Raw genomic sequence first — 46,254 nt, forward strand, 5'->3', positions numbered from 1 at the left:
TGTAACGGTGAAAAACACGCTTACAGAGGCGAAATGTGCCAGAATTGAATGGCCCTCCACGCTGTAACGGTGAAAAACACGCTTACAGAGGCGAAATGTGCCAGAATCGAAAGCCCTTCACGCTGTAACGGTGAAAAACACGCTTACAGAGACGAAATGTGCCAGAATCGAATGGCCCTCCACGCTGTAACGGTGAAAAACACGCTTACAGTGGCGAAAAGGGCCAGAATCGAATGGCCTCCACGCTGTAACGGTGAAAAACACGCTTACAGAGGCGAAAAGGGCCAGAATCGAATGGCCCTCCACGCTGTAACGGTGAAAAACACGCTTACAGAGGCGAAATGTGCCAGAATCGAATCCCCTCCACGCATGGCGTTTGGAACACTTTCATTCATCATATTCATGGACTATTTCACAGCAATAACGACCTGAGCTGACGCCAAGCCCTGCGCATCTGCCCTCACGATGATCTCGCCAGGCGTGATGCCAGCTCTAACGAAGGCAAGCAGCTTGCCATGGCAGGCTTTTCTAAATGCAGAACTATACGGCTCAACATCCTGCGCATCGCCATTTTCCAAACCAATGATCTCACCAGGACCCTCGATGGATAGTTTGATGAGATCATCTGCCAGATAAACGGGTTTACCGTGTCTGTCTGTAATCTCGAGCTCAACATGGGCAATATCCTGTCCATCAGCGCTCATTTCAGCAGCATCTACGTGCATTGCCAGCTTTTCTGGTTTGGAGACCGTTTGCAACGCATAGGTAGTTAGGGTACCGTCATGGCTTTTGCATGCCACTCGCAAGGCGCCTTCTTCAAAACCCACTTCCCAAGATAGGTAGCCTAGTGGTGAATCCTTGAGCCGCTTGCATCCGAGTGATCGTTCATTGAGGAAAAGCTCCGCCTCTTCACAATTGGTATAACAGATGACGTCCAACTTGTCGTTTGTATGCCAGTTCCAGTGGGGAGCACCGCCGTGCCACCTTTTGTTGGCTGTATACGCGGGATCATCTTTACATACGGCAGCGAGGAACGCCATCGGCTCCTGACTCCATAGGCTCTGACGGAAATAGTAGCTGGCTTTCTTGAAGCCGGCAAGATCCATGAATCCAGCTTGCGAAGCCCGCACGGGCCACCCTTTGGCCTCGCCCATATAATCGATTCCTGTCCAAATAAATTGCGCACAGATCGCATCGTTGTCCCTGACGGCAAGCCATGCCTCTAGGCTAGCGCTATTCTCACTGCCAAAGGTAACCCGATTCGGATATTGCTGCCGCGCTTCTTCATAGAGATGCTCCTTATAATTGTAGCCCACCACATCCAGCGTATCGGCATATCCAATCAAATTCGCCAATTCAGGAAAAGCCAAAGCTGCCGTGACGGGCCTAGTTGTATCGCATTCCTTCACATAGCTCACAAGCCTTTTGGAAATCGTTGTCAGCCTATCGCTTTGCGGTTTATTCGGATCATATTCGCGTTCAGCCGTAGGCTTATTGGCATCGTTATTACCGGTCATCGTTTGGAAATAGGGGTGGCAATAAGGATCGTTCGGATAATCGACCTCGTTTCCGATACTCCATAGTATGATGGACGGATGGTTGCGATCCCGCAATACCATCTCTTTGATGTCCACTTCGCCCCACTGCGGGAAATCTTCATAGTAGCCGAAATGCTTCGGCGGGTAAACATTGTGTCCAGTGGACCATTTATGCTTCACGCCTTCCCATTCATCAAAGGCTTCATCAATGACGAGAAAGCCCATTCGGTCGCATAAATCGAGTAAAGTCGGAGCAGGTGGATTATGGCTCATTCGGATGGCATTGCAGCCCATTTCCTGAAGCGCCTGTAGTCTGCGTATCCATACCTTCTCGGGAACTGCGGCTCCAAGTGCTCCTGCATCGTGATGGACGCAAACGCCTTTTATTTTCATATTCACTCCATTTAAGAAGAAACCCTTATCCGCACTAAATTCGAACCAACGAATTCCCACGGGCGTGTTGACATGGTCAATGAGTTCGCCGTCTTTTCTAATTTCTGTACATAATACGTACAATTCAGGCGAGCTAGGTGACCATAGGCTTGGGTTATTCACCGTGATAGATTGATTCAATTCCGTCTTGGAGCCAGTCTGAACGACTCTAGCGTCACTTACGGAATTAATCAGATTCCCATTGGCATCCCAAAGGGTGTTTGTAAGTTGAATGGTCTCATCTGCCTGTGACTCATTGGATAATCGAACGTTCACAGCAACGGTAGCCTGTTCTTCGGAGACTTCAGGTGTTGTAACGAATACACCGTATTGATCGATATGTATGGAATCTGTGATCGTTATATAAACATCCCTGTAAATACCTGAGCCGGTAAACCAACGCGAGTCGGCAATATCCTTATGGTCGACCTTGACGGATATCACATTGTCCTGTTTCCCGAAGGAGATGAAATCCGTGATGTCATAGGTAAAACTGCTATAGCCGTAAGGTCGCTTCCCGAGATAATAGCTGTTGCACCAAACTTGGGAGTTGTTATAGATGCCTTCGAAGGTGATATAGACGCGTTTGCCTTCCAATTCTTGAGACAGTGCCAAGCTTTTGCGATACCATCCCATGCCGCCGGGCAAGTAACCTGTGCCACTGGAATGCTCTTGTGAAAAAGGTTCTTCAACAGACCAATCATGAGGAAGGGTCACTTCTCGCCAACTCTCATCTGCAAAACCTCTATACCAAGCTTTGGGTTCATCACCCCTGTGAAATTTCCAATTCAAATTGATAGGTTGAATGATTCTGCTCTTGTTCATCTTCTTTCTCCCTTCTCATCTGAGCATCCACAAAATTGCACTTATATTTGTTGCTGCGCTTTCATTATAAGATTAGTATGAAAGATAGTGAATAAAACAAATTGCTAGGTACATGCACAAAATTGCTATTGGAGTGATAAGAGTGATTAATATATCTGGCAATGCGCTCGAAGACTGGTTTGAACAAGGGCTTGAGAGAAAAGACTGTCTGCTGGCTGTCAACTGTTGCGGATATCAGAGGCTGATGACCATCGATTTAACTCGGAAGCGGGACCAAGGCAGGGAAGACTATCAGTTGATCTATCTTGTGGGCGGGCAAGGGACGTTTTTCCTTAATAACAAGACAACCAAGGTGCATGAAGGACAGATCGTAATGTATTCCCCAAAAGAGCCTCAGAATTACACGTATCATGCCAAAGATGCTACGGAAGCGTACTGGATTCATTTTACGGGATATGGTGTCTATGATTATTTGCAACAATGCGGGCTTCTGGGCTCATCGATCCATTCCGTAGGCATGGTAGATGATGTGTGTGCTTTGTTTAAAAAAATCATCCATGAGCTGAATATGAATCAGCCTTTGAGTGACCATTTGACAACAGCCTATCTGCTCAATCTGCTCGCCTTACTAGGCCGAAGGCTGCAAACGACGGGAAATCAAAGAAAAGAAGACCACCATGCCGACATCAATAAAATCATAGAAATCATGCATGCAAGCTATAGTCAGAATCTGGTTGTCTCAGACCTTGCCAAAACGTGCAACTTGAGTTTGTTTCGATTTATTCATAAGTTCAAGGCTGTAACAGGCACGACGCCAGGCAAATATGTGACGAATATAAGAGTTAATGAAGCGAAAAAAATGCTTTCCGAAACGTCTTTGAATGTAAAAGAAGTCGCCTCGATTGTTGGCTATGAGAATCCCTTATACTTCAGCAGAGTGTTCTGCCAAGCAGTGGGAATTCCGCCGAGTCGGTATAAAGAACAATTTATCGAGAATTAGGTCGCATTAGGAGCCATAAATAGAGGAATTCCAGGCTGGTTACCGAATTGACAATAGGGTATTGTCGAATTTTGGCGAACTGGCTATTTGAACTAGAAGGGGATATAGAATGGCGAAGATATTAATAGTCGAAGATGAAGATGTATTGCGGATGCTTATTCACGATACGTTGGAAGATGACGGACATGATATAGAGGAGGCTTCCGACGGAGAAGAGGCGCTCGAGCTCATTCGAAGCCATACATATGATTTGGTCATTTTAGATTATATGATGCCGCGCATGACAGGGCTTGAGGTTACTTCTCAGGTTAGAAAGCTTTCGGGTAAAGAGAATACATTGATTTTGGTCCTATCAGCCAAAAGTCAACATGCGGATCAGGAGCTCATTTTGGAGGCAGGCGCTAATTATTTTATGTCAAAGCCCTTTAGCCCAATGGAGCTAGCCAATCGTGTAAAGGAGATCTGTCATGCCTAACCTTGTGAAAACGAGCCTTTCCCGTAGGTTTGTTCGAATGATTACGTTTTTCGCCTTACTCGTCATGGTTGGAGCTGCTGCCGTTTCACTTATTGGCCATAATGTCCAGCAGGACTACCATGAGCGCATCACGCTGTTAAAAGAGAAAGAAAAGGCGACTGCAACGATTTATATCCATTACAATCAAATTTTTTTACATGCTAGAGCCTTCTACGCTTTCCGCCAGGAGTTCGAATACGAAGCCGTTATGAAGGAAAAGCCAGAGCTAGAGCAAGCATTGGAGACATTTGTGCAGCTTCCATTAACGGAGCAGGAGCAAGAGCTGCTTACAACATTAAAGACATTTGAGAAGAACTATTTCGAAAATGTATTTCCGAAATACGTTAAGCTTGCGCATAACGAGGATCCTATGGCTTTAGTGAAAGCTGGCGCAACGACACCAAGTGGCAGTGTGGGGACTACTGTCTATGATTTGTTAGGCAAAATTAATGACACATCCCTGCAAATCTCGTCCCAATCGGAAACGGAAGCCCGAAACTTGTTTAAGACCTTATCTAATCTTAATTATTTATTCTTTGCGTATGTGTTTGGAATCTTATTATTCATAACTTTCATGACTTCGATCACGGCCAAGAACATTGGCAGGCCGCTGCGCAAGCTGGCAGATAATGCAGAAAAAGTGTCAATAGGGCAGTCGGTTGAGCTGGAGATGGAAAAGCGGAACGATGAGATTGGTCTTCTCAATCAGTCCTTTCACACCATGCTCCAGAAGATTCAATCGAAGGAAGAAGAGCTCCTATCACAGAATGAAGAGTTGATTGCTCAACAGGAAGAGCTTCAGATGCAGCAAGAAGAGCTTCAGGAAATGCTGCGTAAAATGGAAGAAAACGAAGAACTGCTGATGAGTGAGAGGGCTCTTACCAGAGAAATCATGGATACCATTCAAGAAGGCGTTCAGTTTGTCAATGTTGAGGGTGTCATTGTAAAGGCAAACTCAACGATGCATGTATTATTTGGTATTCCTGAGCAGCAGCCTATGTCGGATATCCAGTTAGCACAGTTTATCGCATCCGCATCGCATTCAATTGAAGAAAGTTCGGACTTAAAGTCATTTATGATCAAACAGGTTAGCGATGAAGCGGTGGAGCAAAGGTCATATACGTATGAGATTACCTCTCCGAACCGACGGGTTATTCAAGCCTACGCAGAGCCATTGTTTAGGGAAACGGGTAGAATTGGCACCGTTTTTGTTCATCGAGATATCACTAAACAGGCCGAAGTAGACCAAATGAAGTCTGAATTCGTAAGCACAGTTAGCCATGAACTGCGTACACCGCTTTCCAGTGTGCTAGGTTTTGCTGAACGGCTGCTAACCAAAGAGACGAGTCCAGAGAAGCAACAGAAATATTTGAAGACCATTCATCAGGAGACGGTCCGACTAACGGCTTTGATTAATGATTTTCTGGATGTACAACGGATGGAATCAGGCAAGTCGACGCATCAGAAAAATCCCGTTGACCTGTTCGAGGTGTTGAGTGACGTACTCACATTGCAGCAGGGAAGCTCGACCAAGCATTTCTTCGGCGTTCAAAAGCCAAACAAACCGCATGTTATTTCCGGAGACCGGGATAATCTGACACAGCTTTTCATGAACCTCGTCAGTAATGCAGTGAAATATTCGCCTGATGGCGGACGTATCACGGCGAAGCTGTACACGATTGGTACGCATGCAGTTGTTGATATTACAGACGACGGATTGGGAATTCCAGAAGAAGCGATACCGAAGCTGTTTACGAAGTTTTATCGCATTGATAATTCGGATCGGAGAACCATCGGCGGAACAGGGTTGGGACTTGCCATTGTAAAGGGAATTGTCGAAGCACATGGCGGCGAAATTTCCGTTACCTCCAAGCTAGGTGAAGGAAGCACGTTCCGCGTAAGCTTCCCATTGATCGCGAAGCCAGACATTGTTATCGAAGCCGAGCAGCTATCAGCCGCGGCAGATGAATTCACTGGCAAAACTGTCGTTCTCATCGAAGATGACATCAGCTTGACGGAGCTTCTAACCGAAGAGCTCACAGAGAAAGGCTTTCGCGTCATCAATTACACGACAGGCGAACAAGCGCTCAGTGATATGTCATATAAGAAACCCGATGCGGTTATCGTAGACATCATGCTGAACAATAGTATTGATGGCTGGGAAATCATCAATCAAATCAAAGTAGATCCGAACTTAAATGATTTGCCTATCTTCATTTCTTCCGCGCTGGATGAAATTGAGAAGGGGAAGGAAATCGGAGCAAACATGTATTTTGTAAAGCCGTATCCACCCAGCCAATTATCGGGTGTTTTGCTCGAGATTCTCAGTTTGAAGCGGGCATAAGCGTATAACTGTAAAAGATGTGTGAGGAAAGGGCTGCCTGGTGGCAGCTCTTTTGTATTATGAGGTCACTTGTTTTGGAAGGTAGTTTTCTTTTCAATGAAAATACAGATTCTTTCAATTCTAAACCATTCACTTCCCCCCGCTAGGTTGGTAAAGTTGGGTTAAACCACTTGCCAGATTCGGCTTGAAAGGGTAGGGACATGTGATGTCGATAACGACCGATCGTTGGATAGAGGTAGATTTAAGCTGGTTTCAGCCCAGTTCAATAGAGGAGCAGGTTCATGCGTTTATGGATCGAGTGAATCCACTTTATAACGGCATCAGCGGCGCAAAGGGGGTTATTGTGAATTGCGGCTGGGTGATCGATCTGGTTACTGAGTGGACGGGTCATCCGGATCAGCCGCTTCCGTTTCGCAGCCAATTGATGAAGGCGTGGTCAGGCAGAAGCTATCTGAACTTGCAATCGTTGATTGCAGCCATGCGCCAAGTTGCCTTGGAACGAGGGCTCACGGATTTCCATATTGGCGTTCTCTTCGTAGCATGGGGACAGTTCGTCATTCACGGGGATCTGTACGATATTGAAAGCAGCTGGTTTGAACGACATGGTGAAATGTATGCCGATCATGAAGCACCGCAGCCTAATCTCCTGCCAGGAGTCCCGCTTAGGGGAGATAGGTATTCCTATGCAACGCGCCCTGAAGGTTTAGTCGAAGGGGAGTCATTTGCCACATTTTTCGGCGATCAGTGGGGGAGCTTATCCCGTTTTCTCGGGCTTACGGCGATTCACCTGCGCGATCAATTTTTGGGGGCTATGGTGTATAACCGTAAGGGACCTTATGGGGTAACGGGGCCGAGTGATCCGCAGAACGTGCTCCGTTATTCGCAGGACTTCATCCAGATTTTCCGGGAAGTGAAGCGTGGGAATCCGAATGCTCTTCTGATGGGATATTCATCAGCGATCAGCGCCGTAGCCGAATGGCGAGTTGGGTGTGTGGATTTGGAATCCTTAGTGGAAGATGGCGCGATCGATATCTGGATTGATCAAACCTGGGGCGGTGCCTGGCAGGACTGGTGGGGGCTTGAATGGCTAGGCTGGACGTTCCAGCTCGCTAACTTACTCACTCATCGCGCGGTGATCGAAGGCGGGAACCGTCATCGGGCAACACCATGCAAGCACTATCATCTGATAGAAACTTGGGATGCTTGGGAGCCATGGGATACGCTGCATCAAGTGCCAGAGAAGTTGCGCTGGGCAATTTGGGCATTTTCACATGCCGCTGTCCATACACCTGAGGGCATTCGAGTGCCAGATGGCTCTTATATTTCATGGGCCAATAACAGGGAAGCGGAGTTGTTGAGCGAGCGGGACATCACATTTTTGGTTACACAAATGAATGCTGCGCAAAAGAGTGCTACTCGTTTAGAGCAGGTATATGGTCCAACTATCCTCTATAACCGGAGTATGATGGCGTGGTTGTCGGCTACGCAACCGGACACTAACTGCAGTGAGTGGATTGATGATCAGACAGCCATGTTGATGAAATGGGGAGTACCCTGCCTCAGCGCTTCACGAATGGAGTGGTTGGGGGAAATCGCTGAACCTGAAGCATGTTTGCTGCAGGTACCAGGGCAATTGACCCGAGAGAAGAAGGAGCTCCTGTGCCAAATGAATGGAGAGGGTATTCCCCTTCTCATGATTGGCAGAGCGGATCAGATAGATCAGTCTATCCTTGAGTTGGCTGGTGTGGCAACGAAGGATAAGCTAATGAAACAAGGATTTTTCAGGGGATACAATCGCCAGGGGCATGAGGATTTGGCTCCAGTTGTCACCATTCATCTTCCAGTTACTCAGCCGGTCCAAGTGACAGATGGGGTAGTCATGTATGAGACAGAACGAACACCAATTGTTGTGAAAAGTAATGAAAACCATGCAATCTATTGGCAACCGCAAGATTTGAGAGAGCCGGATCGCACGCATTTATCGCAGCATCAGTTGGGAGATCTCTCGCCTTATGCAGTAGTTAGCCGGCTTCTGATCGAAGCGTCAGCTGAGCGGCAATTATCGCATGTCGGGCCACCGCAGTTTACACAGCCGAGCACAGTTCATTTTTGGAAAAGTGATGGCGTCGTCCATGTCCTGCTTGGGAACTTGGAAACGGGAATTATCGGGGATTCCCGAACGTCTAGAACAGTCGAGCTGCGTGTGAATAGAGCACACTTGGGATTGCTAGAAGGACAGTATTATTTGATGAACATAGATGATAATGGCATCATAAGGCCCTTTGCCGAGGTTGCAGATGACCTGTATTTTACAGTGGACATTGGAGCTGAAGCATCGATGGTTCTCATCATTGTCCAAGAATCGAATGTTACTTAATTGAAAATGAAGCCTTAAAAAAAGCATGCTGCATCAAGGAACGTAGTCTTGATGCAGCATGCTTTATTGAATTTTAAAACGGGAATACGCGAGGTTCCTTTTGCACGGAAATCCACTTGCTGGTCCCCCCTTCGAACCGAAGATTTTTATGTTGTTGTACCTGACTGAGCTGGCTTGGCAAAAGCGGGCTCATTTAATGCCCCATAGGCTGAGAATTACCGTCCCCGGCTGTACGGTGACAACTGGAATTGCTTGGTCAAGAAAGCATTATTTATCCCTCGCGGCTGAACGGTTTCGTCAATTCGTCATAGCGTATTTCAGGAATATGGAGGCGGAAAAGGCATAGAAAACGAGCAGCTGCGCATAATAAGTCTGTAAATTTGGACATTTGTGGTCACTGAAAAAAGTTAACGTTGACGTTAACGTTAGAAAAGATTATGATAATCACATCGCGATAGGAAACGATGTGGATGGGAGTGATTAGATGGATAAGTTCAAAATTGATGACGTGGCCAAAGAGAGTGGATTGACCAAGCGAACGATTCGTTACTACGAGGAACTTGGATTATTGTTTCCTCCAGAGCGAAGTGAAGGCGGCATGCGCTTATACACACGCAAGCATATCGAAAGATTGAGTCAAATCGTAAATGCCCGGGATGTTCTTGGATTTTCACTCATGGAAATTCAGGATTTCGTAGCCATTCGTGAAAAGATGGACGAACAGAAGCAAGTCTATTGGAAAACCGAGTCAACAGAAGAGAAGCTTTCGCAGTTGCGAGAAATGAAGATCATGGTCGATCAACAGATGGCGATGGTAGATCAAAAACTTAACAAAATGGCGGAATTCCGCAAGGAAATCGAATACATGCAAAAACGAATCAACGACGGTATTACTAAAATGTCAACATAAAAGGAGTCTTTAGGAAAATGCAACCAACAGCTACGAGTAAGGCCAACACGGCCGCACAGACACACCAGCATGCACCGAAAGTCAGCATGTTTAGTCAACCGAAAGCGGTATGGGCAGTCGTCTTCGCCAGCATTATCGCTTTCATGGGTCTCGGTCTTGTCGATCCAATCTTGCCCGCCATCGCTAAGAAGCTGCACGCTTCCCATAGTGATGTCACCTTGCTATTCACAAGTTACAATGCCGTCATGGCGGTAGCGATGTTGATTACAGGCGTCGTCTCGTCCCGTCTGGGCATCAAAAAAACACTGCTCACAGGTATCATCATCATTGCACTCTTCTCTGCATTAGGAGGTATGTCAAATAGTATTTGGAGTCTTGTTTGGCTGCGTGGGGGCTGGGGACTCGGAAACGCGCTATTCGTCGCTACAGCATTGTCAGCGATCGTATCTTTGTCCAAAACAGGCGTCGCACGTTCCATTATTTTGTTTGAAGTAGCCGTCGGTCTGGGGATCTCCGTAGGCCCGCTGTTAGGAGGAGAGCTGGGTGCTGTCTCTTGGAGAGGTCCATTCTTCGGCGTAGCCGGTCTCATGGTAATTGCCTTCTTTATGATTCTATTTATTATGCCCAAACAACAAACGCAAATTCGCAAATCCAAAGCATCGTTAGCGGATCCGTTCCGCGCTTTGAAATTCAAAGCACTTCGTACATTCGGAATCGCAGCTTTTCTTTATAACTTTGGTTTTTTCACCTTACTCGTATACGCAGCGTTAGTCTTAGGCAAGTTAGGATTGGATGAACATCAACTCGGTTATGTCTTCTTGGGTTGGGGACTTATGCTTGCCTTTACATCTGTCTTTACGGCGCCGAAGCTGCAGAAACGATTTGGAACAGTGCCTTCCATGTGTGTTCAGTTGCTTTTGTTCGCAGCTACTTTGTTTGTCATGTCCATATGGACGACAGACAAAACCGTCATTATCGTCGCAGTCATCATCGCGGGCGCTTTCCTTGGCAACAACAACACCTTGATCACTACCGCGGTCATGAATGCTGCGCCGGTCGAACGTCCTACCGCTTCTGCGGCTTACAGTTTCTTACGTTTCATCGGTGGGGCGATCGCTCCCTACCTTGCCGGCAAGCTGGCTGAATGGTTCAACCCTCATATGCCGTTTATCGTTGGCGGCGCGTGTGTCGTTGTGGCTGTCGTCTATTTGTGGATGAACCGCCAACACTTGAAGCACGTAGACGAAGTTGAGAGTGCGCACTAAAGAAATAATGTGAATATCGGAGCCCGCTAACTATGGCGTGGCTCCGTTTGTTTTGAGCTTGATAATTTTTTCTATAGCGGACAAGCAAAATGTTCAGGAATGTGATAAAAGTGGTTATGCTATTTGTTCATATTGTTCATAGAACTTGTAATTATTCACTATGAAACAGCCCATAAAACCTATAGCATTAGCCTTAGTTAGACACAGAGGAGGTGAGCTTAAGGAAGTCATGAAGCAAGTAGATGGCCACGCAAGATTGCATCACCGCTTGTCCCAGATTAGGACGAAAGGATGAGAGCCGTGTACGTTCATTCAAATGAAAAATACGCAGGGAAGTTACTGGTTATCGGTTTGATTATTGCTTTATTCATGTCATTGTTTTTGACCACACAAAAGGCTGAAGCTGCAAGCGTTACCATTCCAAGTAATGGCGTTCAAATAAAGGATAGTGCAGGAAATCTTTTGCAAGCGCATGGCGGTGGTATCATTAAAGTAGGATCATATTACTACTGGTTCGGTGAGAACAGAAGCGGTGATAACTTAGTCGCTTGTTACCGCTCGACGGATCTCAAAACATGGGAATTCCGCAACAATGTACTCAAGCATTCTTCAGCTCCTGAATTAGCGACTGCGAATATTGAGCGGCCTAAAGTCATTTACAATGCCTCTACAGGGCAATTCGTCATGTGGATGCATAAAGAAAATGGCGTTGATTACAGCGAAGCAAGAGCAGCAGTTGCTTACTCTTCCACAGTTGACGGCAATTACACATGGCAGGGCAGCTTCCAGCCTCAAGGTCAGTACATGTCTCGAGACGACACCTTGTTTGTGGATGACGATGGTTCCGCGTATTTCATTTCTTCAGCTAGAGAGAACTTAGATACGCATATCTACAAGCTTTCTTCCGATTATCGATCCATCGCGTCCTTAGTTCAGAAGGTTTGGGTGGGGGCTCAACGTGAAGCGGCGGCGATGTTTAAAAGGAATGGCGTTTATTTCCTCGTGACCTCCGGAGCAACCGGCTGGTCGCCGAATCAAATGAAATATGGGACTGCAACTAGCATCGCAGGTACATGGAGCGCGCTTAGCAATGTCGGAGACGGCACTTCGTTTGATTCACAGCCAGCCTATATTCTCCCTGTTCAAGGGACCTCTACAACATCCTATCTGTATATTGGGGATAGATGGGCTGGGGCGTGGGGGGGCATTGTGAATGATTCGCGGTATGTTTTCCTGCCGATCTCGTTCCCTTCGAATACTTCCATGAGTTTAACGTATTATGATAAAATAACGATCGATACAGCGACTGGCTCTGTTTCTGGATCTAATTACAGTTTTAACACCACGACGAATTATAAGATTCTCAACCGAAATAGCAACAAGTCACTGGCTGTCAGTGGAACGGATAAAACGCTCAATGCAGCGCCGATCCAGCAGTTTACGGATACAACATCGCTATTTCAGAGATGGCAATTGGTGAAGAAAGCGAATGGCTACTACAATATCGTGAACAAACAAAGCGGCAAATATATGGATATCAACGGTCAATCCATGGCAGATGGAGCAACGAACATTCAATATACAAGCAATGGCGGTAAGAATCAAGAATGGCTGCTGGTTGATCTAGGAAATGGCTATTATGCCATCGAGAATCGCAATAGCCGTAAATTTATGGACATCAGCGGAAGCTCTACAGCGGATGGCGGACAGAACATTCAATATACGTGGAATGGCGGTAATAATCAGCAGTGGACGATTAATTAATCGAAAAGTAAAAGCGAGGTATGGAGCGATTCCATGCCTCGCTTTTTTTTCAGCGCGCCATGGATGAATGGTCTTGGGATTATTGGAGGGTTTTTAGTAGATGTACGAGAAAAGCTGCCCATAAGTAGAAGCATCTACTTCAAGACAGCCCTGATCATCGTTATTTTATAGAAACTCACTGTTAAACTTATTCAGAAGCTCACCGAACCTTTGTTGATCCTCCAAAGTCCAATCTTGAAGATGCTTTGCTAGATAAGCTAAGCGAGCTTGCTTGTTCAAAGCCAATTCCGCCGTTCCGGATTCCGTAATCTGCAGAGAATAGGCGCGGCCATCTTGGGGATCGGGAATCCGATACACATAGCCTTTCTGTTCCAGAGCAGCCGTCTGCCGGCTGATTGTTGACATATCCAGATGGAATTCTTCGGCCAAAGCTTTTACGCCTGCGGAGCCGCGTGAAGAGATTTGATACAGCAGCAGATAAGCAGCACGATCCAAATTGCCTACTTTCTTATTGGTGGTTGCAGCGATAAATTTGCGTAAAAATATGGTCAATTCGATCTCAATGGTTTCAACAGGATTTTTCGTCATCATGTACCTCATCTTTAGGCGATATCATTTTATTCATACGTTATCGTAACATACACTGTATGATTTGAATATCATCGAACATAGCGTAATTAACAAGAGCATTATGATTGACTTTACCTCACATAGTTGTATAATGCAAGTATATGATGTCATCATACTTCTTGTTTGAGAGAAGCAATAGTAGACGGGAGAGAAAACATCATGAAGGCAATGGAAATTATGGTCCGTCAAGTTTATAAAGTAAAAGAAGAGGATAGTGTCCGCGCTGTCATTGAGAAGTTTATTTTGCATCGCATCAGCGGGCTTCCTGTTGTTAATGATCGAAATGAAGTCGTCGCCTACATTAGTGACGGAGATATTATGCGTTATATTGGCAAGCATGATGATCATATATTTGGGTCGTATCTCTATACGGCTGTAATCAAGGGAGATAATGAGGAGTTCCAAGATAGAGTGCGCAACTTGCTTCTTTTAAATGTAATGAGAATAGCTCAAAAGAAGGTAATTGCTGTAGACGCTGAAGAGGATATTGAGCAAATTGCGGCGCTCTTGGGGAAAAAACGAATAAAAAAACTGCCAGTTTTAAAAAGAGGCGTGCTTGTCGGCATCATTAGCAGGGGAGATGTGATCCGGCATGCTTTTCAGTCTATTTTGTGAAGAATGTGGTTAAACGAAAGGAGCTCTCTGTATGTTGGAACGGCTCAGACATAGATTATTGTTATTTCCTTTATTCATTGTAATTAAAATTTACGTGGCCTGGATGATTTTATTCGAAACAGGTCCATCTGCAAGAATACTCCTGACCGAAATACCAGCGATCTTGATCACGTATTGTGTCGTTGAGTATGTTGTGAAAAAGCATAAACTTGCATGGTATCTTGCAATTGACTTGATTATTACGATTTTGTTTTTTGCACTTGTTATTTATTATAAACATTTTGGAGTTATCGCTACGTATCATGTTTTAACACAAGCCAAGCAGGTTGGTGCAGTTAAGAAGAGCATTTTCTCTGTGATTGAGCCTCAATATTTACTTTTCTTTTTGGACATCGTTGTGGTGAGTTTCTTTGCGTTTTTCAAGCCGAAGACAAGAGAATGGAAGCCGCTTAGTATGAAAATAGTTGCTAGTGTCGCTTGCTTTTCCTTATTACTTTGCGCACTTAGTGTCATTCCAAACCGCAGTTCCTTTAATGAAAATGTAAAAGCAAGTAAGATGGGCATATTAAATTATGAAATGTATAACCTGCTTTCTCAAAAGAAAGAAGAGATCATCAGCCCAGATCAAATCACGCAGCCGACCATTGATGCTTTGAAGAACAAAGCAGCGGTTGAGAAACCAGCTCTATATGGTGCGGCGAAGGGTAAAAATTTGATTATCATTCAAATGGAATCTTTCCAAAATTTTTTAATCAACTTGCACATTGACGGAACGGAAGTCACACCTAATTTGAATAAGTTGGCTAAATCCAGCCATTATTTCCCGAAATTTTATCAGCAAATTGGTCAAGGGAATACGTCGGATGCCGAGTTTATCGTGAACACGTCGTACTATGTACCTCCCGATGGCGCCGCTACACAAGTCTATGGGAAGAAGGACTTACCCAGCCTTCCAAAGCTCCTCCAGAAGCAAGGCTACACGACGATGAATTTCCATACGAATGAAGTTGGTTTCTGGAATCGAGACGATTTATATCAAGCCATTGGTTATGATAAGTACTATGATAAACAGTTTTTCAAAGACGAGGATGCCTTCTTCTACGGCTCTTCAGATGAAGTGCTGTACAGAAAGACAGCGGAAGAACTGGCGACATATCAGAGCCAAGGAACACCTTTTTACGCGCACGTGATCTCCATGAGCTCTCACAACCCGTTTACGATACCTGAAGAAAAATATAAGATGACACTGCCTGAGCGGTATGAAGGCACCTTCGTAGGCGACTATATTCGCGCGGAAAACTATGCAGACTATGCACTTGGCTTGTTTATCGACGATTTGAAAAAACGGGGGATTTGGGAGAATAGTATAGTCGTTCTCTACGGCGATCACCGCGGCCTTCCCTTATTTTCTTTGAAAGCTGACGACAAAGCATTAATGAACGAGATATTAGGTCATGAATACGGCGAAAAAGAACTCATTAATATTCCTCTTATTATCGCTGCCGAAGGCGTGACCACCCCACAAGTTCACATGCAGCTCGGCGGCCAAGTCGATATATTACCAACGGTTGCCAACCTATTAGGTGTGCCGCTGACAGACTATATTCACTTTGGTCAAGATTTACTTAACCAAACGTCCTATAACCTTTTGCCACAACGGTACTACTTGCCTACAGGCTCATTTGTAAATAGCGAAGAGCTCTTTATGTCTGGTAAAGGATTTGAGGATGGAAACTATTTTACGCTTGCCGGCAATGCCAGTGAACATCAATCGGCAACCGAAGATGAATTTAATCATGCCTTGAAGCTGCTTCAGTTATCGGATAGTTATGTTACCCAACTGCCAGATCGAGTAGAACCCGAATAATAGAATGGGAGTGAAGCCTTGCGATATTATCGCAAGGCTTTTTTCATGCGCCAGCATGTGAGCTTTCACTAGGGTGGTTGCGTTATCTTGAAGTAATAGTAAAATTTCAAACGCAAGGCGGTTTTCAGTGTAACTATGGCTCATCGAAGCTCGCATACCATCTTATAACTGCCCGGCTCCGCACGGAAGCCGATCAGATCGCGGTTAATGCGCAGCATAGGACCATTCATGGAATCATTGTGTGTTTTCAAATAAGGCACACCACAGGCACGGGCGGTTTGTACGCCGAGCATTTTTAAGGCGAGTGCAATTCGGCGCCCTCGATATTCCGGCAGCACGCCGGTGTATTCATGATACATTGCCTTCGTTTGCTCATTCTGCTGCAGTGTGACAACGCCGATGTATCGGTCTCCATCTTTCGCGATATGGATCCATTCGGGGCGTACGCCATTTTGCGCGATGCTCCACTTTTTCCATTCTTCGAACCAAGGAAAGTCGCCGGAGTAGCCCGGAATATCCGGATGCGTGATCTTATACAGCTCGTGCAGCTTTCGCTCGCTTGCTTCTCCTGGCTCATCCGCAAGCGTAATGAACTGGATGCCTGCTCGTTCTGCTTCCTGAATCGATTCAACAAGTGTGCCGCCATCAAACGAGGCCAAGTCCAGAACGGATTCAAACGAATGGCGTTCTTTCACATGGTGGCGACGTTCTGCAAAAGCTAACGACCGCTCGTCGGTCTCCTTCATAAAGCCAATGAGGCGCGAGGCTTTGACTCCGACAGCCCAACGATGAAGCACATCATATAAGGCATTCCCTACACCGTTTCCACGAATTTCCGGGTCAACAACGAGGGTATAGATTAGTGTGCCAGGCTCCGTCCATGGAGCTCGCCATGCGATTGCATAAGCGACAACGTGTCCGTGCTCGTCTTCTGCTACCCACTTGGGACGATCCCATCCCATCAATTGTCCTTCTTCATTGTAATGGAGCTTGCCAGGAGGGATTTTATCCTCATCTTCATTTAGCTGTTCAGCTGTTGTTGGTTCCGACCAGATCAGATTGAGGAGTGGAGCTACTTCTTTGAAATCGTCGGGTTGCTGCAATTTACGTATGAACCAATTTGGCACGTTATGACCTCCATCTAGGCTTAGAATCTTTTGTTGTCATTATCACATGCTTGGATGCGGACTTCATGGTAAAGTCTGGATATAATGAAAGATTCTGAACCTGAGTAGATCATTCTATGAAAATGGTGTAGGCACTCATCCCTTTGAATTTATAGGGCGTGAACCCCACGTGCTTCTTGAAAAGTTGACAGAAGTACGAGAAATTACCCAATCCGACGGATTCACCAATGTCTTGAACAGACATATCCGTCGTGCGCAGAAGCCAACAGGCTTGTCGGATCCGGCGTGCGGTCAAATATTCTGTAATGGTACTGCCAATCGATTGATGAAAGGTGGCGGAGACATGGTTTGGTGAAAGGTGAACCGCCGAAGCAAGCTCGTCCAGCTTGAATGGCTCCATGTAATGCGCTTCAATCCAAGCTAGCATTCGCTCGGCAGTTGATGAGCTTTTCGGTGAAGGAAGAGGAGTGGAATCCGATTGTAACAACGCAGCCTTTTCCGAATCCGTGCGGAGCTGGTGCAAGAAAGCAGTGAGGAACAGCACCTGCTCCTCCAGCAGACGTTCTGGGCCTCGGTCCTTAGCAGCATCAAGCCTAGACGTATAGCTCTGAAGTAAAACTTCAAGCTCCGCTAGGTTTTCGCTTCGAAATACCTGCGGCATGAACGGGTCCTTCCATAGCTTTCTCAGGAACTCGCGGAGTGCTGGGAATGCAGCGAGAGCAGCCTCCAACAAGGTGGGCTCCAGCACGAACATGGAGCGGACATAGCTTTCCTGAGGCAGATTGTGAATCCGAATGCGATGCAGCTGAAACGGTCTGAAGCAGAAAATTGTGCCAGGCTTTAGCTCGACAATTTGTTGTTCTATTACGACAATCCCAGTGCCTTCATGAACAACTAGCAGCTCCATGCCCTGATGGGCATGAAACACTTCTTCGAATGAGTGTGTTCTATCTTTGAAAAACGATAATTGCACAGGGTGCACGTTTAAGTTCAAGTAATTCATCAACTTCATGGGAGATCTCCTCATCGTAATCTAACAACATTTTATCATAAGAGGGCTAAACTTTTTTGCACTTTTTTTTGATACGATGGAGACAAGTGAAAGCGCAACTAGGAGGAGACACGTAACATGTTGAAACAACGTTTAAATGAGCAATGGGAGCACTATCGCGGATCCTTGGGCGGTGTTTGGGAGGTATGGCGTTCAGATAAGCTGCAAAATCATTACAATGTGCCATGGGAGTCGGTTACGCTTCCACACACGTACAACGGATACGATGTGATGGACCCGGATAGCAAATATTATCAAGGACAAGGCTGGTATCGGAACAAGCTGGAGGTAAATAACCCCTATCCGAAGGGCAGAACGCTGCTGCATTTTGAAGGCGCGGGACAGCGAACGGACGTGTATGTCTATACCGAAAAGGTGGATTCCCATCTAGGTGGGTATGATGAGTTTACGGTAGACATATCGGAGGCGATTGAGCGGGCGAAAGAGATCGAACGATATGCGGGGCGTGTGCCCATCGCGATTGCGTGTGATAACAGCCGTGAGATCGAGACCATTCCTTCGGATGCGAGTGATTTCAATCTATATGGCGGTGTGTATCGCTATCTGAACCTCGTTTATGTGCCGCAGATTTCCTTGGCGCAGGTGCATGTGGAAACAATAGTGGAAGATGTGTCTGCACAGACGGCAGAAACCGGGAAAGTAAAAGTTCGTGCGAAGTTGTACAATCCCGACCACGTCAACGAGACGATCAAACTCACCATCGTGCTGAAGCAGCAAGATGGAACGCTCGTTGAGCGTAAGGAGATTTCGCTGCCGGCTTGGCAGGACGAGAAGGAGATCGCGGTCTTTGAGTTGAAGAATCCACATTTATGGTCGGTTTCTGACCCTTATTTATTCAACTGCTCCGTTTCCCTAGTCTGTGAAGACGGCGAAACGACAAGCCAGGAACGATTCGGCTTCCGTACGTTTGAGTTTCTCAAACAGGGGCCGTTCAAGCTGAACGGTGAGCGCCTTTTGCTGCGCGGCACGCATCGTCATGAGGATCATGCGGCAGTTGGGGCAGCGATGACGGAGGAAATGCTCCGTGAAGAAATGCAGCTTATCAAAGAGATGGGCGCTAATTTCATCCGTTTAGGACATTATCAGCAGTCCAGAATTGTGTTGGAGCTATGCGATGAGCTGGGCATTCTTGTCTGGGAGGAGATACCTTGGTGCCGAGGCGGACTTGGAGGTCCGGAATACCGCGAACAATGTATCGATATGCTTACGGCGATGATCAATCAGCATTATAATCATCCATCCGTCATTTTATGGGGACTAGGCAACGAGAACGATTGGGAGTGCGATTTCGATCATTTCGATCAGCAGGAAATTCGTACCTTCATGAAGAAATTGCATGATCTATCACACCTTCTTGACCCAAGCCGCTTAACAGCGATCCGCCGATGTGAATTTTGCAAGGACATTATTGATGTGTATTCGCCTTCGATTTGGGCAGGTTGGTACCGAGGTGTTTATACCGACTATGAATCGAGCTGTAAGACAGCTTTTGAAAATGTCAATTCGTTCTTCCATATGGAATGGGGAGCGGATAATTTACCAACTCGGCATGTGGAGAAGCCATTCACGGGCTTTGCGTTTATGAAGAATGCCGATGGCGTTACGGATGAGCGTGATGGGGATTATTTATTAACCGGTGGAGAGCCGCGTGTATCGCGTGATGGTGATTGGTCGGAAACATACTTCTGTGAAATGATCGATTGGTACTTGAAATCGCAGGAGAACATGGATTGGCTGACGGGTGCAGCGCAATGGTCTTTCAAGGATTTTGCGACGCCGGTGCGGCCGGATTCACCGATTCCGTATCTGAATATGAAGGGAATCGTCGAACGTGATCTCACGCCGAAAGAAGCTTTCTATGTATTCCAATCTTACTGGTCAGACAAGCCGATGGTTCGCATTTATGGTCATTCGATGCCGATTCGCTGGGGCATGGAAGGCGAACGGAAGATGATTAAAGTGTACTCGAACGCCGAACAGGTAGAGCTGTTCCTGAATGGAGAGAGTTTGGGCGTGAAACAGCGCGATTCGCAAGATTTCCCTTGTGCCGGTCTTCGATGGGAGACGGAGCTTAGTGCTGGTGAGTATCATTTGCGTGCGGAAGTGATCTGTGAAGGTGTAGTTGTGAGCGATGAGTTGAAATTCACGTATCAATCCGAATCTTGGAGCGAGCCGACGGAGATCCGATTAACCTCAGAAACTTTAGAGGATGGACGAGTTTACGTAGAAGTTCTTGCGTATGATGCGAAAGGCGTGTTCTGCCCTGATGCAGCAAACTTTGTTCGATTTGGATTAGCCGGTGATGGGAAGCTGCTCGATAATCTTGGCACGATCCGTGGCTCGCGGCAAGTTCAACTCGCGGGTGGGCGTGCTGGAATTTTCGTAGATCCGTTCGGTGGGTTACCTGCTGGCATTACAGTAACGGATTTCGTGAGTGCAGGCGGACCAGCTTCCTCTTTAGCTTCCATATCCAATGGTGCTAGAGCAGCTCAGCGGAGATACACCTCCGTCGTTAGCGCTGCCTGCGATGGTATGTCTACGTTAACAGCAATCCTAGAAGTAACCAAATAAAACATATTGGGAGGCTTACAAGATGAGTGAACTTTTGGAAGCAGCAAAGTGGAATAACGCACAGAAGCTGGGAGATATTTTGTCTGAGGTGTGGAATGAGCTGCAAGTGAAGGTTGATCGAATGATCGAGCAAATCGGAGAGAAATCCCCCCATGTTGCCAAAGAAGATGGCATCTATGATGATATGCGAATCGATTGGTGGACTTCAGGCTTCTGGCCTGGGATTCTATGGATTATGCATGAGATGACAGGCAAAGAGCACTACAAGGAAGCAGCTTGGGAGTGGGACGGTAAGTTTGAGCAGGCGAGCATTCGGGATAATAATTTTCATCATGACGTTGGCTTCCAGTATTTGCCGACAGCCGTGATTAAACATAAGCTAACAGGTGATAAGGATGGATTGCGTCGCGGACTTCAAGCTGCCAATTTCCTGGCAGGCCGATTCAATATCGCAGGTAATTTCCTTCGCGCATGGAACCAAGATAAGCTAGGGTGGTCCATCGTTGATTCCACGATGAATCTGTCCATTTTATTCTGGGCAGCTGAGATGACTGGCGATCCGCGCTTCGATCATATCGGAAGAGCACAAGCGGATACTGTTGTCCAGAAGTTCATCCGTGAAGACGGCTCTGTGAATCATATCTTGAGCTTCGATCCGAAGACAGGCGAGCTTATTGAATCGCTAGGCGGTCAAGGTGCCGGCCCGCAATCGGCTTGGAGCCGAGGCGCAGCTTGGGCATTGCATGGTTTGGCCAATGTATACCGATTCACGGGAGACACACAGTACTTGAAAGCGGCTCAGCGCGTGGCGAATTACTTCCTCGCATGTTTGCCAGAAGATCATGTGGCACACTGGGATTTCCGTGCGGACGCGTCGCTGGAGAACGAGCCAAGAGACACTTCCGCCGCCTCTTGCGCAGCATCTGGATTGATTGAGCTAGCGGAATTCCTACCTCCTACAGAAGGTGCGATGTACCGCAATGCAGCAGAACGGATGCTATTGTCTCTTACGCAGAAGTATGCCACATGGGATAAACCTGAACACCAGGCGATTCTTCTAGAGGGTACAGGAAATAAACCGGCTGGACAGAATGTGAACGTATCGCTCATTTATGGCGATTACTATTACGTTGAGGCGCTTGCTAAGCTGCTGGGTTGGAAGCAACGGATTTTCTAATTAAAGAATAGTTTCTAACGAAAAAAGAGATTCTACAAAGCAGAAGAAACTGCTTGTAGAATCTCTTTTTTGTATGAGGCGAGGGAAGTTTAAATGATCTTCCTGTTGTGTTCATTTCTCGTATTACATGAAAATCTCACTTACAAAGGATAACAAATGATGGTATTATACAAGGTTTTCTCATCTGCGATATTCTCATAAACATGCGGCTGATCGGCGGAAAAGTGAATGGCGTCTCCCGCTTTCAACTCGTACGTTTCATCCTGAATGCGGAGTCGAAGCGCACCGCTGATCATCAAGATATATTCTTCGACACCTTCGTAATGGGCTTCCGAAGCATGTGTGCAGCCGACTTCAATTTCCACGGTGTAGATTTCAAATTGCTTCTTCTGCTCAAAGGGTACGACAGGAAACGCCCGATATTTCCCATCTTCTTCTAAGAATGGCTCGATCTCTTCTAAACGGATGTGTGTTACTTTCGGAACATTGTCCTCGATGAGCGAAGTAAACGAGATATGAAGTCCATTTACTATTTTCCATATAATAGATATTGTTGGATTGGAATCCCCACGTTCAATCTGCCCGAGCATCGCCTTGCTGACACCCGTTAATTCTGCAACCTGATCGAGACTAAGTGATCTTGCTTTGCGAATATTTTGAAGGTTTCTTCCGATCTTTTTATGAATTTGCTCCTGATCCATGTTTGTCTCCTCTTCTTACGCTTACCTCAATTATAAACCAAATTTAGCATAGCTGCGAAATATTTTCAAACACATATGTACAATATCACATCCGTATGTATAATATATTACATATACAAGATAACGCACAAAAAGTTAATATAGTAAACTTCTGTCTAACAAGGGGGCATAAGCATGGGAAGAACGATGATCGGACTTGTAAAAGAAGTGCGGGGACCTGGGGCGGTTCTAAGGGAAGTACCTGTTCCACACTGTGGTCCAGACGAAGTATTAGTAAAGGTGAAGGCTACATCCATCTGCGGGACGGATGTTCATATCTATAAATGGGATGCTTGGGCGGAAAGCGCAGTTGTAACGCCGAATGTATTCGGTCATGAATTCGCTGGCATCGTTGAAGAGGTTGGCAGCCAAGTGACCAACGTGAAGGTCGGAGATCATGTTTCAGCAGAAGGACATATTGTATGCGGTGTATGTAAAGCATGCCGAACCGGCAATGCTCACGTCTGCCCGAATACGGTTAGCTTCGGTATTACCGCTCCGGGCTGCTTTGCAGAATACGCGGTCGTTAAAGCAACGAATGTCATTCACAATAGGCCGGATATGCCGTTCGAGCTCGGGTGCTTGCAGGACCCGTTGGGAAATGCGGTCCAGACTGTATTGTCGGGCGAAATCGTTGGGAAGTCGGTCGTTGTCATCGGTACGGGGCCAATCGGATTAATGGCTGTTGCCGTTGCCAAAGCGAGTGGCGCAGGGGTCGTGATTGCTGTTGACATTAATCCGTATCGACTGTCGCTTGCGAAGCAGATGGGTGCAGACTATATCATCAATAGCAGAGAGGTTTCCATGGTAGATGCTATCCGTTCATATACCGGAGGTGAAGGCGCCGAAGTCGTCTTAGAGATGTCAGGTATTCCCGATGCGATCCGCGGGGGGTTTGAAGCAGCTGCTTCCGCGGCTCGTGTTTCCTTGCTGGGAATTCCTACACAGGAGGTATCTCTTGATTTATCGCGCCATATCATTTTCAAAGGCTTACGCATTGAAGGGATTACCGGCCGACGCATGTACCAGACCTGGTACCAGCTGAAAGGCTTACTCGATCAGAAGCGAATCGATTTAAATCCACTCATCACGCACACATTCTCACTGAACGACTATGAGAAGGCCTTTGATTTGATGATTTCGGGGCAGTGCGGTAAAATCGTTTTTTTACATGACACGGAAATGAAATTACCTTCCATAAAGGAGTATGCGATTCATGGCTAATTGGAACTCATTACAAGAGGAACTGGAGCAATTGAAAAAGGAAGGGCGCTATCGTCCTCTCACCGTATGGGAAAGCGGCTCAGGTGCTTGGATGTCATTGAATGGCCGTTCAGTCCTGCAAATGTCTTCTAATAATTATCTGGGACTCACCGATCATCCCGGCATGAAGGAAGCGGCGATTCGCGCTGTGGAAAAATATGGTGTAGGCAGCGGATCCGTACGTACGATCACAGGAACGCTTGATATTCATGATCAGCTTGAACTGGAGCTGGCCAAATTCAAGGGAACGGAAGCGGCACTTGTTTTTCAATCCGGTTTCACCGCAAACCAAGGCGTCTTAGGTCCACTGCTTGGTCCGGATGATGTCGTTATCAGTGATGAGTTGAATCACGCAAGTATCATTGACGGTATCCGGTTGACGAAATCGCAGCGGAAAGTTTTTGCACATAAAGACATGGATCAATTAGAAGCAGCTTTAAAGGCGAGCGCTGAATATAAAAAGCGTATTGTTGTCACAGACGGCGTTTTTAGCATGGATGGAGACATCGCACCTCTGCCAACTATTGTGGAGCTCGCTGAGAAGTACGATGCTTTTGTCTACGTAGACGATGCTCACGCGAGCGGCGTACTCGGCAAGAACGGCAAGGGATCGACGGATCATTTCGGCCTTCATGGCCGGGTGCACATTCAGATCGGCACGCTTTCGAAGGCGGTTGGTGCTGTTGGAGGTTACGTGGCTTGTGAGCAAGTTGTCAAAGATTATCTGATCCATAAGGCGCGTCCTTTCTTGTTCAGTACGTCTCAGACACCTGCGGTAGCGGCTACTTGCCTTGCTGCGATCCAAGTGCTTCAGCAGAGCGGAGACCTCATCGCAAAGCTGTGGGAAAACGCAACATATTTCCGCTCAAGGGTACAAGCTCTTGGTTTTGATACGGGTGCTAGCGAGACCCCAATCATTCCTGTTATCGTGGGGAATCCTGCGAAGACGATGCAGTTCTCTGATCTGTTGTTGCAAGAAGGCGTCTACGCCCAAGGGATCGTCTATCCGACGGTGGCGATGGACAAAGGTAGGGTTCGTTTTATTGTCACGGCTCAGCATACCCAGCAAGATCTTGATTTTGCACTGAATGCGCTGCATAAGGCAGGCAAACAGCTCAATCTGTTGAAATAAAAACATAGATCGATTGTCTAAGAAACACCACTTTTCTTTTTAATAAAGGAAAGCGGTGTTTCTTTATTTCTATCGTGTATAATAAATTGAAACCAATTAATTCGAACACGGGGGACAGGGTGTGACAATGCATAAATTACGATTTAGCACGCGGAGTGTTATGGTCAATTGGCTCATTTCCTACGTTTCTGTGCTGCTCGTTCCCATACTGATCAGTGGAATTATTTATACGGCTACTTGGCATGTGATTGAATCAGAAGTCAATCGGGCCAATGAGTCGGTGCTCAAACAGATTGAGCAAGCGATCGACAGCAACTTGGCCGGTATTGAACGTTTAAGTGTAGAGATGGCGCTCAGCAAACGTCTTGCAGGTTTCATGACGGTAACGAAACCATTAAAGGATGAGCACTATTATGATGTCGTAGAAATCGTCGATGATCTTCGTAAGTACAAAGTAGCAAACGATTACATAGATCAAATTTACGTCTATTATAAAAACAGCGATTCCGTCATATCGACACGTGACCATATCAACAGCCAACAATTATATGAACGAGTTCGAACTCGCGAAGACATGAGTTACGAGGAATGGCAGGCTATTTTTGATAAAAGGTATATGCAAGAATACGCACCAGTGACGCTTCGAGAGGATGGACAATCGGTTAAAGCGGTGATGTATGCCAAGTCGATCATTCTCGACACGCCTGAGCAACCAGGTGCGATTATCCTAGTTACGATTAAAGACAAGAAGCTGCTTGAGAATGTCATGTTACCCAATCATTCTTCGATCACTGTACTCGACCGTCAGAACCGGTTAATTGCTTCAACGGGATTAGATGAAAATCCTGATTTTCTGTCCATCGATAAACTGACAAGCGAGAATGGCTTCTTTTACGATTACAGTGCGGACAAACAGTTTGCAGTATCATACACAACATCCAATAGAGCTGGTTGGAAGTATGTATCGATGATGCCTGCGGAGCTTTTTGATGAAAAAATGAAATATGTAAAAGCCTTGATCTATATTAGTATCGCGCTAAGTCTCCTTATCGGGGGGATTGTGACCTTTCTGATGCTTAAACGAAATTATGATCCGATCAGTAAGCTAATCCGAAGTTTATCCACGCGATCCAGCATTTCTTTCAAGGAAGGCTCGAATGAGTATGGGTATTTGCAAGATGCGCTGCATGACACCTTCACGGAGAAAGAGAAGATTGGTCAACGTCTGGAGCAGCATCGGGATACGATTCGTTCGCACTTCCTGCAAGGCTTGCTAAAAGGTTCAACAGAACGTAATGTACCTGTGCATGAATCGCTGGCCATTCACAATATGGAGCTGGCCACTTCCCATTTTGCTGTTTTGCTGTTCCATGTCGATCATTATGGCAAATTGGAGACTTCCGAGTTTGCCTACGCCGAGAAGATCAAGCATGTTCAGTTTATTATCATGAATGTCGCGGAAGAAATTGTTGGCCTCCAGCACCAAGCGTTCTCAACGGAGTTGGACAATTTACAAGCTTGTATCATCAATTTTAAAAGGAACCCTGAACCCGATGAAGTAGAGCATATCGCGGAACAGGTGAAATCATTTATGCTGGATCATTTTCATGTGCATTTGACCATCGCGATTAGCCGAATTCATCAAGAACTGGCTGGCATCTCAACTGCCTATCAAGAATCGCTTTCCGCGCTTGAATATCGCCTGGTCATGGGAAGCGGTGAAATTATTCATTACAAGGACTTGCCAGATACAGGAGCAGATCGAGAATCCAGCTATTATTATCCCTTGCATGTCGAACAGCAACTGATTAATTTTGTGAAAACAGGTGACTATGATCAGTCCAAAGCGATGATTGACGAGATTATTGAAATCAATGTTTCAGGCGCAGCACTCTCTGTTCCGTTAGCCAAATGTCTGATGTTCGATCTCATTTCCACCATGCTCAAGACCATAGATGAAATTGGTGCGAGCAATAAGCGGGAGTTCATGAATCAGGTTAACCCGATTGATCGATTAACGGCGTGCACAACCATTAAGGAAATGAGCGTACAAATCGGTGATGTGCTGAAGAAAGTATGCCAATCCATACAGAATGATCGCAAGCAAGACCATAACCAGCTCAGCCAACAGATTATTGTCTATGTGAAAGAGAATTTCAGTTCCCCACATTTGAATATTACGATGATCGGGGAAGTTTTCGACTTAACCCCTTCCTACTTATCGAAGCAGTTTAAAGCTCAGACAGGTGAGGCACTCCTTGAACTTATTAATAGGACACGGATTGAAGAGGCCAAGAAGCTTTTGGCGGAACAATCCTCCTCCATCATGGACATTGCAAGACGAGTGGGGTATGAGGATATCAATACGTTTAATCGCATCTTCAAGAAATATGAAGGTATTACGCCGGGAAAATACAAAGACTTTGTATAATGTAATAGTGGAAATTGCCACCTTTTGTGTGGCTTTTTCTCATTTTGCATGTCTGTTTCATTATTTAAAGATGTGAAAGTACGGATTTTGATGATGGTTTTTGGTTTTTGATGATACACAATGAGGGCAATACTTCGCATAATAACGTTAGCGGCGCACCACACAAGTCTGTGCTAGGCTGCACGAGCAATCAGGAATCAGTATTCTCGAGGGGGATATCTATGAAGAAGCAGATGAAGACGATTGGAACGGCAATTACGATTCTTTTGGCAACAACAAGCTTATTGACCGCATGTTCGAAAGAGGAAGCAAGCAGCACGCCAAAGGCACCTTCTTCATCAGTACCAGTGACTGAAGCGGCTAAGTATCCGATCACAACAACTGGAACGATCACATCTTGGGAAGAATTAAATTCGAATTTAACTTCCATTTTTCCTAACTTGGGTGATGCACCATTTGGCAAGCAATTAGAGAAAGACACAGGTATTAAGGTTAAGTATACGCATCCTGCAGAAGGGCAGAAGAAAGAGCAATTTAATCTCTTGATCGCTTCCAACAATTTAACAGATGTGATCGAATATGATTGGAACAAAGAATATCCAGGCGGTCCTGAGAAGGCGATAGCGGATAAAATGATTATTCCTTTAAATGATCTGATTGATAAGTTCGCACCAAACTTGAAGAAAGTCTTACAGCAGGACAAAGAGCTGGATAAAATGCTGAAGACAGATAGCGGCAAATACTACGTATTCCCGATGATTCGTCCAGATAACGGACTCGTATTCCGCGGTCCAATGATTCGGAAAGATTGGCTGGATGAGTTGAATTTACCTGTGCCAACCACGATTGACGAATGGTACACCGTATTGAAAGCGTTTAAAGAAAAGAAAGGTGCAACGGCACCGTTTACGGCTCAATATAATACGGGCAGCGAGCTCAATATACAGGATGCGTTCATTGGCGCTTTCAAAACAGCGAATCGCTATTATATTGACGACCAAGGCAAAGTGAAGTATGGCCCGATTGACCCACAGTTCAAGGAAGTGTTAACACTATTCCGTAAATGGTACGCAGAAGGCTTAATTGATAAAGACTTTGCGCTGAACACGGACTCAAAATCGCTCGATAACAAGATGCTTAGTAATGCTTCCGGTGCAACTGTATCACTACTCAGCTCAGTTGGCCGCTGGATGGATACAGCGAAGAAGAAAGAACCGAACTATCAACTCATTGCAGCACCCTATCCAACTTTGAAGAAAGGCGAGCGAGCATTCATTGGACAGCGCGATTTCAAATATAATCCGTTAGCTAGTAAAGCAGTAACGGCAGCTGCCAAGGATCCTGAGTTAGCAGTGAAGTGGTTGGATTATGCTTACAGCGAGAAGGGTGCCATGCTGATGAATTTCGGTATTGAAGGGGAAAGTTACACCCTGCAGAACGGCGTGCCAACCTGGTCTGACAAAATAACGAAGGATCCGAAATTGAATTTGCAGCAAATGGTTTCCCAATATACGAAGCCGAACGGACCGTTCCTAGGTGATTCAAGAAAGAATTTCAATACCTATAAAGAGCAAAACGACGCGATGAAAATATGGGCAGAGACCGATGCCATTAAACATGTTATGCCGACATTCATTACACCAACCGTTGAAGAGAGCAAAGAAATCGCCAAGCTGAACACCGCCATTATCTCCTATAAAGAAGAAATGTTTATTAAGTTTGTGATGGGCAAGGAGCCGATTGAGAAATTCGACGAGTATGTGAAGCGCATTCAAGATATGGGAATCGACAAGGTGCTCAAAATCTATCAGGATGCTTTTGATCGATACAATAAGCGTTAAGCATATTTATGACAGAGAACGTGTCCGCCATTGGCTGGCACGTTCATCTTTAAGAAGACTGCTGAAGGGTGGACTACGAAATGGAAGCAATCAATCAAGAATCGACACCTGTTTTCTCAGCCAATAAGCGGAAGAAAGCAGGCACCAAGCTCGGTCTGATCCTCGATATACGCAAGAACAAATATCTCTATGTGATGCTTCTCCCGGTATTGCTTTATTATGTCGTGTTTCATTATGCGCCCATGTACGGGGCGATTATTGCGTTTAAAGACTTTTCGCCTAGGCTTGGTATTTTGGGAAGCGAATGGGTAGGCTTTGATAACTTCCAAACGTTTTTTACAGGTCCTTATTTTTGGAGGACGATTAAGAATACGCTGCTGATCAGCTTAAATGAGCTTATTTTTGGTTTTCCGGCACCGATTATTTTGGCTTTGCTTCTGAATGAAGTGAAAAATGCTTTGTTTAAGCGCAGCGTTCAGACGCTCACTTACATGCCTCACTTTATTTCACTCGTTGTTATTTGTGGGATTCTGAAGGATTTTACGTCCAGCGAAGGGGTCATTAACGATTTGATCGCTTGGATGGGTGGAGAACGTACAACATTCCTGCTTGATGCGGATATGTTCAGACCGATCTATGTATCTTCCGGTATCTGGCAGCATATTGGTTGGGGGACGATCATCTATTTGGCCGCGTTGACGGGGATTGATCAAGAGCAGTACGAAGCAGCGCGCATCGATGGTGCAGGGCGTTGGAAGCAAGCGCTTCACGTTACAATACCAGGGATTATGCCCACCATTATCATCTTGCTAATCCTTGAAATGGGGAAAATGATGAATGTAGGTTTTGAGAAAATCATTTTACTGTACAATCCAGGCACGTATGAAACAGCGGATGTCATATCCTCTTATGTATACAGGGTAGGGTTGCAAGAGTTTAATTACAGCTTCAGCTCAGCGGTGGGCTTATTTAATTCTGTTGTCAATTTTACACTGCTGATCTGCTCCAATTGGCTTAGCCGAAGATTAAATAATACGAGTCTGTGGTAGGAAGGGGGAGTAATAGGTGAATAGTCGACCGACGTTATCCGAAAGAAGCTTTGATTTCACCAATGTGCTGTTTTTGACATTGCTCATGATCGTGACCATATATCCAATTATTTACGTTGCCCTAGCATCGATTAGTGATGCCAGTCAGTTAATGGCGTATAGCGGATTTCTTTGGAAGCCGCTTGGTTTCTCGCTGGAAGCGTATAAGAGTGTATTTGCCAATCCGATGATTTTAAAAGGCTATGGGAATACCTTTTTTGTAGTCATTGTAGGTTTAGTGTTTAATATTTTGCTAACAGCTCTGGGGGCGTATGCACTATCACGAAAATGCCTGCAATACCGTAAGCAAATCATGCTGTTTATTGTGTTTACGATGTTTTTCAGCGGAGGACTCATTCCATTTTATTTGACGGTAAAAGGAGTCGGTCTGAATAACTCATTATGGGCAATTATTATTCCGCATGCGATTAATACGTTCAATTTGATCCTCATGAAAACAGCTTTTGAAGCGATCCCCGAAGCGTTGGAAGAATCAGCGAAGATTGACGGAGCGAATGATTTTGTTATTCTATTTCGAATCATTTTACCATTATCCATGCCGGTCATTGCCGTTATGCTCTTGTACTATGGTGTAAGCCATTGGAACTCATGGTTCCATGCGATGATCTTTTTGCAGGACCGCACCTTGTACCCGCTTCAGCTGATATTACGAGAAATTTTGCTGCAAGGTGAAGCTAGCACAATGACAGGGGGAGCTTCGGCTGGCGACGTTGCCATGCTGTCTGCGACATTGAAATATGCAACGATTATTGTGGCTACAGTGCCGATTCTTCTCGTATATCCGTTCCTGCAGAAATATTTCGTCAAAGGCGCTCTGATCGGAGCTATCAAGGGTTAGGAGGTAAGAAGGCATGGCAGGCAGCAAGATCAACGAGATTCGATTGGACATCGATTGGAACAAATTCCTGGCACCGAATGATATGGAATGGGTTGTAAAGCCTGTTTCCTGGGATGAAGGGGGCTTCATCGGCAATGGTCTTATCGGTGCAATGATTTACGGAGAAGAGCATGCGAAGAAACGGCATGTGCTGCGCTTTGTGACCGGACGGACGGACGTTACTGCGACCCGGACGGACCGTCCGGGTTTTCCACCCCGCGTACCGATTGGAGAGCTTCACTTGGAGCTGGAAGGGATGATCTATCATCCGACGCAGCTGCGTTTGGATCTGTGGAACGCGGAGGTTAGAGGGATGCTGACAACAACCAAAGGTGAAGTCAAGCTTCGTGCTTTGGTTCATAGCGAAGAACCTGTCATGTGTGTTGATATTGAAGCTATCAACGGGGAGACGGGGGCAGGCTTGCAGTGGGTTCCGCACGCTGAGCTCGATCCTGATCTGGTGAATGCTGATGGCGTCAATTTGAACCAATTTATTCCTGACGTACAGTTGAAGAAGACGATCTGGAAGGGGATCGCCGTCTCGATTCAAACATATACGACAAATGAAGGCTGTGTGACAGCTTTCAAAGAAGTGCACCTGTCCGAAACGCGAAGAGTTTGCTACATGTCTGTGGCTAAGGGCTGTGACGATCAGGCACAGGAAGAGGCTGTTATCGCGGTCGTGAAGGCTGCCTCTACTCCGTATGAGGAATGGATTGACGCTCATCGTGCTTGGTGGCACCGTTATTACCAGTTAAGCTTTATTTCGATTCCGGATGGACAGCTGGAGAGCTTCTATTGGATCCAAATGTACAAATTGGCCTCGGCAACAAGGGCAGATAAGCCGCTGATCGATAATCAAGGGCCATGGCTCGCACCGACGCCATGGGCAGGTGTCTGGTTTAATATGAATGTGCAAATGAGCTATTCGCCTGTGTATACCTCAGGCCGATTGGGCATTGGCGAATCACTTGTACGTGCACTTAAGGATAATTTTACACAATTAATTCGTAATGTGCCTGAGCCTTTTCAGTATGATTCCGCAGGTCTTGGACGCAGCTGCAGCTTCGATCTGGATAGCTCGGTTGATGATGAAATCGGAAATTTGACTTGGGTCTGTCATAGCTTATGGAGGCATTACCGCTATTCCATGGATGATCTAATGCTTGCGGATACACTTTATCCCATCCTGCGGAGAAGTATCAACTACTATATTCACCTGCTTGAAGAGGGCGAGGATGGACATCTGCACCTGCCGCCTACGATCTCTCCGGAGTATGGCTCGTTTATGAAAACAAAGGTGGAAGATTGCCATTACGATCTGGCTCTATTGCGTTGGGGCTGCGAAACACTATTGCATATTTGTGAACGCTTACAACAAGCGGATCCTCTCCAAGAGAGCTGGAGGAACGTATTAGAACGATTGACGCCGCTGCCAGTCGACGAAACGGGCTTTATGGTGGGACAGGATACGCCACTGGCATACGGGCACAGACATTTTAGCCATTTACTTGCGATATTCCCGCTTCATCTGATTGAATGTGATCGCAAGGAGGATTGCGAATTAATCGAGAAGTCTCTTCGGCATTGGATTCAAAAGGAAGGCGATCTACGTGGCTTCAGCCTGACAGGTGCGGCTTCTATTGCGGCCACATTAGGCAAGGGAAGTGAAGCTCTCCGTTATTTGAAGGCGTTAATGCATATCTTGAAGCCGAACACGATGTATAAAGAAGCTGGGCCCGTCATTGAGACGCCGCTTGCAGGAGCGGAATCGATTCACGATATGCTGCTCCAAAGCTGGGGCGGTACACTGCGGGTATTCCCTGCGGTACCTGAGGAATGGCGCGAGGCTGCTTTTCATGATTTGCGGGCAGAGGGCGCGTTTTTGGTCAGCGCAGTAAGGCGGGAAGGCCGAACCACCTGGATTCGGGTGAAGAGTCTAGAAGGGGAGCCATTTCGGATCAAGACTGGCTGGAGTGGGATTGTACATTGGAAGATTTCCGGAAGTGATAACCAGCATTGTACTGTTCTGAACGAAAATGAGGATCTTAGTCAAATCGAACTAGCGAAGGGGAAAGAAATCATTCTCTTCCAAAGCGATGAAATGCCAGAGCTCACGATCCAAGCGGTACACATGCCAGAAAGACCTATTCGCCCGTTTGGCGGACACAAACCTTGGCGGCTGTATGGTTTTCCGGCTATAAATGATCATTAGCAGCGATGGATAAGGCAGATTTACGCACACGCTTACTGCGGTGGGAGATACCCACTTTTGCAAGGATGGTTACTTTGTAATGACCTTCATCAATAATTAACTATAAATACGCTTACGTTAGTGATATCATATTGTCGAAATCCTAACCAGTTATGAACACAACTGAAGCGAGGCTAATTATGGAAACACAACAATATGATATCAAATTACCGTCCCCAAGTAGAATGAAAGTACTCATCGAAGTGCTGCTCGTGTCATTCAAGCTAGGGCTGACTTCTTTTGGAGGACCTATTGCTCATTTAGGGTATTTTTATAATGAATACGTACGAAAGCGTAAGTGGATCGACGAGAAGAGCTACTCGGAGTTAGTTGCCCTTTGTCAGTTTCTACCTGGCCCAGCCAGCAGTCAAGTAGGGATTGGCATTGGTGCCATCCGTGCTGGCTTGCTTGGAGGTCTGGTCGCTTGGTTAGGTTTTACGCTTCCGTCTGTCATTGCTCTGGTCGCGTTCGCCTTTCTCTTAGAGGGATTGGACCTAAGCCACGCGGGGTGGATTCATGGATTGAAAATCGTTGCTGTTGCTATTGTGGCTGGGGCTATTCTAGGTATGGGGCAGAAGCTGACACCAGATAAAAGGCGTGCCACATTAGCCGTTATTGTTGCATCTGTTACACTCATATGGCAGACGGCATTCAGCCAAGTATTACTCATACTAGCATCAGGGCTCATCGGCATGTGGATGTACAAGGAAACGAAAGTTCCGGAAGTTGCTAATGTTTCAATTCCGATCAGTCGTAAAGTTGCTGTCAGCTGCCTCTCCCTATTTTTCGGCTTATTAATTGCATTGCCCGTCATAAGTTCAGCCGTAAGTACAACTGAGTTATCGCTTTTCGATAGCTTCTATCGATCGGGTGCCCTCGTGTTTGGCGGCGGACATGTCGTGTTACCACTCCTAGAACAAGCCGTTGTGCCTACGGGCTGGATTAGTAAAGAAAATTTCCTTGCGGGGTACGGCGCTACGCAGGCAGTTCCTGGACCGCTGTTCACTTTTGCTTCCTACTTAGGTGCAATGATTCATGGAATTACTGGCGCGATCATCGCGACCATAGCCATTTTCTTGCCAGCCTTCTTACTCATCATAGGGACGCTGCCGTTCTGGTCGATTCTAAGCAACAATTCCCGTATACAAAGTGCATTAGTAGGCATTAATGCGGCAGTAGTTGGTTTGCTTTTGGCAGCACTATACAACCCTTTATGGACCACGGCGATTCTAAGACCAGTTGATTTTGTACTGGTTTCTATTTTATTTACGATGCTGCACTTTTGGAAATTACCCCCGTGGACTGTTGTTCTTGCTGGCATTGTAGGGGGCATAGTGTCGGGGTACGTATAACTATCAAAAAAAGATCCACGCTTGCGCTAAACGCAGGGGTGGATCTTTGCTTGTCTTTGAATTGTCTGTGCAAGACGCAAATCTTATTTTGTACTAGTAAAGTTAACTCCATGTTTTTTCGCGAGTACGTAGAATCCATACACAGCAGAGACAGCGATGAAATAAGAGACAAAGGTCCAGCCAAGATTCCAACCGTGACCGTATTCAACTTTCCCGACCAAATAGGCAATATATTCAAGAGAACATAACATTGTACAAATAATGATCAGAATAATCAGTGGGTTCTTCTTTTTGAAATCAATCCAATAGATCTCAAGACAGGCTGCCAACGGATAGAGTCCTATGTCAAAAGGAAGCGCAGAAATCGTTTCATCATCTTCAATCAACGGTGTAAAATCCCAAAATTCTACGTGATAGCCTATGGCATTTATCAGGGAAGAGATGATGGCAGAGACAGGAAATATGAGAATGGCAATGGTTGGAGCTTTCTTATACCAGGAAAGTCCAAATGTCCACGGAATAATAAAGCCTACAATGATATTAATTAAGATACGTCCCACTCCTCTTGATCGTAGTTACTATCAAGTATGACCCGTACCTCTTGGCTTATATACCCCAATGCATTTATCGAGAAGTGTCCTGTATAACGGTAATCGCATTCTCGCCGCCTACATAAATGCGGTTCGTGCGCGGGTTAAGCAGCAAATGCCCAGAACCTTTGCCAACTTGGAGCTTAGTCAGCGGCTTCAGGCTGCTGCCATCATAGACGATCAGCGGGGCAGTTCCGTTCTCGGGCGATTCCGAAATGAACAGGTGGTTCGTTGTCGGATTAATAAGCACATCCGTAAAGGCAGGTACGGTTAATGTGCCAGTGATTTTGTTCGTTCTGCTATTGATGACAAAAAGTCGACCCTTGACGGAAATTTGTGCACTTGAGACGTAGACCCGACTCGTATTGGGGTTAATCGTGATGTCCCTTTGCCGTCTGCCGAGTGGAATCCTGCGAACCTTCGTCGATCGGAGATCAACAACCGAGCAGTAACGGCTTAGGTTATTTGCGATATAAAGTTGATTTGTTTTCCTATCTAGGACAGGTGTTATTACAGGGTTTCTTCCGACTTTTACGGTTGTAAGTATCGTATTCGTATCCCCTTTTATAATGGATAACGTATCACTGGTCGTATTCGTTACGTAGATGCGATTGCTGCTTTCATCGACTGCAATTTGAGCTGGACGTCCGGTGAAAGGTATTCTGCTTTGTACTTTATGGGTAGCTCCGTTCAGGACAACAACATCAGTGTTCTTCGAATTTAATGAGATCGTCGTCACATAAATAAGATTCGTACGCGTGTTAACCGCGATATGATCGACTCGTTCTCCTACTTTAATGGTGGAGATGACTCGGTTCGTAAGGCCGTTTACGACGGAAACGGTTCCATCAAAGAAGTTGGCTGCATATATACGATTCGTCCGCGTATTGACGGCCATGTGGTAAGGCATTTTGCCTATCTTAATGATAGTTATGATTTTATTTGTTCGTGTGTCCAGTACACCTAGAGCGTTATCACCTTGAATAAAGTAGACCCGTTTCGTAATGGGGTTGATGGCAAAATATAAAGCCGGACTGCTAACGGGAATAGATGCAATCAGGCGCGGTAAGGATGGTTTGATTCGCAGCTTCGAAACACGGACTGATTTACGGATAATCATGTGAGCTCCCCTTCTCAAAGACATGTGGTTCTTAAATCATATTCATGACGATGCGGGTAGGGAACTATTTAGGAACTTGAAGAGTCTTACGATACGTCGTGGGGCTCTTTTTATTATACATATGTTAATTAACTAAATTTTTGGTAAAAGTTAAAAAATTATTCAAATTGGTCAATTTGTTTTCTTATCCTACCTTCTTATTGTAGATATGATGATGGAAGAAATGACAAACGGACAAGCTGCCGTTACACATCATTTGAACACGAGGAGGACATTAGTCGGGGTTATGAAAGCGCTTAACATGGGTGACAATTTGCACGAAATTTATTTGGAGGTGGGGACATGTTAAAAAGAAGTATATCTGTTTTGTTAGCAATTACTATTTTATTTAGTTTATTTACTTTCGGATCTGGCGTAACCCTTGCAGCTGGACCTGATCAACCCGTGGTTTCGACAACCACTCATTCCGTTAGCTTAACTTGGACAGCTGTACAAGGTGCTAATAGCTATAACGTGTACCGTTCGCCAAGCAGCAATGGTACATTCGTCAAGGTCAATACCTCGGACATTGTTGCAACGAGCTACACGGACGCAGGCTTGACGGCGAACACGAGATATTACTACAAGATCTCATCGGTGAGCACTGGTGTAGAATCTGCTCTTTCTGTGGAAACATCAGCTCTGACAGAGCCGGATTTCGGACCAAATGTGTTTGTATTTGATCCACTCGCGGATCCGACACAAACAGCTGTCGACGTTGAAACAAAAAGTGCCGAATTATTCGCACAGCAAGAAACCAATCAATTCGGTACGCAAAGGTATGCCATGCTTTTCAAGCCAGGCGCCTATAAGGCTAGTATTAATGTAGGTTTCTACACACAAGTATCCGGTTTAGGGCAAGTTCCTGACGATGTCACCATAAATGGCGGCGTAACGGTTGATGCCAATTGGATGACCAATCATAATGCTACTCAAAACTTTTGGCGCTCCGTCGAAAACTTGGCTGTAGCACCAACTAATGGAGATATGAAGTTTGCGGTTTCGCAAGCAGCGCCTATACGACGGTTGCATGTAAAAGGTAATTTGACGCTGCATGACCAAGGCGGTTGGGCAAGCGGCGGATTTTTGGCAGACTCGTTAGTAGACGGTACTGTAAATTCGGGATCACAGCAGCAATGGTTCACGAGAAACAGTAAATGGGGCACATGGAATGGATCATTATGGAATACAACCATTGTTGGTTCCGAGAATGCACCTGCAGAAGACTGGCCTACAAAAGCTTTCACAGTCGTAGATAAAGTACCGGTTATTCGTGAAAAGCCATTTCTGACCTTCGATTCTGTGACTAAAAAGTATAAAGTGTTTGTACCAGATGCAGTCACTAATAAAAGTGGAACGAGTTGGTCAACAGGTACAACGGCGGGTACTTCTATTGCGATTGAAGATTTCTTGATCGCAGACACCTCAACATCCGTTGCTACCATCAATGCTGCGCTTGATCAAGGTAAGCACCTCTTGTTTACGCCAGGCGTGTATCATTTCACAGATACGGTTAAAATTACGAAACCTAATACGGTTGTGCTGGGTCTTGGACTTGCAACCTTGCATTCAGACAATGGTATTGTGGCCCTCTCTGTTGCAGATGTAGACGGTGTGAAAATTGCTGGTCTCCTATTTGAAGCAGGAAGCGTGAATTCACCTGTCCTTATGGAGGTTGGTCCTAAAGGTAGTTCAAACGATCATTCGGCTAATCCGACATCTTTGCATGATCTTTATTTCAGAGTCGGCGGCGATGCGCTTGCCAAAGCTGATGTCAGTATCGAAATCAACAGCAACAATGTCATTGGAGACCATTTCTGGGTATGGCGTGCCGATCATGGTACGGGCGCTGGATGGGATTCCAATACGACGATCAACGGAATGATTGTTAATGGGAATGACGTGACCATGTACGGGCTTTTCGTGGAACATTTTCATGAGTACCAGACGGTATGGAATGGAGAACGGGGAAGAACCTACTTTTATCAAACCGAAATTCCCTATGACGTTCCGAATCAAGAAAGGTGGATGAGCAACAACGGCACCGTGAATGGTTTCGCTTCTTATAAGGTAGCCGATTCGGTAAATTCACATGAAGCTTATGGCTTAGGGATATACTCCAATTTCACCGGCGGCATCGTTTCGATGGAGAGCGGTATTGAAGTTCCAGATAAGCCAGGCGTGAAAATACATCATGCAACCACGGTTTCCTTAAATAAAAGAGGAGAAATTACTCACATTGTTAATGCGATGGGATCTCCAGTGAATCCTGCAACTATGCGAGCAACGCTTGAAGATTACGTGCCTAGAACTGTTGTTAGTATTACAGATGTTAGTGCGGCGACCATAACAGGGAAAGCTCCTGTATTACCTGCAGTTGTTAAACAAGTTTTTACTGATTCTACAACAAAACAGGTAGCTGTAACTTGGGATAGCATAGATTCATCGAAATATGCATCGGCTGGAAGCTTTACAGTGAATGGAACAGTTAGCGGTAGTTCAATCCGTGCGATAGCTCATATTACTGTAACTACTGCGCCAACTGTACCTGTAACGGGGATTAATATTACAGGAGCTAGTGGTGCTACTACGATAACTGCTCAAAGCGGTACATTGCAAATGTCAGCTGCGGTGACGCCTTCAAATGCAGATAATACCACGGTTACTTGGTCCGTGATGAATACAAATGGAACAACAACGGATCTTGCGACAATTAGCGCAGGTGGTCTGTTAGAAGCGATTAGGAATGGAACGGTTAAGATCATCGCAACAGCGAATGACGGTACCGGTGTTAAACAAGAAATGAATGTAGTGATCAGCGGTCAATCGAAAGCTTTTTTAAATAATGGGTGGGCATGGGTGAGAGAAGATATTAATCTCTGGGAGCCCAACTCCAATAATGTGAATGAAATGAGATTAACGACAAAAGAGGGGCAATGGTCTGCACTTTCAACTAAACCAATCCCGATTCTCTACAGAGTTCCTGGTTCAAGTGATTTTACGATCTCAACGAAGTTAAATTTTGCTCCATCAAACAACTATGAATGGGCAGGTCTAGTTGTTTATCAAGATGATCTCAATTTCATTTCTTTGGGTCGTCAGTATAATACGGGTGCTACAACTCCTGCCCTTAATAGCTATAATCAGATTAGGTTTTCGCAAGGTCTACCCAACGGGTCGGCAGTTAGACAAACAGACAATAATGACATAGATCCGTTCGCATCTGGTGATGTATTTTTGAAAATTACAAAATCGGGAAATACGTATACAGGGGAATATAGTGGAGACGGAGTTAATTGGACTGTTTTCCAAAAAAATGTAAGCAGCTACACTGCTACTTTAACAAACCCCAAAGTTGGTATTTTTGTAAGGAAACTGAATACAGGAATTGCTGCCAGAACGGCTGTGTTTTCAAACTTTAAAGTGAATGGCAATATTGTACCTTTCTCGAATCCTTTGACTACCATTAACGTAACAGGAGCTAACGGAGGAACAGCGATTACGGCGAACGATGGCTTACTACAAATGTCAGCAGCTGTATCCCCAGCAAATACGAACAACCAAACAGTCACGTGGTCAGTCTATAACACAGACAATTCACCAACGGATAAGGCAACAATTAACACGAGCGGAATGTTAACTGCCGTGAAAAATGGCCAGGTAAAAATCGTGGCGTCAGCCAATGATGGCTCCGGCGTAACCGGAAGCGCGATGATCAACATAACTGGCCAAATTATCGAAGTTGCATCAGTTGATGTAACGGCTGCAAGTGGAGCATCAGCGATCACTTTGAAAAGCGGCACTCTTCAAATGTCAGCAGCGGTGTTACCTGCGGATGCGGATAATCAAACGGTAACGTGGTCCGTAGTGAACATGGATGATACACCTACCGACAAAGCGACAATCAGCGCAAGTGGATTGTTAACTTCTGTAAATAACGGCCAAGTAAAAGTTGTGGCGACAGCCAATGACTTGAACGGTGTAATTGGATCCAAGGTCATCAACATTTCCGGTCAAGTACTTACACCACCGACGATTAATCTGGTGTCTGCAGGAGGTGGACATGTGTCTCTTGGTTGGAGTCAAATGAACGAATCGATCACGTACTCGGTTTACCAACGAACAGCGGGCGGATCTTACGGAACTGCAGTGGCAACTGTTAGCGGAGATGTATACAACTTTGACGCGACAAGCTTGGTGAACGGAACGACTTATTATTTTGTTGTGAAAGCGACTTATCCAGGCGGAACCAGCGATGCTTCCAATGAGGTAAGCGCCACACCGCAGGTGCCAGCTCCTGGAGTTCCAGTGTTACAGGCTGTTGCAGCAGGTGATAGTCATGTGAATTTGATGTGGGATCCGGTAGACGGCTCATCGGAATATCAAGTATTCATCGGTACAACATCAGGAACGTATAGTTTATCTCCTGTAACTGTCAACAGTTCTGTATACAGTTATGATGCTATTGGATTAACAAATGGCACGACCTATTATTTTGTTGTTAAAGCTGTCAATCCAGGCGGAACCAGCGATGCTTCTAATGAAGTTAGCGCTACGCCACAAGCTTCAGTTGTTGATGTAACGGGTATCCTCCTAAATCAATCAAGCCTTAACTTGGCACAAGGTGCTTGGGATACGTTGACAGCATCTTTTCTTCCAGCAAATGCGACGAATAAAAACGTAATTTGGAGCTCGAGCAATACAAATGTTGCAAGCGTAGATACGAATGGGAAAGTTACGGCGATCTCAGCCGGTACAGCGGAGATTACGGTAACGACTGTAGATGGCAGCTTCACAGCGAAAGCTTCTGTTACTGTTACTGCTACTGTTCCTGTATCTCCAGAGCCAGATCCTGTTCCTCTTGCTCTGCCAACAACGGATCATGTCATCACCATCACACTAGGTCAACTTACAAACAGCGCAAATGGTACAACCACTGTTGCGATCCCAACTGACATTTCAGAGATCAGACTTCCTGGGAATATTACCGAGTTAATTTCTCAGAACAATCTGGAGATCAAGTCAGACGCATTAACCCTTTCGTTCCCGTCCGAAGTGCTTAACCAATTAACAGATAAGTTCACTACGGATCAAGTAAAGGGCAGTACAATATCTCTGAAGCTTGACATCGTCGCGCAAGGGGAAGCGAAAACTCTCATTAATAGCAATAGTGCAAATACAGAGAATAAATTAGTTGGCGATGTTTACGAGTTCCATTTGTTCATTCAGACAGCGGACGGTAAAACAGTTGAGCTTTCGAAGTTCAGTCAGCCGATTACAATTGAGTTGAAGGTTCCAGCAAGCGTGAATTCGGCATTAGCAGGAATCTATTATATTGCTAATGATGGAACACTAACGTACGTGGGTGGCAAATTAGATAAAGATGTCATCACAGCGGAGATTAATCACTTTAGTAAATATGCTGTACTTGAAGTATCCAAGTCCTACTCCGATGTGCCTTCCAGCCATTGGGCTTCCAATGTGATCAAGGAGCTTGCTGCAAAGCAAATTGTTGAGGGTACAAGTGCGACAACCTTTGAACCTGGACGCAGCGTCACACGTGCCGAGTTCACAACGCTTCTAGTGAGAGCTTTGAAGCTTACGGAAAAAGGCGAAATGACATTTGCTGATGTGAAAGCAAGCGACTGGTTCGCAGATAGCGTTTCTATCGCAGTGAAGGCAGGAATTGTACAAGGTAGAAGTGCAACAATGTTTGATGCGAACGCGCAGATTAGCCGTGAGGAAATGGTTACTTTACTTCTTCGAGCGTACGAGTTCAAGAATGGGAAAGCCGCTAGCTCAACTTCTCAAACATTCGCAGATGAAGATCAAGTCTCTTCATGGGCGGCTGGATTTGTGAGATCGGCAGCAGCGCTGCATTTGATTCAAGGTCGCGGTGCAAACCAATTCGACCCGAAAGGCATTTCAACGCGTGCCGAAGCGGCACAAGTTCTTTTCAATCTATTAGTAGCTACGAAGGCGCTTTAAGAGGATCAACTGGATTCAATTCTTAGAACAGTGAATGGGGCTGCGGTCCTGAAATAGGTTAACGAAAGGCTGATCTGTGTTGTAGAGGAATCTACTGACGGATTAGCCTTTTTTCATGCCGAATATTGCTTGCGAAACCGAAGTGGTGACATGCCAATAGCGGCCTTGAAGCAATTCGAGAAGTAAGGCGCGTTAAGAAAACCAATATGCTCGGCGATACGCGCGATGGACCACTCGGTTTTGATCAGCAGCAGCTTAGCTTGTTCGATTCGGTACTCATGCAAATACGCCATCGGTGTGCAATCATAAATCTCTTTCATACACCTGACAATATAAGTAGGGTGAAAATGAAACTCCGATGCGAGTGTACTATTCGTCACATCAGATTGATAATGCTGGCGCAAATAGGCCTCAATCTTGTCGGCAAGCTTTAAGGCAGGGGAAGCATCGCTGCGAGTCTGTCCAGCATCGAGCAAACGAAGCAGTTCCATGAAGAGCTGCTGCTCACTCCAATAGGTCTCTGATCGATGATGAGCCGAATCAGCCACAAGCTTTCGGAGATGTCGTTCAGCTAGTGCGAACTCAGGTGGTGAGCTATATTGCGGAATGTGGATGCGATACGGATTTTCCCATGACTTTCGAACCTGCGGATACATAGTGCTTACTTCATGATCAGACGTATGTCGCCATACCCCTTGAAAGTCGAAGTGTATCCAATAGAAAACGGTCTCTGTGTCACAGGCTTTGACAGGATAATGATAGCGGTCTGGCAACAGCAATAGTGTTTGTCCTTCCGAAACCTCCCATTCCTTATCGTCCTCCCCGATATATAACGTTCCTTTGACAACCCAGAGAAGATCGAAGATGCCAAGGCTTCGGCGACTTGGATGCATTTCGCCTGGACTGTAGGTGGATAAGCCGATCATGATGAAATAAGGCAATGGCGGAAGCTCCATCCAAATATGGCCATGTTCACTCATTGTCACGCCTCAATTCAAGTAGTGTTAAATTTTATAAAAAATTAGTTTGTTTTATTACTATTTTATCTTTATTTATAAGGATAAACTGTAAGAAGGTGATAATCAAATATTATATAAAAATGATTGAAAAATAGGAGGAGTTACATATGGTGAATTCGACAGGAGCGCAGACTTCAATGAACAAGGTTCGTATTCAAGACCAGTTTTGGGATCCTTTTACGGAGCTCGTTCGAGGGACGGTTATTCCCTATCAATGGGATGCGCTAAATGATGCTATCCCAGATGCTGAACCCAGCTATGCCATTCGTAATTTCCGTATCGCGGCAGGGCTCGAAAAGGGTGAGTTTGGCGGTATGGTGTTTCAGGATAGCGACGCAGCCAAGTGGCTCGAAGCAGTTGGCTATTCGCTTGCGAATACGCCTGATCCTATTTTGGAGCAAACAGCTGATAATTTCATTGAATTGATTGCTATGGCGCAGCATGAGAACGGTTACTTGAATACGTATTTTACAATTAAAGAGCCAGGTCAGGCATGGACGAATTTGCATGAAGCGCATGAATTGTACTGTGCGGGACATATGATGGAGGCTGCTGTTGCTTATTATGAAGCGACGGGTAAAAGAAAACTGCTCGATGTCATGTGCAAATTCGCTGACTATATCGAAACCATTTTCGGTCGCGAGCCTGGTCAATTGCGGGGATATGACGGTCATCAAGAAATCGAGCTTGCCCTCGTCAAGCTTTCACAAGCAACAGGGGAAGAACGTTACATGAAGCTGGCACAATTTTTCATTGATGAGCGTGGAGTGGAGCCAAACTTTCTGATTGAAGAATGTAAACAAAGAGATGGCTACGGCCATTGGTCGAAAAAGAAGGAACCCATTCCGACAGTCGCGCAAATGGCGTACAATCAAGCACATAAGCCAGTTCGGGAGCAGGATGTCGCCATTGGTCATTCGGTGCGTGCCGTATACATGTATACAGCAATGGCTGATCTTGCCAGATTGACGGGAGATCAAGCATTGCTTGCAGCCTGCCGCCGCCTATGGGAAAACACGACCAGAAAACAGATGTACATCACCGGTGGCATTGGTTCAACACATCATGGTGAAGCATTCACTTTCGATTACGATATGCCAAACGATACGGTGTACGCTGAGACATGTGCGTCAATTGGCCTCATCTTCTTTGCAAAGCACATGCTGCAGCTGGAAGCGAAGAGTGACTATGCGGACGTTATGGAGCGGGCGCTGTACAACAACGTCATCGGCAGTATGTCACAGGATGGTAAACATTACTTTTACGTAAATCCGCTGGAGGTGTGGCCGAGGGCATCTGAATTGAATCCAGGTCGCCGTCATGTCAAGGCGGTGCGGCAGAAATGGTTTGGCTGCTCTTGCTGCCCACCGAACGTGGCACGTCTGCTTAGTTCATTGAATAGATATATTTACACCGCTTCTCCAGAGGGAAATACGGTCTATACGCATCTATTCATTGGCAGCGAGGCGCGGTTCGAGCTTGCTGTGGGTGAAGTTGAATTTACCCAACAATCCAAACTCCCATGGGAAGGTTACGTCCGTTTAGAGCTAAGGACTGCTCCGAAAGACAAGTTTACACTTTCGCTGCGTATCCCCTCATGGAGTTATGGTGGAGCTGTCATGAAAATCAATGGCGTTCTAACAACATTTGAAACGGTGAATGGTTATGCATCGGTTGAGAGGCAATGGGTGCAGGGAGACATCGTGGAGTGGGAGCTTGTATTGGAGGCTCAACTGACTTCCGCACATCCTGAGATTAGAGCTAACGCAGGCAAAGTTGCCATTGAACGCGGACCTCTCGTGTATTGTCTGGAAGAAGTGGACAATGGCGCACCTCTGGCGTCCGTATCCCTTGCAGCCGCGCTGAAGCTGGCAGCTAATTACGAGGCAGGATTGTTAGGTGGAGCCGTCGTTGTTGAGGCAGAAGGCTTAGCCGATGATTCGGCATCTTGGTTGGAAGATACGCCGTACCGACCACTTTCCCAGCAAAAGGCTGCCGAACGAGTGAAGCTCAAAGCAGTTCCGTATTACCTATGGGGTAACCGCGGTGAAGGCGAGATGACGGTTTGGATTCGTAAAGGCGGCGAGTAAAACCAGTGATAATTGTAGGCCCCTCGGGAATCCGAGGGGCTTTTTGGTGATAGTTGTGCGCGTAAGTGGTGGGCATGGAGGGGGGATGGTTTATGGGCAGGATTGGCAGGATCACAGCTAGGGTTGCAGCATGTATGGGAACATAGATGGAAAACCTACAGTTATTTCTCCGTATATTTGAGGATTTGGCGGATTAGCGGTGTTTCCTACAGTTAATTTCTTGGGTTTCCGCCAAAAGTGAGCATACTCCGCATATTAGCTGTAGATTTGCAACTAGAATTATAAGTGGACACCTCGTTAACAGATTTAAGATAATAGACGTAACGAGGAGGTGTTCACATGGGTGAACAACGGCAAAGGTACAATGATGAATTTAAACAA

At 45.8% G+C, this 46,254-nt stretch carries 29 protein-coding genes; 21 read left to right on the forward strand and 8 right to left on the reverse strand.

Annotated features, from left to right (window positions below; all coding sequences use genetic code 11):
* Positions 1 to 407: 407 nt before the first annotated feature.
* Complete coding sequence (locus AC58QC_RS29640) at positions 408 to 2,795, reverse strand: glycoside hydrolase family 2 TIM barrel-domain containing protein (RefSeq protein WP_497418564.1); 2,388 nt, start codon at positions 2,793 to 2,795, stop codon at positions 408 to 410.
* 142 nt (positions 2,796 to 2,937) lie between these two features.
* Between AC58QC_RS29640 and AC58QC_RS29645 the strand changes: the two genes are divergently transcribed.
* From AC58QC_RS29645 to AC58QC_RS29675, 7 genes are all read left to right on the forward strand, one after another.
* The gene (locus AC58QC_RS29645; RefSeq protein WP_497418565.1) at positions 2,938 to 3,795 is read left to right on the forward strand and encodes an AraC family transcriptional regulator; all 858 of its coding nucleotides are present in this window, start codon (positions 2,938 to 2,940) and stop codon (positions 3,793 to 3,795) included.
* A 109-nt stretch (positions 3,796 to 3,904) separates the two neighbouring features.
* Positions 3,905 to 4,270 carry a response regulator transcription factor gene (locus AC58QC_RS29650; protein ID WP_497418566.1) on the forward strand — a complete coding sequence of 122 codons (366 nt, stop codon included), beginning with the start codon at positions 3,905 to 3,907 and terminating at the stop codon, positions 4,268 to 4,270.
* Positions 4,263 to 6,653 carry an ATP-binding protein gene (locus AC58QC_RS29655; RefSeq protein ID WP_497418567.1) on the forward strand — a complete coding sequence of 797 codons (2,391 nt, stop codon included), beginning with the start codon at positions 4,263 to 4,265 and terminating at the stop codon, positions 6,651 to 6,653. The genes AC58QC_RS29650 and AC58QC_RS29655 overlap by 8 nt, the downstream gene beginning before the upstream one ends.
* Positions 6,654 to 6,858: 205 nt before the next feature.
* A complete protein-coding gene (locus tag AC58QC_RS29660; RefSeq protein WP_497418568.1) occupies positions 6,859 to 9,030 on the forward strand; it encodes a hypothetical protein in 2,172 nt (723 codons plus the stop codon).
* 484 nt (positions 9,031 to 9,514) lie between these two features.
* Positions 9,515 to 9,940 (forward strand): MerR family transcriptional regulator, encoded by a 426-nt coding sequence (locus AC58QC_RS29665; RefSeq protein ID WP_497418569.1) that lies wholly within the window; start codon positions 9,515 to 9,517, stop codon positions 9,938 to 9,940.
* Between the two features lie 17 nt (positions 9,941 to 9,957).
* Positions 9,958 to 11,205, forward strand: coding sequence for an MFS transporter (locus tag AC58QC_RS29670; RefSeq protein WP_497418570.1), 1,248 nt, complete (start codon positions 9,958 to 9,960; stop codon positions 11,203 to 11,205).
* A gap of 300 nt (positions 11,206 to 11,505) precedes the next feature.
* Entirely contained in the window at positions 11,506 to 12,969 is a 1,464-nt protein-coding gene (locus AC58QC_RS29675; RefSeq protein WP_497418571.1) for an RICIN domain-containing protein, read from the forward strand.
* Between the two features lie 165 nt (positions 12,970 to 13,134).
* Here AC58QC_RS29675 and AC58QC_RS29680 read toward each other — a convergent pair whose 3' ends face one another.
* Positions 13,135 to 13,557: a MarR family winged helix-turn-helix transcriptional regulator gene (locus AC58QC_RS29680; protein ID WP_497418572.1), complete on the reverse strand. Its 423-nt coding sequence runs from the start codon at positions 13,555 to 13,557 to the stop codon at positions 13,135 to 13,137.
* Positions 13,558 to 13,758: 201 nt separating this feature from the next.
* Here AC58QC_RS29680 and AC58QC_RS29685 point away from each other — a divergent pair, with 201 nt between their 5' ends.
* Positions 13,759 to 14,214 carry a CBS domain-containing protein gene (locus tag AC58QC_RS29685; RefSeq protein WP_497418573.1) on the forward strand — a complete coding sequence of 152 codons (456 nt, stop codon included), beginning with the start codon at positions 13,759 to 13,761 and terminating at the stop codon, positions 14,212 to 14,214.
* Between the two features lie 31 nt (positions 14,215 to 14,245).
* Positions 14,246 to 16,081: an LTA synthase family protein gene (locus AC58QC_RS29690; RefSeq protein WP_497418574.1), complete on the forward strand. Its 1,836-nt coding sequence runs from the start codon at positions 14,246 to 14,248 to the stop codon at positions 16,079 to 16,081.
* Between the two features lie 140 nt (positions 16,082 to 16,221).
* Here the strand turns inward: AC58QC_RS29690 and AC58QC_RS29695 are convergent, their stop codons facing one another.
* Both AC58QC_RS29695 and AC58QC_RS29700 read right to left on the reverse strand, forming a co-directional pair.
* On the reverse strand, positions 16,222 to 17,208 hold the full coding sequence (locus AC58QC_RS29695) for a GNAT family N-acetyltransferase (RefSeq protein ID WP_497418575.1): 987 nt from the start codon (positions 17,206 to 17,208) through the stop codon (positions 16,222 to 16,224).
* A gap of 109 nt (positions 17,209 to 17,317) precedes the next feature.
* Positions 17,318 to 18,220: a helix-turn-helix domain-containing protein gene (locus AC58QC_RS29700; protein WP_497418576.1), complete on the reverse strand. Its 903-nt coding sequence runs from the start codon at positions 18,218 to 18,220 to the stop codon at positions 17,318 to 17,320.
* A 117-nt stretch (positions 18,221 to 18,337) separates the two neighbouring features.
* On the opposite strand from AC58QC_RS29700, the gene AC58QC_RS29705 reads away from it, so the two are divergent.
* Entirely contained in the window at positions 18,338 to 20,851 is a 2,514-nt protein-coding gene (locus AC58QC_RS29705; protein ID WP_497418577.1) for a glycoside hydrolase family 2 TIM barrel-domain containing protein, read from the forward strand.
* A 22-nt stretch (positions 20,852 to 20,873) separates the two neighbouring features.
* Entirely contained in the window at positions 20,874 to 22,028 is a 1,155-nt protein-coding gene (locus AC58QC_RS29710; protein ID WP_497418578.1) for a glycoside hydrolase family 88 protein, read from the forward strand.
* Between the two features lie 140 nt (positions 22,029 to 22,168).
* Here AC58QC_RS29710 and AC58QC_RS29715 read toward each other — a convergent pair whose 3' ends face one another.
* Positions 22,169 to 22,729 carry a helix-turn-helix domain-containing protein gene (locus AC58QC_RS29715; RefSeq protein ID WP_497418579.1) on the reverse strand — a complete coding sequence of 187 codons (561 nt, stop codon included), beginning with the start codon at positions 22,727 to 22,729 and terminating at the stop codon, positions 22,169 to 22,171.
* 174 nt (positions 22,730 to 22,903) lie between these two features.
* Here AC58QC_RS29715 and tdh point away from each other — a divergent pair, with 174 nt between their 5' ends.
* From tdh to AC58QC_RS29755, 8 genes are all read left to right on the forward strand, one after another.
* Entirely contained in the window at positions 22,904 to 23,992 is a 1,089-nt protein-coding gene (tdh, locus tag AC58QC_RS29720; protein WP_497418580.1) for an L-threonine 3-dehydrogenase, read from the forward strand.
* The gene (locus AC58QC_RS29725; RefSeq protein ID WP_497418581.1) at positions 23,985 to 25,163 is read left to right on the forward strand and encodes a glycine C-acetyltransferase; all 1,179 of its coding nucleotides are present in this window, start codon (positions 23,985 to 23,987) and stop codon (positions 25,161 to 25,163) included. Before tdh ends, AC58QC_RS29725 begins: the two co-directional genes overlap by 8 nt.
* A gap of 127 nt (positions 25,164 to 25,290) precedes the next feature.
* Positions 25,291 to 27,594 carry a helix-turn-helix domain-containing protein gene (locus AC58QC_RS29730; RefSeq protein WP_497418592.1) on the forward strand — a complete coding sequence of 768 codons (2,304 nt, stop codon included), beginning with the start codon at positions 25,291 to 25,293 and terminating at the stop codon, positions 27,592 to 27,594.
* Between the two features lie 221 nt (positions 27,595 to 27,815).
* A complete protein-coding gene (locus AC58QC_RS29735) occupies positions 27,816 to 29,435 on the forward strand; it encodes an extracellular solute-binding protein (protein WP_497418582.1) in 1,620 nt (539 codons plus the stop codon).
* Between the two features lie 80 nt (positions 29,436 to 29,515).
* On the forward strand, positions 29,516 to 30,484 hold the full coding sequence (locus AC58QC_RS29740; RefSeq protein ID WP_497418583.1) for an ABC transporter permease: 969 nt from the start codon (positions 29,516 to 29,518) through the stop codon (positions 30,482 to 30,484).
* 16 nt (positions 30,485 to 30,500) lie between these two features.
* Positions 30,501 to 31,382 (forward strand): carbohydrate ABC transporter permease, encoded by an 882-nt coding sequence (locus AC58QC_RS29745; RefSeq protein WP_497418584.1) that lies wholly within the window; start codon positions 30,501 to 30,503, stop codon positions 31,380 to 31,382.
* Between the two features lie 13 nt (positions 31,383 to 31,395).
* Positions 31,396 to 33,636, forward strand: coding sequence for a glycosyl hydrolase family 95 catalytic domain-containing protein (locus AC58QC_RS29750; RefSeq protein WP_497418585.1), 2,241 nt, complete (start codon positions 31,396 to 31,398; stop codon positions 33,634 to 33,636).
* 179 nt (positions 33,637 to 33,815) lie between these two features.
* Positions 33,816 to 35,027, forward strand: a complete 1,212-nt coding sequence (locus tag AC58QC_RS29755) for a chromate transporter (RefSeq protein WP_497418586.1) — start codon at positions 33,816 to 33,818, stop codon at positions 35,025 to 35,027.
* 83 nt (positions 35,028 to 35,110) lie between these two features.
* Here the strand turns inward: AC58QC_RS29755 and AC58QC_RS29760 are convergent, their stop codons facing one another.
* A complete protein-coding gene (locus tag AC58QC_RS29760; RefSeq protein WP_497418587.1) occupies positions 35,111 to 35,587 on the reverse strand; it encodes a CBO0543 family protein in 477 nt (158 codons plus the stop codon).
* A gap of 64 nt (positions 35,588 to 35,651) precedes the next feature.
* Complete coding sequence (locus AC58QC_RS29765; RefSeq protein ID WP_497418588.1) at positions 35,652 to 36,737, reverse strand: YncE family protein; 1,086 nt, start codon at positions 36,735 to 36,737, stop codon at positions 35,652 to 35,654.
* Positions 36,738 to 37,079: 342 nt separating this feature from the next.
* On the opposite strand from AC58QC_RS29765, the gene AC58QC_RS29770 reads away from it, so the two are divergent.
* Positions 37,080 to 42,764, forward strand: a complete 5,685-nt coding sequence (locus AC58QC_RS29770; RefSeq protein WP_497418589.1) for a pectate lyase-like domain-containing protein — start codon at positions 37,080 to 37,082, stop codon at positions 42,762 to 42,764.
* 113 nt (positions 42,765 to 42,877) lie between these two features.
* Here AC58QC_RS29770 and AC58QC_RS29775 read toward each other — a convergent pair whose 3' ends face one another.
* Positions 42,878 to 43,744, reverse strand: coding sequence for an AraC family transcriptional regulator (locus AC58QC_RS29775; RefSeq protein ID WP_497418590.1), 867 nt, complete (start codon positions 43,742 to 43,744; stop codon positions 42,878 to 42,880).
* Between the two features lie 146 nt (positions 43,745 to 43,890).
* On the opposite strand from AC58QC_RS29775, the gene AC58QC_RS29780 reads away from it, so the two are divergent.
* Complete coding sequence (locus AC58QC_RS29780; RefSeq protein ID WP_497418591.1) at positions 43,891 to 45,873, forward strand: glycoside hydrolase family 127 protein; 1,983 nt, start codon at positions 43,891 to 43,893, stop codon at positions 45,871 to 45,873.
* The last annotated feature ends 381 nt before the right edge of the window (positions 45,874 to 46,254 follow it).

It is taken from the genome of Paenibacillus sp. J22P51 (genome assembly GCF_059692215.1).

What these genes read in the sequence shown, in the direction of transcription:
- AC58QC_RS29770 (WP_497418589.1), top strand. Translation starts at nt 37,080, where the DNA reads ATGTTAAAAAGAAGTATATCTGTTTTGTTAGCAATTACTATTTTATTT.
- AC58QC_RS29740 (WP_497418583.1), top strand. Translation starts at nt 29,516, where the DNA reads ATGGAAGCAATCAATCAAGAATCGACACCTGTTTTCTCAGCCAATAAG.
- AC58QC_RS29735 (WP_497418582.1), top strand. Translation starts at nt 27,816, where the DNA reads ATGAAGAAGCAGATGAAGACGATTGGAACGGCAATTACGATTCTTTTG.
- AC58QC_RS29780 (WP_497418591.1), top strand. Translation starts at nt 43,891, where the DNA reads ATGGTGAATTCGACAGGAGCGCAGACTTCAATGAACAAGGTTCGTATT.
- AC58QC_RS29765 (WP_497418588.1), bottom strand. Translation starts at nt 36,737, where the DNA reads ATGATTATCCGTAAATCAGTCCGTGTTTCGAAGCTGCGAATCAAACCA.
- AC58QC_RS29710 (WP_497418578.1), top strand. Translation starts at nt 20,874, where the DNA reads ATGAGTGAACTTTTGGAAGCAGCAAAGTGGAATAACGCACAGAAGCTG.
- AC58QC_RS29730 (WP_497418592.1), top strand. Translation starts at nt 25,291, where the DNA reads ATGCATAAATTACGATTTAGCACGCGGAGTGTTATGGTCAATTGGCTC.
- AC58QC_RS29640 (WP_497418564.1), bottom strand. Translation starts at nt 2,795, where the DNA reads ATGAACAAGAGCAGAATCATTCAACCTATCAATTTGAATTGGAAATTT.
- AC58QC_RS29690 (WP_497418574.1), top strand. Translation starts at nt 14,246, where the DNA reads ATGTTGGAACGGCTCAGACATAGATTATTGTTATTTCCTTTATTCATT.
- AC58QC_RS29660 (WP_497418568.1), top strand. Translation starts at nt 6,859, where the DNA reads ATGTCGATAACGACCGATCGTTGGATAGAGGTAGATTTAAGCTGGTTT.
- AC58QC_RS29655 (WP_497418567.1), top strand. Translation starts at nt 4,263, where the DNA reads ATGCCTAACCTTGTGAAAACGAGCCTTTCCCGTAGGTTTGTTCGAATG.
- AC58QC_RS29650 (WP_497418566.1), top strand. Translation starts at nt 3,905, where the DNA reads ATGGCGAAGATATTAATAGTCGAAGATGAAGATGTATTGCGGATGCTT.
- AC58QC_RS29725 (WP_497418581.1), top strand. Translation starts at nt 23,985, where the DNA reads ATGGCTAATTGGAACTCATTACAAGAGGAACTGGAGCAATTGAAAAAG.
- AC58QC_RS29700 (WP_497418576.1), bottom strand. Translation starts at nt 18,220, where the DNA reads ATGAAGTTGATGAATTACTTGAACTTAAACGTGCACCCTGTGCAATTA.
- AC58QC_RS29670 (WP_497418570.1), top strand. Translation starts at nt 9,958, where the DNA reads ATGCAACCAACAGCTACGAGTAAGGCCAACACGGCCGCACAGACACAC.
- AC58QC_RS29685 (WP_497418573.1), top strand. Translation starts at nt 13,759, where the DNA reads ATGAAGGCAATGGAAATTATGGTCCGTCAAGTTTATAAAGTAAAAGAA.
- AC58QC_RS29665 (WP_497418569.1), top strand. Translation starts at nt 9,515, where the DNA reads ATGGATAAGTTCAAAATTGATGACGTGGCCAAAGAGAGTGGATTGACC.
- AC58QC_RS29755 (WP_497418586.1), top strand. Translation starts at nt 33,816, where the DNA reads ATGGAAACACAACAATATGATATCAAATTACCGTCCCCAAGTAGAATG.
- tdh (WP_497418580.1), top strand. Translation starts at nt 22,904, where the DNA reads ATGGGAAGAACGATGATCGGACTTGTAAAAGAAGTGCGGGGACCTGGG.
- AC58QC_RS29680 (WP_497418572.1), bottom strand. Translation starts at nt 13,557, where the DNA reads ATGACGAAAAATCCTGTTGAAACCATTGAGATCGAATTGACCATATTT.
- AC58QC_RS29750 (WP_497418585.1), top strand. Translation starts at nt 31,396, where the DNA reads ATGGCAGGCAGCAAGATCAACGAGATTCGATTGGACATCGATTGGAAC.
- AC58QC_RS29705 (WP_497418577.1), top strand. Translation starts at nt 18,338, where the DNA reads ATGTTGAAACAACGTTTAAATGAGCAATGGGAGCACTATCGCGGATCC.
- AC58QC_RS29775 (WP_497418590.1), bottom strand. Translation starts at nt 43,744, where the DNA reads ATGAGTGAACATGGCCATATTTGGATGGAGCTTCCGCCATTGCCTTAT.
- AC58QC_RS29715 (WP_497418579.1), bottom strand. Translation starts at nt 22,729, where the DNA reads ATGGATCAGGAGCAAATTCATAAAAAGATCGGAAGAAACCTTCAAAAT.